This window comes from Tatumella sp. JGM118, assembly GCF_018257515.1.
Classification (GTDB): domain Bacteria; phylum Pseudomonadota; class Gammaproteobacteria; order Enterobacterales; family Enterobacteriaceae; genus Tatumella; species Tatumella terrea.
Map to the genome: position 1 here is coordinate 167,668 of NZ_JAERJR010000005.1, position 57,671 is coordinate 225,338.

50 protein-coding genes and 1 pseudogene (2 of these 51 only partly in view) are annotated in these 57,671 nt (G+C 50.5%); 8 read left to right on the forward strand and 43 right to left on the reverse strand.

Annotated elements, in window-relative coordinates; all coding sequences use genetic code 11:
- Positions 1–142, forward strand: partial view of an NUDIX domain-containing protein gene (locus tag JK223_RS07710; RefSeq protein ID WP_212713606.1) — the 3' end only. The gene continues 443 nt to the left of window position 1, outside the view; the window shows 142 of its 585 coding nt (coding positions 444–585); its start codon lies off the left edge, out of view; the stop codon is at positions 140–142.
- Positions 143–335: 193 nt separating this feature from the next.
- Here the strand turns inward: JK223_RS07710 and JK223_RS07715 are convergent, their stop codons facing one another.
- A complete protein-coding gene (locus JK223_RS07715) occupies positions 336–1,082 on the reverse strand; it encodes a 5'-nucleotidase, lipoprotein e(P4) family (RefSeq protein WP_212713607.1) in 747 nt (248 codons plus the stop codon).
- Between the two features lie 174 nt (positions 1,083–1,256).
- Between JK223_RS07715 and fecI the strand changes: the two genes are divergently transcribed.
- The 3 genes from fecI to fecA all read left to right on the forward strand — a co-directional run bounded on the left by fecI (position 1,257) and on the right by fecA (position 5,191).
- Positions 1,257–1,778, forward strand: a complete 522-nt coding sequence (gene fecI / locus JK223_RS07720; RefSeq protein ID WP_212713608.1) for a ferric citrate uptake sigma factor FecI — start codon at positions 1,257–1,259, stop codon at positions 1,776–1,778.
- Positions 1,778–2,737, forward strand: a complete 960-nt coding sequence (gene fecR, locus JK223_RS07725; protein ID WP_212713667.1) for a ferric citrate uptake sigma factor regulator FecR — start codon at positions 1,778–1,780, stop codon at positions 2,735–2,737. The genes fecI and fecR overlap by 1 nt, the downstream gene beginning before the upstream one ends.
- A 93-nt stretch (positions 2,738–2,830) precedes the next feature.
- A complete protein-coding gene (fecA, locus tag JK223_RS07730; RefSeq protein ID WP_212713609.1) occupies positions 2,831–5,191 on the forward strand; it encodes a TonB-dependent Fe(3+) dicitrate receptor FecA in 2,361 nt (786 codons plus the stop codon).
- A gap of 64 nt (positions 5,192–5,255) precedes the next feature.
- Here fecA and JK223_RS07735 read toward each other — a convergent pair whose 3' ends face one another.
- Positions 5,256–5,975 carry a dienelactone hydrolase family protein gene (locus tag JK223_RS07735; RefSeq protein ID WP_212713610.1) on the reverse strand — a complete coding sequence of 240 codons (720 nt, stop codon included), beginning with the start codon at positions 5,973–5,975 and terminating at the stop codon, positions 5,256–5,258.
- Between the two features lie 365 nt (positions 5,976–6,340).
- Between JK223_RS07735 and JK223_RS07740 the strand changes: the two genes are divergently transcribed.
- The 3 genes from JK223_RS07740 to JK223_RS07750 all read left to right on the forward strand — a co-directional run bounded on the left by JK223_RS07740 (position 6,341) and on the right by JK223_RS07750 (position 9,473).
- Complete coding sequence (locus tag JK223_RS07740) at positions 6,341–7,594, forward strand: dicarboxylate/amino acid:cation symporter (protein WP_212713611.1); 1,254 nt, start codon at positions 6,341–6,343, stop codon at positions 7,592–7,594.
- Between the two features lie 182 nt (positions 7,595–7,776).
- Positions 7,777–8,895, forward strand: coding sequence for an ABC transporter substrate-binding protein (locus JK223_RS07745; RefSeq protein ID WP_249213522.1), 1,119 nt, complete (start codon positions 7,777–7,779; stop codon positions 8,893–8,895).
- Between the two features lie 140 nt (positions 8,896–9,035).
- Entirely contained in the window at positions 9,036–9,473 is a 438-nt protein-coding gene (locus JK223_RS07750; RefSeq protein WP_212713612.1) for an NUDIX domain-containing protein, read from the forward strand.
- A gap of 368 nt (positions 9,474–9,841) precedes the next feature.
- Here the strand turns inward: JK223_RS07750 and JK223_RS07755 are convergent, their stop codons facing one another.
- The 9 genes from JK223_RS07755 to JK223_RS07795 all read right to left on the reverse strand — a co-directional run bounded on the left by JK223_RS07755 (position 9,842) and on the right by JK223_RS07795 (position 24,586).
- Entirely contained in the window at positions 9,842–10,642 is an 801-nt protein-coding gene (locus tag JK223_RS07755) for a MetQ/NlpA family ABC transporter substrate-binding protein (protein ID WP_212713613.1), read from the reverse strand.
- A gap of 248 nt (positions 10,643–10,890) precedes the next feature.
- Positions 10,891–11,781, reverse strand: a complete 891-nt coding sequence (locus tag JK223_RS07760; protein ID WP_212713614.1) for a TauD/TfdA family dioxygenase — start codon at positions 11,779–11,781, stop codon at positions 10,891–10,893.
- A 289-nt stretch (positions 11,782–12,070) separates the two neighbouring features.
- Positions 12,071–16,120 (reverse strand): bifunctional nitrate reductase/sulfite reductase flavoprotein subunit alpha, encoded by a 4,050-nt coding sequence (locus JK223_RS07765; RefSeq protein WP_212713615.1) that lies wholly within the window; start codon positions 16,118–16,120, stop codon positions 12,071–12,073.
- A gap of 29 nt (positions 16,121–16,149) precedes the next feature.
- A complete protein-coding gene (gene cobA / locus JK223_RS07770) occupies positions 16,150–16,986 on the reverse strand; it encodes a uroporphyrinogen-III C-methyltransferase (RefSeq protein WP_212713616.1) in 837 nt (278 codons plus the stop codon).
- 24 nt (positions 16,987–17,010) lie between these two features.
- Positions 17,011–19,920, reverse strand: a complete 2,910-nt coding sequence (gene nirB / locus JK223_RS07775) for a nitrite reductase large subunit NirB (RefSeq protein WP_212713617.1) — start codon at positions 19,918–19,920, stop codon at positions 17,011–17,013.
- Positions 19,921–19,974: 54 nt separating this feature from the next.
- Positions 19,975–20,769 (reverse strand): ABC transporter ATP-binding protein, encoded by a 795-nt coding sequence (locus tag JK223_RS07780; protein ID WP_212713618.1) that lies wholly within the window; start codon positions 20,767–20,769, stop codon positions 19,975–19,977.
- 10 nt (positions 20,770–20,779) lie between these two features.
- Positions 20,780–21,658, reverse strand: coding sequence for a nitrate ABC transporter permease (gene ntrB, locus JK223_RS07785; RefSeq protein WP_212713619.1), 879 nt, complete (start codon positions 21,656–21,658; stop codon positions 20,780–20,782).
- Between the two features lie 11 nt (positions 21,659–21,669).
- Complete coding sequence (locus JK223_RS07790; RefSeq protein WP_212713620.1) at positions 21,670–22,929, reverse strand: CmpA/NrtA family ABC transporter substrate-binding protein; 1,260 nt, start codon at positions 22,927–22,929, stop codon at positions 21,670–21,672.
- A gap of 355 nt (positions 22,930–23,284) precedes the next feature.
- Positions 23,285–24,586, reverse strand: coding sequence for a nitrate regulatory protein (locus JK223_RS07795; RefSeq protein WP_212713621.1), 1,302 nt, complete (start codon positions 24,584–24,586; stop codon positions 23,285–23,287).
- 90 nt (positions 24,587–24,676) lie between these two features.
- Between JK223_RS07795 and JK223_RS07800 the strand changes: the two are divergent.
- Positions 24,677–25,000: pseudogene (locus JK223_RS07800) on the forward strand (DDE-type integrase/transposase/recombinase); the annotation flags it as partial.
- 103 nt (positions 25,001–25,103) lie between these two features.
- Here JK223_RS07800 and JK223_RS07805 read toward each other — a convergent pair.
- The 32 genes from JK223_RS07805 to ovoA form a co-directional block, all read right to left on the reverse strand.
- Complete coding sequence (locus JK223_RS07805; RefSeq protein ID WP_212713622.1) at positions 25,104–25,628, reverse strand: fimbrial protein; 525 nt, start codon at positions 25,626–25,628, stop codon at positions 25,104–25,106.
- A gap of 8 nt (positions 25,629–25,636) precedes the next feature.
- A complete protein-coding gene (locus JK223_RS07810; protein WP_212713623.1) occupies positions 25,637–26,347 on the reverse strand; it encodes a fimbrial protein in 711 nt (236 codons plus the stop codon).
- 329 nt (positions 26,348–26,676) lie between these two features.
- On the reverse strand, positions 26,677–29,283 hold the full coding sequence (gene fimD / locus JK223_RS07815) for an outer membrane usher protein FimD (RefSeq protein WP_212713624.1): 2,607 nt from the start codon (positions 29,281–29,283) through the stop codon (positions 26,677–26,679).
- Between the two features lie 26 nt (positions 29,284–29,309).
- The gene (locus JK223_RS07820) at positions 29,310–29,996 is read right to left on the reverse strand and encodes a fimbria/pilus periplasmic chaperone (protein ID WP_212713625.1); all 687 of its coding nucleotides are present in this window, start codon (positions 29,994–29,996) and stop codon (positions 29,310–29,312) included.
- 41 nt (positions 29,997–30,037) lie between these two features.
- On the reverse strand, positions 30,038–30,550 hold the full coding sequence (locus JK223_RS07825; protein WP_212713626.1) for a hypothetical protein: 513 nt from the start codon (positions 30,548–30,550) through the stop codon (positions 30,038–30,040).
- A 74-nt stretch (positions 30,551–30,624) separates the two neighbouring features.
- Positions 30,625–31,188 carry a type 1 fimbrial major subunit FimA gene (gene fimA, locus JK223_RS07830; protein WP_212713627.1) on the reverse strand — a complete coding sequence of 188 codons (564 nt, stop codon included), beginning with the start codon at positions 31,186–31,188 and terminating at the stop codon, positions 30,625–30,627.
- Between the two features lie 973 nt (positions 31,189–32,161).
- Positions 32,162–32,695, reverse strand: coding sequence for a phospholipase D family protein (locus tag JK223_RS07835; protein ID WP_212713628.1), 534 nt, complete (start codon positions 32,693–32,695; stop codon positions 32,162–32,164).
- A gap of 196 nt (positions 32,696–32,891) precedes the next feature.
- Positions 32,892–34,073 carry a voltage-gated potassium channel protein gene (gene kch / locus JK223_RS07840; protein WP_212713629.1) on the reverse strand — a complete coding sequence of 394 codons (1,182 nt, stop codon included), beginning with the start codon at positions 34,071–34,073 and terminating at the stop codon, positions 32,892–32,894.
- A 287-nt stretch (positions 34,074–34,360) separates the two neighbouring features.
- Complete coding sequence (locus JK223_RS07845) at positions 34,361–35,827, reverse strand: multicopper oxidase family protein (protein ID WP_212713630.1); 1,467 nt, start codon at positions 35,825–35,827, stop codon at positions 34,361–34,363.
- A gap of 18 nt (positions 35,828–35,845) precedes the next feature.
- Positions 35,846–36,295 carry a hypothetical protein gene (locus JK223_RS07850; protein WP_212713631.1) on the reverse strand — a complete coding sequence of 150 codons (450 nt, stop codon included), beginning with the start codon at positions 36,293–36,295 and terminating at the stop codon, positions 35,846–35,848.
- Complete coding sequence (locus tag JK223_RS07855) at positions 36,295–36,738, reverse strand: cytochrome c (protein ID WP_212713632.1); 444 nt, start codon at positions 36,736–36,738, stop codon at positions 36,295–36,297. The genes JK223_RS07850 and JK223_RS07855 overlap by 1 nt, the downstream gene beginning before the upstream one ends.
- Positions 36,731–37,267, reverse strand: a complete 537-nt coding sequence (locus JK223_RS07860; RefSeq protein ID WP_212713633.1) for a methylamine dehydrogenase light chain — start codon at positions 37,265–37,267, stop codon at positions 36,731–36,733. The genes JK223_RS07855 and JK223_RS07860 overlap by 8 nt, the downstream gene beginning before the upstream one ends.
- A 25-nt stretch (positions 37,268–37,292) precedes the next feature.
- Complete coding sequence (locus JK223_RS07865) at positions 37,293–37,892, reverse strand: conjugal transfer protein TraF (protein WP_249213523.1); 600 nt, start codon at positions 37,890–37,892, stop codon at positions 37,293–37,295.
- Positions 37,889–38,446 carry a MauE/DoxX family redox-associated membrane protein gene (locus tag JK223_RS07870; protein WP_212713634.1) on the reverse strand — a complete coding sequence of 186 codons (558 nt, stop codon included), beginning with the start codon at positions 38,444–38,446 and terminating at the stop codon, positions 37,889–37,891. The genes JK223_RS07865 and JK223_RS07870 overlap by 4 nt, the downstream gene beginning before the upstream one ends.
- Before the next feature lies 1 nt (position 38,447).
- Positions 38,448–39,605: an amine dehydrogenase large subunit gene (locus tag JK223_RS07875; protein WP_212713635.1), complete on the reverse strand. Its 1,158-nt coding sequence runs from the start codon at positions 39,603–39,605 to the stop codon at positions 38,448–38,450.
- A gap of 1,002 nt (positions 39,606–40,607) precedes the next feature.
- Positions 40,608–42,434, reverse strand: a complete 1,827-nt coding sequence (glmS, locus tag JK223_RS07880; protein WP_212713636.1) for a glutamine--fructose-6-phosphate transaminase (isomerizing) — start codon at positions 42,432–42,434, stop codon at positions 40,608–40,610.
- 162 nt (positions 42,435–42,596) lie between these two features.
- The gene (glmU, locus tag JK223_RS07885) at positions 42,597–43,964 is read right to left on the reverse strand and encodes a bifunctional UDP-N-acetylglucosamine diphosphorylase/glucosamine-1-phosphate N-acetyltransferase GlmU (protein WP_212713670.1); all 1,368 of its coding nucleotides are present in this window, start codon (positions 43,962–43,964) and stop codon (positions 42,597–42,599) included.
- A gap of 293 nt (positions 43,965–44,257) precedes the next feature.
- On the reverse strand, positions 44,258–44,677 hold the full coding sequence (locus JK223_RS07890; protein ID WP_212713637.1) for a F0F1 ATP synthase subunit epsilon: 420 nt from the start codon (positions 44,675–44,677) through the stop codon (positions 44,258–44,260).
- 24 nt (positions 44,678–44,701) lie between these two features.
- The gene (atpD, locus tag JK223_RS07895) at positions 44,702–46,099 is read right to left on the reverse strand and encodes a F0F1 ATP synthase subunit beta (protein ID WP_025901625.1); all 1,398 of its coding nucleotides are present in this window, start codon (positions 46,097–46,099) and stop codon (positions 44,702–44,704) included.
- Between the two features lie 30 nt (positions 46,100–46,129).
- Entirely contained in the window at positions 46,130–46,996 is an 867-nt protein-coding gene (gene atpG, locus JK223_RS07900) for a F0F1 ATP synthase subunit gamma (RefSeq protein WP_212713638.1), read from the reverse strand.
- A 52-nt stretch (positions 46,997–47,048) separates the two neighbouring features.
- Positions 47,049–48,590, reverse strand: coding sequence for a F0F1 ATP synthase subunit alpha (gene atpA / locus JK223_RS07905; protein WP_212713639.1), 1,542 nt, complete (start codon positions 48,588–48,590; stop codon positions 47,049–47,051).
- Between the two features lie 14 nt (positions 48,591–48,604).
- Positions 48,605–49,138: a F0F1 ATP synthase subunit delta gene (gene atpH, locus JK223_RS07910; protein WP_212713640.1), complete on the reverse strand. Its 534-nt coding sequence runs from the start codon at positions 49,136–49,138 to the stop codon at positions 48,605–48,607.
- Between the two features lie 14 nt (positions 49,139–49,152).
- Positions 49,153–49,623: a F0F1 ATP synthase subunit B gene (atpF, locus tag JK223_RS07915; RefSeq protein WP_025901629.1), complete on the reverse strand. Its 471-nt coding sequence runs from the start codon at positions 49,621–49,623 to the stop codon at positions 49,153–49,155.
- A gap of 116 nt (positions 49,624–49,739) precedes the next feature.
- Positions 49,740–49,979: a F0F1 ATP synthase subunit C gene (gene atpE, locus JK223_RS07920; RefSeq protein WP_212709097.1), complete on the reverse strand. Its 240-nt coding sequence runs from the start codon at positions 49,977–49,979 to the stop codon at positions 49,740–49,742.
- Positions 49,980–50,029: 50 nt separating this feature from the next.
- A complete protein-coding gene (gene atpB, locus JK223_RS07925) occupies positions 50,030–50,848 on the reverse strand; it encodes a F0F1 ATP synthase subunit A (protein ID WP_212713641.1) in 819 nt (272 codons plus the stop codon).
- Positions 50,849–50,856: 8 nt separating this feature from the next.
- Positions 50,857–51,237: a F0F1 ATP synthase subunit I gene (atpI, locus tag JK223_RS07930; protein WP_212713642.1), complete on the reverse strand. Its 381-nt coding sequence runs from the start codon at positions 51,235–51,237 to the stop codon at positions 50,857–50,859.
- A 622-nt stretch (positions 51,238–51,859) separates the two neighbouring features.
- Positions 51,860–52,150 (reverse strand): hypothetical protein, encoded by a 291-nt coding sequence (locus tag JK223_RS07935; protein WP_212713643.1) that lies wholly within the window; start codon positions 52,148–52,150, stop codon positions 51,860–51,862.
- A gap of 621 nt (positions 52,151–52,771) precedes the next feature.
- The gene (gene rsmG, locus JK223_RS07940) at positions 52,772–53,392 is read right to left on the reverse strand and encodes a 16S rRNA (guanine(527)-N(7))-methyltransferase RsmG (protein WP_212713644.1); all 621 of its coding nucleotides are present in this window, start codon (positions 53,390–53,392) and stop codon (positions 52,772–52,774) included.
- Between the two features lie 57 nt (positions 53,393–53,449).
- Entirely contained in the window at positions 53,450–55,339 is a 1,890-nt protein-coding gene (gene mnmG / locus JK223_RS07945; protein ID WP_212713645.1) for a tRNA uridine-5-carboxymethylaminomethyl(34) synthesis enzyme MnmG, read from the reverse strand.
- Positions 55,340–55,779: 440 nt separating this feature from the next.
- Complete coding sequence (gene mioC / locus JK223_RS07950; protein WP_212713646.1) at positions 55,780–56,220, reverse strand: FMN-binding protein MioC; 441 nt, start codon at positions 56,218–56,220, stop codon at positions 55,780–55,782.
- Between the two features lie 153 nt (positions 56,221–56,373).
- Positions 56,374–56,835, reverse strand: coding sequence for a transcriptional regulator AsnC (gene asnC / locus JK223_RS07955; RefSeq protein ID WP_025901637.1), 462 nt, complete (start codon positions 56,833–56,835; stop codon positions 56,374–56,376).
- Between the two features lie 105 nt (positions 56,836–56,940).
- Positions 56,941–57,671, reverse strand: the 3' end of a protein-coding gene (gene ovoA / locus JK223_RS07960; RefSeq protein WP_212713647.1) for a 5-histidylcysteine sulfoxide synthase. The gene runs 1,402 nt beyond the window's last position; only the last 731 of its 2,133 coding nucleotides appear in the window; the start codon falls outside the window, past its right edge; its stop codon occupies positions 56,941–56,943.

A 57,671-nucleotide genomic window follows, 5' to 3' on the forward strand; every position in this document is an offset into this window, starting at 1 on the left:
AGGACTGTCAGAAGAAGGCGAAGATTTGGAAGTGCTTGAAATGCCCTTTACCGAAGCCATGCAGGCCATGAACAACGGCACCATCAATGACGGGAAAACCATTATGCTGCTGCAGTACGCGGCCCTGAATCAGTTAATGTAACTCCCCGTTGACCGGTGATCATGCCAGCCTGCCCCCTCTCACGGAAAGCAGGCCAAAGGGGCAGGATAAGCGGGCAGACGTTACCAAAAGCCGGCAGGAAAATATATCGACTGCCGGTCGTCCCCCGGACGTTTCACTGTTCAGAGGACCAGGCCGGTCAGTCGGTGAGAAGTCACTTCCCGACCTTAACTCCTCAGTGCTTCCATGGCGTCAGGGTGGCATCCGTCCAGGAACCATAGGCGGCGTTCGGTAACACAATCCAGTCATCAGCAAAATGCGCTTCGTTCTCTGCGACTAACTGGCGCTGCTGATCGGTGGTTTTTTTATTCTTAAACTGCGCCGAGAGATCCGGCAGACTGTCTCCGAATAACATGATGATCGGGTAATGCTGGCGGATGGTTTCGCGTCTGGCCTGCTTAGAGGCGGTATCCAGCAGAACATTGTCTTCTGATACCTGAGGTAACCCCAGCGAACGGAGTAATGCCAGAGTCTGTGCTTTATTCGCCTGACTGCGGTCGGAGACATAAAAAATATGCACCTTCTTCGCATTCACGGCCTGCAGAAACGCTTTCGCACCAGGGATGAGTCCGGGATGTCCCGATTTCTCCCATTCGTCCCACGTATCCCAGCGGGTGAAATCGTGGCAATTTTCGATATCCCTGACCATTAACGGCGTGTTGTCCAGTACAGTTTCATCCAGGTCCAACACCACTGCCGCTTTTTCCGGCTCCGCCAGTCGGGCAACTTTTGCCTGAAAGGTCTGCTGTGCAAATTTATAGGTCTGCAACTGCAGGGCCATAATCTCTGCAGATTTCTGCTGATAACGCAGAGCCATTTCATAGGTTTTCGGGGCACAGACTGCAGGGACATCAGCACTTCGCGATGCAAAGCTGACCAGCGGGAGCAGAATGAGGGGCAGGATTTTTAACTGACTTTTCATAACGTTGGCTCTCTCAGAAAATTTCCGGGCATAGTATCCCGACAGTATGACAATTTAATGATCAACGCAAATCACCTGACCCGTTATCCGATGCGATAAATACGCCCGGCATTGAAATGATAACTATTCTCATATTAATATGCAGTCTGACCTTAACCTGTGACGCCTGCTGCCATGACTGATTCCGTCCTTCCCTCCTCCGGCCTGACGCTTGATAAGCTTTATCATTCACATCATGGCTGGTTAACGGTATGGCTTACGCGGAAATTACACTCCTCTTTTGATGCCGAAGACGTGGCCCAGGACACTTTTTTAAGGCTCCTCGGGAAAGACACGACACAGACCATCCGCGACCCGAAATCTTTTCTGTGTACGGTAGCGAACCGGGTCATGGTCGATCTGTTCCGCCGTCAGGCACTGGAAAAAAGTTATTTGCAGATGCTGGCATCTCTGCCTGAAGCACAGCGCCCGTCAGAAGAAACCCGACAGATCCAGCTGGAAACCCTGCAACAGGTCGATCGCATGCTGGACACTCTCAGTGAAAAAACCCGCAAGGCTTTTCTGTTTTCTCAGCTGGACGGAATGCAATATCGCGATATTGCAGAAGCCCTGGGCGTATCAGTCAGCTCGGTGAAAAAATATATCGCTAAAGCCACGGAGCATTGTCTGCTCTTCCGGCTGGAGAACGGACTGTGATGCAGGGTTCGCTGACAGACGCCAGACGGCGCGCACTACGCTCGGCATCCTGGTGGTATGCACAGCTCAATGATCCGCAGGTGACACCGCTACAGACCAGGCAGTGGCAGCAATGGATGAGCGGAAATACCGATAATCAGTGGGCATGGCAACAGGTTGAAGCCCTGCGTCAGCAGATCACAGACCTGCCTGCCGGCTCCGGCCGGTGTTTACTGAAGGACTCTGCGGCAACACGCCGTTCGGTACTGAAAGGACTGCTACTGCTATTCGGTGGCGCCGCTACCGGCTGGCCGGTATGGCACTCCGACATAGCTGAAGGTCTGCGGGCCGATTACCATACGGCGAAGGGGCAGATGATGCAGCAGCAACTGGCTGACGGTTCCTCCCTGGCGCTGAATACCGGAACTGCCGTCAATATCCGTTTTGACCCGCAGCAACGTCTGGTCCGGCTGCTTTACGGTGATATTGCGATCACTACCGGCAAAGACAGCCTGCACCGTCCGTTTCGGGTGCAGACCCGCCAGGGAGTGATGACGGCGCTCGGGACTGTTTTTTCTGTCAGACAGGACGAGGAGAGTACATTACTCACGGTCAGTGAACATGCGGTAAAGGTCGGGGTACCGGATGCCCCCGGTCAGTTCAGGCTGGTGCGTGCAGGGGAAAGTCTGCGCTTTACCCGTCACGCTTTTTCGGCGATTCAACCGGCAGACCCTCAGGAAACCGGATGGCAACGGGGGATCCTCAGTTTCAGTGACCAGCCGCTGAGTGAGGTAGTGGCAACGCTATCCCGTTATCACCGTGGACTGATTCGCTGTACAGGGACCGCAGGGGAATTCCGTCTGAGCGGCACCTTTCCGATATTTAACCTTAAAGCCACCCTGACGGCTATTTCCGCAACACTGCCGGTGACAATCCATACCCTGACACAGTACGTTATCGTCATCAGCAACAAAAGGTGAACGATAATAATAAAAATTATCATTCCTTTTTGTACTTTTTCCGTTCTCATACGACTTCATCAGTGAATACTAAAAAATTATGATGGAGAAAGTATGACCACTTCAGACAGCGTATCCGTAAGAAGATCGCGGCAATCGCCTTCTCTGGCCCTTTGGCTACGTATGAGCCTGTTGGCCGGGATGGGCCTTTTCACTACCGGGAGCTTCGCCGCTTCTCTGCCGCAAACGCATCACTATCAGCTTGCGGCGGATTCCCTGGATAACACGCTGAACCAGTATGCCGCACAGAGCGGAATTACGTTATCGATGGATGCAGGACTCACCCGCGGCAAGCAAAGCCGTGGTCTGAAGGGTGACTACACGGTAGCAGACGGCCTGCAGGCACTGCTGGCCGGAAGCCAGTTACAGGCTAAAGCTCTGGGTCCCGACAGCTGGACACTGGAGCCGGTCCCCACCGTGCAGGGTAACTCAATGACCGTGGTGGGTGACTGGCTCGGGGAAGCCCGGGAAAGTGATGTTTTTGAACATCCCGGAGCCCGCGATGTCATCCGCCGCCAGGATTTTGCTAAAACCGGGGCAACCACGATACGCGATATTATGAACCGTATCCCGGGTGTCAATGCGCCTGATAATAACGGGACCGGTAGCGATGATCTGGCAATGAATTTCGGTATTCGCGGGTTAAATCCGCGTCTCGCAACACGTTCAACCATATTGATGGATGGCATTCCTGTGCCCTACGCCCCATACGGGCAACCGCAACTGTCTCTGGCACCGGTATCTCTGGGGAACATGGATGCGGTCGATGTGGTACGGGATGGCGGTGCCGTTCGGTACGGCCCACAGAGCGTCGGCGGGGTCGTCAACTACGTGACCCGGGCTATCCCGAAAACCTTCGGCATCGAAGCCGGGGTCGAAGGTATGCTCAGCCCGACCTCATCACAGAACAGCCCGAAAGAGACCCATAACCTGATGGTCGGCGGAACCGCTGATAACGGTTTCGGCAGTGCATTGCTCTATTCCGGGACCCGGGGCAGCGACTGGCGCCAGCATAGTGCTACCCGTATCGATGATATTATGCTCAAGAGCCGCTACGCGCCTGACGGTGTGAATACGTTTAACAGCCTGCTGCAATATTACGATGGCCGGGCCGACATGCCGGGAGGCCTCAGCCGGGCTGACTACCAGGCTAATCGCTGGCAGTCTACCCGCCCTTACGATCAGTTCTGGGGACGCAGAGAACTTGCCAGCCTCGGCTATCAGTACCAGCCGGATACACAGCATAAATTTAATGTGCAGGGGTTCCTCACCCATACACTGCGAAGCGGCTATCTTGAACAGGGCAAGAAGCTCACCCTCTCCCCGCGGGAGTACTGGGTCAGAGGGATAGAGCCACGCTACAGCCAGAGTTTCCTTTCTGATGGTGTCGCCCAGGAAGTCAGTGTCGGTTACCGCTATATCAGCGAATCCAGCCATGAAATGCGTTACTACACATCGACGGCCGGCGGTATTCTGCCGACCGCCTATAGCCCGTATGACCGGGATACACGTTCAGGCACGGAAGCCCATGCGTTCTATGCCGATGACCGTATCGATATTGGAAACTGGACGGTAACCCCGGGGATGCGCTTTGAGCATATCGAGTCGTTCCAGAATAATGCTCTGACTCATACACATCAGCAAATCAGCTATAACGCACCGTTACCGGCCCTGAGCGTACTCTATCATCTGACCGATAGCTGGAACCTGTATGCCAATACCGAAGGCTCGTTCGGGACTGTGCAATACAGTCAGATTGGTAAAGCGGTCAGCAGCGGGAATATCGGGCCGGAAAAAGCACGGACCTGGGAAACCGGAACCCGATACGATGATGGTTATCTGAGTGCCGAAGCCGGGATCTTCCTGATTAATTTCAATAATCAGTATGACTCAGACCAGATCACTGACTCTGTCACGGCCCGCGGCAAAACCCGACACAGCGGGCTGGAATCTCAGGTCCGTTATGATATGTCAGCGCTGTCTCCGGCACTGGAGGATCTGTCGGTCTACGCCAGCTACGCCTATGTAAACGCTGTGATCCGTGAACATGGAGAGACTTACGGTAATCAGGTGCCCTTCTCCCCGAAGCATAAAGGTGTGGTGGGACTCGATTACACACCGGGACAATGGCGCTTTACTCTGAACGGTGAGTATCAGTCGTCACAATTCGCCGATAACGCCAATACCGTGGCAGAAAGTGCCGATGGGAGTACCGGGCGTATTGCCGGATATATGCTGTGGGGCGCGCGTGTCGGATATGATTTTGGACCGCGTTATTCCAGCCTGAAGGTGGGCTTCGGGGTTAAAAATATGTTCGATCAACCGTATTTTGTCCGTTCTTATGACGATAACAATAAAGGGCTGTATGCCGGGGAACCGCGTACATTCTACCTGCAGGCTTCAGTGAAACTGTAAGCCTCAGGCAGCAAGAGGTCTTTGACTCTCCCCCGCAGGCGATGATGCCTGCGGGGGAGGTGTATCAGAAGACTTCGGCTAATAACGCAAACATCGCTTTAAAAGCACGGTCACTGACATCAGCATTGTATTCGGCAACGCCTTCAACATTCGCGTTCACATCCGTGAAGGAGTGAACGGCACCTTTATAGCTGTTCAGTTTCCAGTCGACGTTAGCCGACAGCATTTCCTGCGCAAAGGCAGGAAGTTGTTCGCGTGGTACCAGCGGATCGCCGGACCCGTCCAGCACCAGGACCGACCCCTGGATCTTCTTCGCATCATACTGACCGCAGGTATCCAGTCCGCCGTGGAAAGAGACGGCTGCTTTGATATCGGCTCCGCTACGGGCCAGTTCCAGGACATTATGTCCACCTAAACAGAAACCATAGGCCGCAATTTTCTCTGCAATCACAGGCGCATCGGTCTGTGCTTTCAGGGCATCAATGGCCAGCGCCATACGCCCGACTTCCTGCGGGGTGTTTTTAACCGTCATCATAATTTCACCGGCTTCTTCTGCGGAAGACGGACGCTTGCCCTGCCCGTACAGGTCGGCAATCAGTACAACATACCCCTGAGCAACCGCTTTCTCTGCCAGTGACACGGAAGCATCGGTGACACCCATCCAGTTAGGGGCCATGACTAAGCCTGGTGCCGCAACTTTGCTGCTGGCATCAAATACCAGGATCCCTTCTAAGTCAGTGCTGTTGTCGCGATAAACGATTTTTTTCGATTGAATATGGCTCATATGTTTTCCTGATCAGGTGAATAAACGTAAAAATGGTTCTGTCACGCGGTACAGGCGCTCTGCCGTGCACACACCATGACTGATAATCGCTTCCGGTGCAAAAATTCCCGTGATAAGCATCTGTGCTGTTTTAATAATATGCCACAGACAGAAAATTCCCGTTTCATCCCCATTGCGGATTATAGATACCGGTAAACGGTATAATTCCCGAATGAACACACTGAAGCGAGTCAGTTCATAAAACTACCAATTTTTACTTTAACATAGTGATCTTATTTGCTTTTAATTAACATGCTGTTACTTTTTAGCGCGTAGTTGATAGCGACTATAAAAATAAACGTCATACTTATAAGACTGGAATCATTATGAAAAAAACGCTGTTCAGCAGCCTCTATATCCAGGTGATCATCGCCATTGCATTGGGTATTTCATTGGGTCATTTTTATCCGGAAATCGGAACACAGATGAAGCCTTTCGGGGATGGCTTTATCAAACTGATTAAAATGGTGATAGCGCCGGTGATTTTCTGTACTGTCGTGACAGGCATTGCCGGCATGGAGAGTATGAAAGCCGTCGGCCGGACAGGGGCGATTGCACTGCTCTATTTCGAAATTGTCAGTACCCTGGCGCTGATTATCGGGCTGATTATTGTCAATATTGCGAATCCTGGCGGTGGCATGAATATTAATCCCGCCAGCCTGGATGCCTCGGCCATTGCCACTTATGCCGAACAGGCAAAGAGTCAGGGGGTCGTTCCTTTCCTGCTTGATATCATTCCAAACAGTGTCATCGGGGCCTTTGCCAGTGGTAATATTCTGCAGATCCTGATGTTCGCCATTTTGTTCGGATTTTCCCTGCATCGCCTGGGCAATACCGGTCAGTTAGTCTTCAATGTTATTGAACACTTTTCTAAGGTGATATTTGGCATCATCAATATGATCATGCGTCTGGCACCGATCGGTGCTTTCGGGGCAATGGCATTCACTATCGGGAAATACGGCATCGGTTCCCTGTTACAACTGGGCCAGTTGATTATCTGCTTCTACATTACCTGTATTCTGTTTGTCGTTATCGTCCTCGGGGCGATCGCACGCTACACAGGTTTCAATATTTTTAAATTCATCGGCTACATCAAAGATGAACTGCTGATCGTTCTGGGAACATCGTCCTCAGAATCCGTCCTGCCGCGTATGCTGGATAAGATGGAGGCTCTGGGATGTAAGAAGTCGGTGGTGGGTCTGGTGATCCCGACCGGATACTCGTTTAATCTGGACGGTACCTCGATTTATCTGACGATGGCGGCGGTCTTTATTGCCCAGGCCACCAATACACATATGGATATTTTCCATCAGATAACCTTGCTGGTGATCCTGTTGTTATCATCAAAAGGGGCGGCAGGCGTGACCGGCAGTGGCTTCATCGTTCTGGCGGCCACCTTATCTGCCGTAGGCACACTCCCGGTCGCCGGTCTGGCTCTGATTCTGGGTATTGACCGCTTTATGTCTGAAGCCCGTGCTCTGACCAACCTGATTGGTAACGGCGTAGCGACTATTTTTGTGGCGAAGCGCGTGGGTGAACTGGACGAACAAAAGATGCATAACACCCTGAACGGTAAATAATCAGTTCGGTCTCCCTCCCACACTGTTCACTCCCGTAAAGGGGGTGAACAGTGTCTCCGGAGCCCGCTTACCGACGCTCCGTCTGACGAATTGCGGGTCCCTTTCTGCCATTACCTCTGTTAAATTATCCCCCCTCCCGGGATGACGGGATCCCTTAGCTAACAGACAGGCAAACAATTGAAATGAAATTTGCAAAAAAAATCATTTTTACCTTAGCCATGATGGTGATGCCGGTCGCGCCGACCCTGGCGGAGACAGTGACCGACCTGCTTAACCGGCAAGTTGATATTCCGGCCGTCCCTCATCATATTATGCTGGCAGATGCCCGCGCGATTGAGGCGATGAGCATCATCTTTAACGGCGATCCTTCGTCCGGCATCGCTGCCTGGGATGACTCCTTAAAGAAGAAATCTCCGGACATTATGGCGGCATTTGCGGCCAACTTTCCTGCTCTGAAGACCATCCCTACATTTGGTAACCCTTACACCACCACCTTTGACGTCGAGAATGCCGTTGCCCGGAAAACGGATCTGGTCATTTTTGATATCGGTCTGGTCAGTAAACTGAAAGATGAAGGGGTAATGGATAAGCTTAACAGCCTGCATATCCCGTATATTTTTATCGATTTCCGGCAGAAACCGTTACAGAACAGCGCAAAAAGCATTCAGTTATTGGGTGACGTTTTCCATCAGCAGAAAAATGCAACGCGCTATCTGGACTTCTATCGTCAGAGAATGTCGCTGATTGAGCAACGGGTCGCAACCCTCAGTCCGCAGCAGCGCCCGACAGTGTTTATCGAGCGTAGTGCCGGCATTCTCGGTGATTTCTGTTGCAGCACCTTTGGTCAGGGCAGCATGGGCGAATTCGTCCAGGCGGCCGGTGGCATTAACCTGGGCGGTAAACTGTTTGACGGAATGGGCGGCGATGTCACCCTGGAAAAGATTATCACGCTTAATCCGGACTTTTATCTGCTGACCGGGGCTGACTGGCAGGGAAATCGTAAGGCATCGGCATCAATCCCTCTGGGCTACGGACTCCCGGCCAGTACAGCCAAAGAGAAGCTGGCTGCGCTGATGAACCGGACCGGCTTTAACGTCCTGCAGGCCACACAGAATCATCATGTGCTGGCCATTTACCATCAGTTTTATGATCTGCCTTCCAATGTGGTCGCGGTAGAAGCCATCGCGAAATTCCTGCATCCGCAGTTATTTAAAGATATTGATCCGCAGGCAGACCTGGAAAATATTCATCAGAACTATATGGGCCTGAAGACCTCCGGCACCTTCTGGGTTTCTCAGTAAGACTGCGCCCCATGGCTTTAGCTTCCCGCCACGGGGCATTTGCCTTTGCCCTTAACACAGCTCCGACTGAAAAACGCCCATCATTACCCTGTTCATGTGATAACGTCTGATGAAACAGATAATGTAACCGGGATCAATTTATGAGTGCAGAACGTTACACACTTTCCGTCGCCGTTTTCATCTTACTCCGCCAGGATAACGAAATTTGTATGCTCAAAAGAAGCGGTACAGGATGGATGGACGGTTACTATAGCCTGCCCGCCGGGGGGCTTGAGGACGGTGAAACACTTTCCATGGCTGCAGCACGCGAGTTAAAAGAAGAAACCGGGGTGAGCATAGCCCCTGAAAAATTACAGCATGCCCATACCCTGCATGTCCGGACGGAGGGTCGCTCGTGGATAGGGCATTTTTTTACCGGCAACACATGGACAGGAAAGCCCCGACTGGCTGAACCAGATAAACACTCTGAAATTATCTGGAAACACCTTACCCGGCTACCGGAAGAAACCGTCCCCTATGTCAGACAAGCTATTGAAGAAATAAACCAACAGAATCCATATTCAGAATATGGGTGGTAACCCTGCCCGCAGTGATTACTCTCTGGCCATCTTTCGCGCTGTACGAAAATGTCCGCAATGTCAGAGGACTTCACAGCCATCCGGGTCTCTTATCCATTAAAGCCTCCTGCAATCACACCAACATTTTAATATCTGGTAAAGTAACTTATCGGCGATTTTTAACTGAATACAGGACTGAATCTTTGACATCTCCTGAGCGGTCTCGTTTGACACAATAATCCGGCGGATAGCGGTTTGATTGATTAGCGGGATCTTCGCAGAGGTAACCGCACCATAAGATAGCGGAAGTCAGAACGGTGGCCGGGAAGTAATACAGAGAACAGACTAAGTAAACAGCCCCCGACAGATGTCGGGGGGTAACGCAGGGATTACCAGGCTTTAATCACATCACCTTTATAAATTTCATTCGCTTTATCCAGGACTTCCTGAGACTGGAAAGCCTCTTTCAGCTCCTGAAGTTTTTTGTCGTTAATATTATCCTTACGTGCCACCAGCACATTCAGATACGGCGAGGCTTTGCCTTCCATAAACAGACCATCACGCGACGCGGATAATCCCGCCAGCGAGGCAAAGTTATTGTTAATCACCGACAAATAAACTTTCGGGTCATCCAGTGTACGGGCAAGCTGTGGCGTATCCACCTGCAGGATATTCAGATGTTTCGGGTTAGACGTGATGTCCAGTACCGTCGGCAGTAAACCGGCTTCCGGTTTCACCTTCAGCAATCCCTGAGCCTGTAACAGCAGCAGGCTGCGTCCCAGAGTGGTGGCTTCATTCGACAGCGTGATCGTCGCGCCATCAGGAAGCTGACTGATATTTTTGATCTTTTTAGAATACGCCGCGATTGGGAAGATAAAAGTCTTACCTAAAATTTCGAAAGGATAACCGCGCTCTTTTTCCTGCATTTCCAGATAAGGCACACTCTGGAACGCATTGGCATCCACGTCTTTATTCAGCAGGGCTTCATTCGGCTGTACATAATCATTGAATGCAATCACCTTCACATCAAGATGATACTTGTCTTTCGCCACCTGTTTAACGGTGTCCCAGAGTTGCTGATCCGGCCCGGTGTTAATCGCGACTTTTACGCTGTCCTGATCGCTTTGCTTACAGGCACTCAGTAATAAAGCGGACAAAACGATGGCCGAAGACAGTAATATTTTTTTCATTGGAAACTCTCCCTGTGTCAGTTTAACGGCACTATAAAGGAAGTCTGGACGTCTGTACATCTAAAAGTTAACTGCGCTTTTTGCTCTGACGGTTCCTCATTTCTCCCGGCCACCCGCGGCTGGTCAGGGTAAAAACCTGCGGGCTGATCGATATTCAGCCGCTAAAATATCAGGGGTCCGTTGCCTGCAGGAGCTGCCGCGAGAACGCGGTTAGCGGCCCTTCTCTCGCGGCAGCTCCGGTGTCCGGCTCAGAAAGGAATATCTCCCTGAATCGTCGTACGATACAGTTGCCGCGGGCAGTCCGCCGGACAGCCGGTCGCCAGATGGATCAGCGAACGATTATCCCAGAACAGCAGGTCATTCGGTTGCCAGCGGTGAGTGTAGATATTTTCTTCACGTATGCTGTGTTGATACAAAGCCTGCAGAATATCCCGGCTCTCATCCGCAGGTATTCCCTCAATATGTGTCGTGAATCCCTCGCTGACAAATAATGCCTTCCTGCCGGTTTCCGGATGCGTTCTGATGATCGGGTGGCTGACCGATTTTACTTCGCTGAGTTGTTTTTCCGTCAGCGCCGGACGCCATCCGGCACCGAATTTAGGCTGACTGTAGGTGGCTGTATAGGAATGTACAGCGCGTCGCCCTTCCACGGCCTGACGCAGCGCATCAGGCAAGGTTTCCCATGCACGATGCATATTGGCAAATTTTGTATCGCCGCCGATAGCCGGTAAAATTCTGGCGTACAGCATGGAACCCAGGCTGGGCGTTTCTTTGTAAGAGAGATCAGAGTGCCAGTACTTACCCGCATCCCCGAGGCCCACCGGTTCACCCTCTCTGAGGATATTGGAAACGATCAGAATTTCAGGATGACCGGCAAGCAAAAACTGTTTGAGGACATGGATCTGCAATGGCCCGAAACGCCGGCTAAAGTCGATGTGCTGCTGAGGTGTCAGGGTCTGCTGACGGAATACCAGCACATGATACTGAAGATGTGCCTGATGAATACGATAAAAGTCGGCCGTACTCAAAGGCTGGCTTAAATCCAGCCCCGTAATCTCGGCCCCGGCCCCGGGTAACGGGCGAATATCAAACGCCTGCCGCCGGACCGTGTGCGGCGCTATTCCGCTAAGTTCAGCCATAAACCGATCTCCCTGCGTCGGTGTGTAACCAAGGGGTAGGCCGGAGACGACGATGCCTTTCCTGAGCCCTCCGCGTGCGGGCGTTAACGGCCTGCGGCTGAGCCATGGAAGCGCGAATATGAAGTCCCGGCAATGTATATTGACCGGTTCATCCTGGGGCTTGCGGGGCGAAAGATGAAATTATTTATTCGCAAAAGATAAGCTGAAAAAGAGATATTATTTCCGCAGGAAAAGTCGTTCCTGCTCCGGTGAGCCGCCGGGCAGAGACGGGCCGCCGGCAGTCTGTGGCTCAGTAAATATCACGCAGATAACGCTTTTCCCGGGTCATTTTTGCCAGCCACTCTGTTGCCTCCGCGGCACTCATCTTTCCATGCGTGGCGATAATCTGCAGCAAGGCCTGATGGACATCTTTCGCCATTCGGCTGGCATCCCCGCAGACACAGATGCTGGCCCCCGCCTGTAACCAGTCCCAGAATTCCTCACCCCGTTCCAGTATTCGTTGTTGTACATAGATCTTTTCCGGTTGATCCCGCGAAAATGCCGTATCCAGCCGGTGAAGAATGCCCGCACGCTGAAATGCTTCCAGCTCCTGACGATAATAGAAGTCACTTTCTTCATGCTGCTCACCAAAAAACAGCCAGTTTTTACCCTCCGCCCCCAGTGCCTGCCGGTGTTGTAAGAAAGCACGGAAAGGGGCGATCCCGGTGCCCGGCCCGATCATGATCAAAGGCAAACGGTTATCCGTCGGCGGACGGAACCAGGCCGATTTCTGAATAAAGACCGGGACTTCACCGCCAGCCGGTATGTCCGCCAGAAATGCCGAGCAGACCCCGTTATTTAGGGGGTCCGGCGTAGCACGGACCACCGATACCGTCAGGTGTACCTCTCCCGGGCAATAGTCCGGAGAGGACGAGATGGAGTACAGACGCGGACGTAACGGACTGAGTCGCGCGACAAATTGTTCGGGTGGTATCCTGGCCGGAAACGCACGCAGCAGATCGATAACGCGGTGCTGTTTCTGCCAGTCACTGAATCCGGCAGACAGGAGTTGCTGTAATGAGTCCGGGAACCGATCAGCCAGCGTATGTTCACCGGCAGCCTGCGCCAGTTCACGACTGACGACCGATAAGTCTGTGTGGCATGTCAGCGCCGTCTTAAGCGTGACACGGCCCCCGCGCTCCGTATTCACCGGAGTGTCAGGTGCGGCCTGCAGCGCCAGCATCACGGCATCGACCAGTGGCTCGCTGTTTTGTGGCCATACGCCCAGAGCATCTCCGGCCTGATAGCTGAATTCTGCGTCATCGACAGAAAAAATCAGCTGCCGGGTCTCCTTGCCGGACCCCTCACCGCTCAGTAAGCGGTTAGCGATCACTCTGGCCGGATAAGGATGATGCCGGTGATATTTCTCCGCGACCGTGTTCACCGGATTTACCGGTACCTCAGCTACCGCGGCCTGCGGCTCTCCGGGCCTGATAAGACGGTCACAGATCCCCGAGAGCCATTGACTGGCCGGTGCCAGATCGGCCCCGTCACACTCAGCATGAGGCAGAAGCCGTGTCGCCCCCAGAGCTGATAATCGCTCATCCAGTAAACGGCCGAACCCGCAGAACTGATCATAACTGCTGTCGCCTAAAGCCAGCACCGAAAAATGCAGAGATTCCAGCCGTGGCGCCGACTCCGAGGCAAGAGCCTGCCAGAAAGCCGAACCATTTTCGGGGGGATCTCCATCCCCGAAGGTACTGGCCACCAGCAACACATGTTCTGCCACGACTAACTGCGACACTTCCGTACCAGCCATACAGCTGGCTTCGGCCGGGATCCCGGCGTCCGTCAGTTGCCGGACGCAACGTGCCGCCAGAGACTCCGCATTGCCGGTCGTCGAACACCACAACACCCTTACTCCGGCACGCTGGCTGGCGGAGGTACAGGGTTGCGGCGGCTCTGCGGTCCGTGAATATAACCCCGCCAGCAGGCCATTTACCCACTGTCGTTTTCCGGGAGCCAGCGGTGAACCGGCGGGCAGATACGGGATACTTCCCCCGGCGTCTGCCGGGGCCAGGTGCAGACCCGCCAGGAACCCCTGCAGATAACGCTGTTCATCGGGGTCCCAGTCAATGGCCGGTGCGCGGGATAAGCCCAGCTCACCGGCAAAAAGTTCTGCGGTGTTGCTGTCATCAACCCTATGGTTCTCTTCTGCCACAGGAACTAACGATACTGCGCATTGTTTCAGTGCCGGCTGTAAGGACAACGGATCGACACTGTCGCTGGTGACGGCATTGATCGCGCAGTGTTCGCCGAAAAGGTCATTCCAGTGAAACGGTGCGAAACAGTGTCCCGGTAAGACCCGGCGACTGATGCTCGCCGGGAGTCGGGCATATCCCCGCCGGGAACGGATTTCTACCGGCTGCTGAGGACGGATCTGCAGGCGTTCCGCATCCTGAGGATGAATTTCGATAAAAGGTGCCGGGTTCAGCTGATTCAGTGCCGGAATACGGCCTGTTTTGGTCATCGTATGCCACTGATGCTGTAACCGGCCGGTATTCAGGATGAACGGAAACTCACTGTCTGCCTGCTCGGGGACCACAAGATCCCGGAAGCAGTGGAACCTGGCTTTACCGGAAGGCGTCGGGAAAAATATTGCGGGGGCGGCAGAAAGATCAGCGACCGCCACGTCACCCCTCAGGTAACGGACAGGATGGCGTGTGACGCTGTCTCCGGCCGGGGACGGCCACTGGACAGGACTGTCACTGAGGCGTGGATAGCTCACCCCCTGCAGGGTGTACCCGGTCACCGGATTGGCAAACTGCTGAAGCTCGCAAAAAACCTCTTCCGCAGACTGATAATCGAAGTCCTGTTGGTATCCCATCTCACAGGCGACCCGGGCGATAATCTGCCAGTCAGGCAGAGACTCTCCGGGAGGAGACACGGCTTTCTGCATCAGCGTCAGATTGCGCTCTGAATTAATCATCACACCTTCTCCCTCCGCCCAGAGCGCCCCCGGTAGCAGAATATCTGCATAGCGATTGGTTTCTGTGTCCAGGAAGGCATCCTGTGTGATCACCAGTTCAGCACGTTCTAACGCCTGAATCACATGCCGGCGATCGGCCATACTGGCGACAGGGTTGGTACAGATGATCCAGCAGGCTTTGATCTCCCCGGCTGCCATTTGCTTAAACATCTCCACCGTGCCCTCGCCGCCCAGAGGACGTAATGTCCCGGGGGCTAACCGCCAGATATTTTCCGTAAAACGGCGATCATTTTCTGTCAGTAAGGAGCGCTGCCCCGGCAATCCCGGCCCCATATAGCCCATTTCCCTGCCCCCCATCGCATTAGGCTGCCCCGTCAGCGAAAAAGGGCCGCATCCCGGACGGCACAATGCGCCGGTCGCCAGATGCAGGTTACAGAGTGCGCTGGTATTCTGCGTTCCCTGCACACTCTGGTTCAGGCCCATCGTCCAGCAACTCATCCAGGCACCGGCTTCAGCTATCCACTGTGCCGCCTGGCGAATAGCGTCTTCAGGCAATCCGGTTACCCCGGCCACCCGGTCCGGCGGAAACGCTGAAAGGTATTCCGGCATGTCGTGCCAGCCTTCTGTATAGCGCTCAATAAAGTCGTTATCGATATGACCATGACGGTGCAGAAGATTAAGTAAGCCGTTTAGCAGCACCAGATCCTGACCTGGCTTGATTTGCAGAAAAAGCGAGGCTTTCTCTGCCGTCGCGGTACGCCGGGTATCGACCACAATCAGCCTGGCACCGGCCTTGACCCGGGCCATCATGCGTAAGAACAGAATCGGATGGCAGTCTGCCATATTTGAACCCATCACCAGGAACAGATCGGCCTGTTCGAAATCGTCATAAGATCCTGGCGGGCCATCGGCCCCCAGTGACTGTTTGTAACCGCTCCCGGCACTGGCCATACATAACCGGGAGTTAGACTCGATATGCCGGGTCGTAATAAATCCTTTCGCCAGTTTATTGGCCAGATACTGGGCTTCCAGCGACATCTGCCCGGAAACATACAGGGATACCGCATCCGGTCCATGGGTATCAATCATCTGCCGTAAACGGCGGCCCGTTTCCCGGAGCGCAAGGTCCAGGGTCGTCTGCACCGGCTCGTGCTGCCGGTGATCACGTATAAAAGCCTGCTGCAGGCGACCGGGTGCGGTGACTGCACCGGCGCAGGTCAGCCCTTTGGTACAGAGTTTCCCCCGGTTCGCCGGATGGGATTTATCGCCGGTGACGTTAATAATCCGGTCATTTTCGACCTGCATCACAATACCGCAGCCCACCCCGCAATAAGGGCAGACGCTTTTAACCTGCTTTACGTCATGACTCATGCGTATCTTCCCCGATTACTGAGCCGCTATCAGGCAGCCGCATCGCTTACCGCATGCTTTCCGGCCGCCACCGTGTTATCCACCCGCAGCGCAGGTTCACGGCAATAATTGACCACGTCACCAATAATCAGTAACCCGGGTGACCGGGGCTGATAACGGGCCAGCAGTTCAGGCAGGGTTGCCAGCGTGGCTATCAGCAAACGTTGTTCCGGCCGTGTCCCATTTTCAATAATGGCCAGTGGCGTTGTTCCCGCCAGCCCTGAGGTGATCAGGCGCTGGCAAAAATGCAGGCTATGACTGAGCCCCATATAAAAAACCAGTGTCTGTCCCGCACGGGTCAGCGCTGCGGTCTCCGCAATATCCCCGGCCGACCGGGTATATCCGGTGATAAAATGCAGCGACTGCGCACAATCACGGTGGGTTAACGGCAGACCTGCGGCGGCGGCACACCCTGTCGCCGCCGTGATCCCGGGAATAATATGGCAGCGGATCCCGGCCTGTTGCAGGAAGACCATTTCCTCGCCGCCACGGCCAAAAATAAACGGGTCGCCGCCTTTCAGCCGTACCACCTTTTGTCCCGCCAACGCCAGATCCGCCAGTAACTGATTGATTTGTGCCTGACTGAGGCGGTGATCGCCCGGGGATTTCCCCGCATCGATACATAACGCCGTCTCAGGCACCAGCGCCATTATTTCTGCAGACACCAGGCGGTCATACACCACCACATCCGCCTGCTGAATGACACGTAACGCTTTCAGCGTCAGCAGCTCTGCATCCCCCGGGCCTGCACCGGTCAGCCAGACCGTGCCTTTTTCCACCGGCTGCCGGCTATCTGCCGCCCTGATAAAATCATTAAGTTTTTTCATCAGAAAATCTCCGCTGTCAGAAGCTCAGGAAACCGGAAGCGCGGTTTGTGGCAGTGATTCGGAGACCGGCCGGCGTTGTACGCTGATCATCCCGTTCTCAACGCGTACCGGCCAGCAGCGGACCCGGACGGTACTGTCATCCGGACTGATACCATCGGTTAACCGCAGTCGTTTTTTGTATAACGGCGAAATCACCAGCGGGATACCGTCATCGTCGCCAAGAATGCCGCGGGCCAGCACATTTGCCCCGCTGCCTGGCTCAAGATTATCCAGTGCATACACTTCCGGTTGTTCTTCCCCCAGACGGAAAACCGCAATCTGCTGGCGGCCCAGACGTGCTGCCCTCCCGGTATCCGGCGGAATATCGTCAAGCCGCCCGACGGTGACCCATTCATCTGCCGGCTCTTCGCTTATCGCTAACCCTGGCTTTTCTGAAGGTGCCGCCGGGCGCATCTGTCCACGCTCCGGCACCATCACCACCGCTTCGTCCGGCTGATCACTGTTAATAAAGGCACGGAACAGTTGCCGTGACCGGGGATCGTCGAGAGTGGTCTGCCACTCGCACTGGTAGGTGTCGACAATCTGCTGCATTTCCTGGTCCAGCGTGTCCGCCAGGCCCAGACTGTCGTCAAGGATGACCTGACGCAGATAGGCCACCCCGCCGTCCAGATTATCCAGCCAGTTGCTGGTCCGCTGCAGGCGATCGGCCGTGCGCAGATAAAACATCAGGGTCCGGTCAATCACGCGGATCAACGTGTCAGTGTCCAGGTCGGAAGCAAAGAGATCGGCATGCCGGGGTTTCATTCCGCCATTGCCGCAGACATAGAGATTCCAGCCTTTATCGGTAGCAATCACTCCGATATCTTTTCCCTGCGCCTCCGCACACTCCCGGGTACACCCGGAAACGGCCATTTTTATTTTGTGGGGCGAACGCAAGCCCTTGTAGCGATTCTCCAGCCGGATGGCGAGCGCGGTGGAATCCTGTACGCCATAACGGCACCAGGTCGATCCGACGCAGGATTTGACGGTACGCAGAGACTTACCGTAGGCATGACCGGTCTCAAATCCGGCTTCCAGCAATTCCTGCCAGATAGCAGGCAGTTGCTCAAGACGCGCACCGAACAGATCAACGCGCTGTCCGCCGGTAATTTTGGTGTACAGGTTATAGCGCCGGGCCACCTGACCGAGGGTGATTAATCCTTCCGGGGTAATTTCACCGGCCGGTATGCGCGGTACGACGGAATAGGTGCCGTCTTTCTGGATATTCCCCAGGAAACGGTCATTGGTATCCTGCAGCGACACATGCTGCGGCTGTAAGACATAGTCATTCCAGCAGGAGGCCAGCAGCGAACCCGCCAGAGGCCGGCAAATCTCACACCCCCGTCCGTGCCCGTATTGCCGGATCAGCGCATCAAAAGTGCGGATATTATTGACCCGGATCAGGTGATAGAGTTCCTGGCGCGACCAGGCAAAGTGGCTACAGATATCCTTCTTAACTTCCACACCCAGGGCTTCCAGTTCATGTTCCATCACCTGCTTCAGTAAAGGAACACAGCCACCACACCCAGTGCCGGCCCGGGTACAGCTTTTCAGCGCGTTCATATCGGTGCATCCGCCACGGACAGCGTCAGAAATATCGCCTTTAGAGACATTGTGGCAGGAACAAATCTGTGCACTTTCCGGCAATAATGCCACGCCGACACCCGCCGGCGCTCCGCCTTCCGATACCGGTAAAATCAGACTTTCCGGATTCGCCGGCAGAGGGATGGCATTCAGCATCCGCTGTAATAAATCGCTATAATCTGAACTGTCGCCGACCAGTACCGCACCCAGCAATGTTTTGCCGTCTTCAGAGACCACAATTTTCTTATAAATCCGCGCCGGACCATCAATCCACTGATAACTCTGGCTCCCCGGCGTCGCTCCATGGGCATCACCGACAGAGGCAACCTCCACACCTAACAGTTTCAGTTTGGTACTCATATCCGCGCCGGTAAAGGCTGTGGCTTTCTCTGCCAGCCGGTCGGCCAGACAACGAGCCATCTGATATCCTGGCGCGACCAGACCAAAAATTTTACCCTGCCAGAGAGCACACTCACCAATGGCCGAAACCGACGGGTCTGAGGTCAGACAGTAATCGTCAATGATGATGCCGCCACGGGGACCTTTTTCCAGTCCCGCACTCGCGGCAAGCTCATCACGCGGACGGATCCCCGCAGAAAACAGCACCAGGTCGGTTTCCAGCTCGGTGCCATCGGTAAAACAGAGTTTATGTTGCAACTGCTCACCGTCGGTAATTTCGACGGTCTGCCGGGCGGTATGTACCCGGACGCCCAGGGCAGCAATTTTCTTCTGCAACATTGAGGCACCGTCATCATCCAACTGTACCGCCATCAGGCGCGGTGAAAACTCAACCACGTGGGTTTCCAGACCGGATTGTAATAACGCATTGGCGGCTTCCAGTCCCAGCAGTCCGCCACCGATCACGACCCCGACCGTCGACCGGCTCGCCTGACGGCTGATGGCATCCAGGTCGCTGAGCGTGCGATAGACCAGACAACCGGGCCGGTCATGACCCGGGATGGGGGGAACAAAGGCATAAGAACCTGTCGCCAGGACCAGTTGATCGTAGTGAAGGCTATTTCCGGCAGCATCCGTCACGGTTTTTTCCTGCAGATCGATAGCCGTTATCTGGTGACCTGTGCGTAATTCAATGCCGGTGCGGGTGAAAAAGCCCTCTTCTGCCAGAGACAATGACCCGGCAGTACGACCGGAAAAATACTCCGACAGGTGGACGCGATCATAGGCCGGGTATTCTTCTTCCCCGAACACAATAATCTGATACTGAGTATGCAATTGACGCTCTGCCAGTTGCTCCAGAAAATAGTGGCTGACCATACCATGCCCGATGACCACTAATACCGGTTGATTCATAACCCTACTCCCACAGCGACAGGCTGTTGCTTGACACGGTTTACTGCCTGGAACTCAGGCAGCCTTAGGTTGTTTTTCATACAGGAATTGCAACACCTGCTGGCGGTATTGCTGATACCGGGGGTCGTTCGCCAGTGACACCCGGGAACGGGGCCGCTCCAGATCAACCGTCATGACTTCCCCGACCGTCGCGGCAGGACCGTTGGTCATCATAAATACCCGATCGGACAGCAGAACGGCTTCATCAACATCGTGCGTAATCAGCACAATGGTGGTACGCAGTTGCCGCTGAATATCCATCACAGCATCCTGCAGATGGGCACGCGTCAGTGCATCCAGTGCACCGAAAGGTTCATCCATCAGTAATACTGAAGGTTTCATCGCCAGGGCCCGGGCAATCCCGACCCGTTGCTTCATCCCCCCTGAGATTTCATCCGGCCGTTTGTCTGCCGCATGATCCATATGAACCAGCCGCAAATTATGGAGGATCCATGCTTTCATTTCGGCTTTACTCATCTGCCCACGAAAGACCTGTTGCACGGCCAACGCAACATTCTCGTAGGCAGTCAGCCAGGGCAGTAATGAATGGTTCTGGAAGACCACAGCCCGTTCCGGGCCAGGCCCTTCTATTTCGCGGTTATGACAGAGCAGCCCTCCCAGCGTGGGAAAGGTCAGGCCGGCAATCAGGTTGAGTAACGTCGATTTACCGCAACCTGAATGACCGATCAGACTGACACACTCGCCGGCGGCGATATCAAAACTCACATTATCCAGTGCCAGAAAATCACCGCTGGCGGTTGAAAACTGCTGGCTGACTTGCTGGACCTGAATGATCGGATTAGCAGGCATATTCTTCTCCTTAACGCTTTTCATAACTGAAACGACGCGCGACCCACATCAGACACTGCTCGAGCAGTAACCCGACCAGCCCGATAATGAAAATGGCGATGATAATGTGTTCCACATTCAGGTTGTTCCATTCGTTCCAGATCCAGAACCCAATCCCCATTCCGCCGGTCAGCATTTCGGCGGCGACAATGACCAGCCAGGCAATGCCGATAGAGAGGCGCATCCCCGTCAGGATGTTCGGTAACACCGCCGGAAATAAAATTTTGCGCATGACCGTCAGTTCAGAAAGCCGCAGGACCCTGGCAACGTTCAGATAGTCATCCGGGATCATCCGGACACCTTCGGCGGTATTCAGGATCATCGGCCAGACCGAACAGATGAAAATGGTCCAGTAAGACGCCGGGTCAGCACGCTGAAAAATCAGTAAACCGATAGGCAGCCAGGCCAGCGGACTGACAGGGCGTAACAGTGAAATGACCGGATTTAACATGTCAGCGATAAAGCGAAAACGGCCGATCAGAAACCCGACCGGGATCCCCACCAGCGCCGCAAGACCAAACCCGATCGCCACGCGTTTTAACGATGCCAGCACATTCCAGCCGATCCCCTGGTCATTCGGTCCGGCGATGTAAAAGGGGTGTGCGAAGACCGGTATCGCGGCCTGCCAGGTCTGCCAGGGAGTCGGAAAATCATGACTGTTCAATGCGACGACTTGCCAGCCACAGAGCAACAATAGAATCCCCAGGGCCCCGGCAAACAGACGCCTGAAGAGGCGGGCGGCCACCGGAAGACGGCCACGGGGGCGCGTCAGCACCGGAGTGATGCTTTCAGAGACGGCGGTCGCTGGCAGCGCAGCAACGCCCGGGGGCACTTCAGCCTGATGTTTCATCGTTGCCTCACTCATTGTTTAACACTAAAGCTATTGAGATAACCGACAGGATCGCTCCCGTCCCAGCGTTTTCCGTCCATCAGTACGCTGCTGCGCATATCACTGGCGGGTAACGGCACATTTCCGGCCGCAGCCGCAGCCTGTTTGTAGATATCGATACGATTGATTTGTCGTGCAACGGCAAGATAATCAGGATCGGTTTTCAGGAGTCCCCAGCGACGGTGTTGCGTCAGGAACCACATGCCGTCGGACAGCCACGGATAGCTGACTTCCCCGTCACGATAGAAACGCATGGCATGTGCATCCTGCCAGCGCTGCCCGAGGCCGTTTTCATACTGACCCAGCATGCGTCCGGTAATGATATTCACATTGGTATTGATCACCGCCCGTCCGGCAATGACCCGGGCCGTTTCGCGCCGGTTATCGTCACTGGCATCTATCCAGCGGGCTGCCTCCAGGATAGCCGCGGTAAGCGCCCGGGCAGTATGAGGATGGGCATTGACCCAATCGGCGCGGGTGCCCAGTATTTTTTCCGGATGATCGGGCCAGATATGCTGAGAGGTGGCAGCAGTAAAACCAATATTTTCACTGATGGCGCGCTGGTTCCAGGGTTCACCGACACAGCAGCCCTGCATATTGCCAATCTTCATATTGACGACCATTTGCGGTGGCGGAACGACCAGACTACGGATTTTCTGTAACGGATGGATCCCGGCACTCGCCAGCCAGTAATAGAGCCACATTGCATGGTTACCGGTGGGAAATGTCTGGGCAAAGGTGTAAGTGCCTGGCGGGCGGGTAGTCATGTGCCGCTGCAGTGCAGTTAGATCAGTAATGCCGGCATCCCGCAACTGATTCGACAGGGTGATCCCCTGACCATTCTGGTTCAGCGTCATCAGGCAAGCCATCGGGGTAGCGGGCCCGGCCAGGCCCATATGCAAACCGTATAACTCACCATACAGAATATGGGCAGCATCCAGCTCACCGGACAGGATTTTGTCCCGGACGGTGGCCCAGCTGGCCTGCTTCTCCGGCACAATCCGGATACCATATTTTTTATCGAACCCTTTTGCCGCAGCCATCACTACAGATGCACAATCGGTCAGGGGGATAAAACCGACCCGAAGCGTAGTTAATTCCGGCGCGTCGGACCCCGCCGCATAGACGCTGTTCATCAGTCCCGGCAACAACAGACTGCCGGTCAGTGCTGCCGCGCCTTGTAAAAGTGCCCGGCGGGAGAATGCTCTGTCTGGTTTTGGCTGCTGGCTCATTCACACCCCTTTCAGTCTCCGGCGATTTCCGGGCAAAAAAAAACGCCCACCCCTGCGTTATAAATACGCAGTGATGGACGCCATTGTCCTGAACCTGAGCTGACAACCGCCGTTGGCCGGAAGCACAGGTTAAATGTTTTTCACTACTTAAGAAGCAATCGCCGTGCCAGTCCTGCAGCTGCTTTACATTTCCGTGAAGTGCATCGTATAAAACCTTTCTGTTATCAGGGAATAACATTCCGTAGCGGCAGATCACCCACGGCTAACAGGCCGTGTCGCAAATGCCCCCATCGGAATGAGCACGGGTGAACTGCACCGGAAGTGCTCAATACACGCACCTTAAGTGTGCAGACTGTCATTCCCCGTGAGAACCGAAGGCACCGGCGACTGATAAAATGGCTGTCGCGATTTCGGCCATTTTTTTATTCTGATCCATCGCCATCTGGCGCAGGGTCTTATACGCTTCATCTTCAGAGAGTTGACGATACTGCATCAATAATTTCTTCGCGCTATCGATGGTTTTACGCTGATGAAGAGTCTCTCGCAGGTCCGAAAGTTCCTGTGCCTGAGCCTCCATACGCCGGGACTGTTGCCGGAGCAAGGACAGCAGCGATTGTCCCAGTTGTGGCTGGATCCCTTCGCTGTTTAACCAGCCGGCACGCTGGGGGGGTAGTTTGCCGGTGGCCGGGTCTCCCATAAAGACAGAAAATCCGCTGTCCCCGTGCGAGACGGCCTCTCTCAGACTCTCAATATCCGCCTGTTGCTCATGGCAGGCTTGTTCGGTCGCCGTGATACGTTCCTGACATAATTGCATCAGGGTTTGCTGTAACCGGTCTTCCTGTCGTTTCATTTCATCAATACGTTGAGTGGCCAACATAAACCAGTGCTGGCTGCTGCCTGGCGTACCTGTGGCCGCCGCCCGGGTGCAGGCGAGACGACGCAGGCGTTCAAACTCGCTGTCGGTGATTATTGCTGACCAGTATTGATTATTTTTCGGGTCGCTGAAGGCGGTGAACGTTTCAAAGCACTGCTCCTGACGTTCAATCAGATCGATCATCGTATCCGCATAATGCCCACCGTTCTCCCCGGGAACCTGTGCACTGAACACCCGCACACCGATAGCCCGCTCCTGACCGGCAAGTTCTTTCCCCTGCATAAAACTGAACAGGGCAATCAGAGCACGGGAAATGACCGGGTCCGCAGACGTATCTGACACGGCAAATACCAGTGATAATAAATGGCGGATAGTGTCATTAAAAATTTCTACCGCATTAACCAAAGGGAGACTTCGCCCGGCGATCTTCCTGCGGACTTCCGGTAATACGCTCAGCGCATAAACCACCCTGGCCGCACAACTCAATAAACGGCTCGCCTGTGATTTTGCCGGCGTTAATGCCCCCGGCTGTTCAAGGTATGCTAATAATCTCCGCTGTGAACTCAGAGAGTCCTGCTCTCGCTGACGTAACTCTTCTGCCGTCTGCTGTCCTTCATTACACAAATAAAGATTAACCGCACCGCGCTCACGCTGCAGATGATGAATTAACACGCTCAGTTTTCCGGTCAGTTCACCGCTTTCCAGTAAATCCCGCAGACCCGCTAACTCACATTGCCGGGATGCCAGCAGAAAACGGATCGTCATGGTCTCTTCAGACACCATGGTTACCCCCGTAGAAACAATATTAATGCAAACGACACGCCAGCTTTTACGCTGACAGCGACACCAGACGCAATAAACCAGAGGTGATTGGTTGATTTTATGCACGATGCTCTGGTCAGTGGCAGACGTTTCCGGACATTCAATGTGGTGGATGATTTTAACCGTGAGGCACTGGACGTAGAGATTAACCTGGATATTCCTGCTCAGCGGGCCATCAGAGTATGGGATCAAATCGTAACTACGCGTGGTTGTCCGCTGAAACTGAGGATGGATAACGGACCGGAATTTATCTCACTGACGCTGCTACAGTGGGCTGAAGATCATGATGTACACCCAGAGTTCATTCAGTCCGGACAACCCACCCGGAATGCTTTTATTGAACGATTTAACCGGACATACAGGGCTGAAATACTGGCAACACTAAAAATTGTCTGGAACTAAAACAGATCTACTTACATCATGAGTCGGGGTTTATTTTAAAAACTCCGACTCATGGTTTCTTTTTTAAGAATTTATATTATTCGTATGTCAAAGTAAACGTTGCATCTGCATTAGCTGTACCCGCCGTAACATTACTACCAGTCCCAATATAATTAGCAAAGAAATTCATAGTGACATTTCCTGAGCTGTCTACTGCATTAGCAGAAGATATCGTATTCAATGGTAATAATTTTTTCGTGCTATCTTTTATTTCTATAGCAACATTGGTCGATGTTGAAGTAGATGATAATGCCAGATAATTACTGTTAGTGCTATCACTAGTACCTGTAAAGGTCGCAGCTACCGTATTACTATTACATCCACTTAACGAAATTGTAAATCCAACAGGTGTTGTATAATCTCCAGAACTAAAGTTCCTTGTACTCCAGGTACCTAAAGGTACTGTCATATCGGAAGATGCAGAGCTGACAGTACAACCCCATGTGATAATATTGGCAGTCCACTCTATATTCACTGTACCAATATCCCCGGACATCGATGGAACTGAATATACACTCAGACAAAGAATAAATGTAGGTAATATTTTATCTTTTAATTTCATATAGTTACCTATTGGAAGTCTACCCTTAGATAACCAGTCGCAGTGGCAGTCCCAGCTGCGGGCTGATTTCCTGTAATACTTACTGGCCATGACATCAAAGTTACATTAGCACTATCATTACTGTCGAGAGTAAAAGGTATGTTGCTGCTAATATTGTTTGGCGTCAATTCTGTACCAGAAGAGTTAGCTAGAATAAATCCGACATCCGGATTACTGGAGATAACAGCATTTCCACTAACACTGTTAGCTTCCAACCTTAGAGTCATCGTTGTCTGTGCTGCTATATTATTACAGGTTATACCTACATTTTTAGTTAACGTGCTTGCACCTGCGGGCTTTTTTCCCGCACCAGCGTTAGAAAATGACTGTGCGCTCAAAGTACCAAAATCAAACTCTACTGTTGTACCTGCATTGATAGTACATGCCTGGGGAACGGTCATTGTTGCATTCAAATCTAATTGAACCATTGGGGTACCAGTCCCTAACCCGGCCCCCCCCTGATTACCATAAAGATATGCAACTGTCTGATTTACAATAAAACTGGCACCAACAAATTTTCTTTTTATTCTAAGTCGTAATTTTACTTTAGAACCTGAAGAAAGAGTTGAACCACAAGTACCGTAAACGCTGCAATAGTTCTGCAGGTCAGTAAACGGGACATTATTATAACCAGCTCCTGATTTTAGGTTCTGAGTGTAGATTTGAGTTGCAACTTGCAAATAATCATTCCCGGGAATATCGTACCAACTGGTCCCATCACTATCAGTACTTGCGAGTGTCAAACCAGGGCCCGGGGTACCAGTATAGTAAGTGGATGCATTACCAATGCACCCTCCGCTTATTGCGTATGTTCCACTGGCACTCTGAGCATTCCAGTCAGTAGTATAGCCTACTGTATTATTCGCAGATGTAAAGGTTGTGTTAAAAGTATAAACTTTAGTACCAACTGTGGTTGTACAGTGCGTTGCGTACGAAGCACATGAAAAAGTAATGACTATTACTGCCAAAAAACATCTCAAACAAAAACGCATATATCCTCCTACGACTCTTATTTGCACTGGACGCTAAATATTGAAATAGCGCTTTTCATATTCGCAGAAGTAATATGATAATCTGCTACACATTTCGAATCGGCATCAGAGCCCCACTGTACTGATAACTGACCTTCCTGTGGAAGACCACTTAAGTAGACTTGTCCATTATCACCAACAATACCTGACACTCCAGTTTTCTTCTCTACCACCGAAGCACCAAAAGGAATCATTTTATTATTATATGATAAATTGACTAATGCCCGCTGTCCGATTCGGGTAGAGAACTCTGCTACAACCAGCGCACCACGAGTTGGTACTAAATTCTTAACATTATCAGCGATGTCAGTCTTTGAATTCATAGTATTTGTGTCCAACGCGATACGGTTTAGACGGTAAACATCAGCGTACGGTATTACCGTGTAACCACGGTAATCGGTCGCAATCCCAGTTCTGTTTTCAACACTAACATCATCAGCACCGGGGGCTTTCACCAGGATATTAGTATCGCCTAACGATTGACTGAACGTGACCCCATTACGGTGAGCAACCACCCCACCAGAAATCTGAACGTTATAATCATGGTTATTTTTTGAATAACTATATCCGGTATTAACAGTACCATAGCGGCCCTGAAGTTGGGCACCCACGTTACCAGAGTAATCATTCAGAGTTGAGTGTCCCTGCATTACATTATAACTCAGGTTATTATCTTTCAATAATGTTCCGCTTACACCCGTTTGCCAGGTATTATTCCCATTTGAATTGCGGGTTGCATTACTAGTCAGGTACATTCTGTCTGCAATACTATCTCGTTTATAATGGCTACCAAATAGAGCACTCATAGGTACGGAAACATTGAGAGCTACGACGTGATCACTATCCGATAAACCTACTGTTTCAGTTGATGACCAGCTCAGATTATAGTTAACACTGTGCCAGGAGTTGGAGTAACCAAATTGATAGGTTTTATTCGCCTGATTTGTATCCCAGTAACTTTGTTCACTAAATGAACCGTACATTGAACCATAGCCACCAAGGCTTTGGTTTACATTGATCTGGTAACGGCCTTTCTTGGTATAGTTAAGATTATGGTAAGCCGTTGCTGTATAAATTTGATTTCCGTAGGCATCATCCTGTAAACCGTATTGATACCCTTCAATATTTTTATAGGCAGTGTCATCAAGAGTATAGAACCCTCTCGTTGAATAACGGTATCCCAATAACTGAAAAGTAGTTCCCAGGTTATTCATAGATTTTGCGTATAAAAATCTTAGCGATTGCCCCTGATGTTGTGATCCATCCATTAAGGTGCTATTCGCTTGGGTTAAATCTGCAGATACAGCACCAATCCTACCCATATTTTTACCCACACCCGCGGTAAATGCACGATAGTTGGAGGACAATTGTGTACCACCAAACATCGTTACACCATAGTTAAGCCCTGCTATAACTGTGCCTTGGGTAAAAAAGGGATTGGCTTGCTGCTGATTCCCGCTACGGAAGTCGCCGGCAACAACATCAAATTTAACACGACCTTCGCGTTGTAATAAGGGAACTGTAGAGTAAGGAACTATAAACGAATGAGTAGACCCATTATTCTCTTGTACGGTAACAGTGAGGTCACCACTTGACGATGTAGGGCTTAAATCATCGAGGACAAATGGCCCCGGTGATACATAAGTCTGATAAATGACATAGCCATTCTGACGTATGATAACTTTGGCTCGACTATTTGCCACACCTCTGATTGTGGGAGCAAAGCCTTGCTGACTATCCGGATACATGGAGTCGTCGCTATAAATTCTTACCCCTTTGAAACCCACACTATCATAAACATCGTTATTCGTATTACTTTCACCGATAACGAGTTCACTTTTTAGTGGCTCGATAGAACGCTCAAGATATGTATCAAGATTAGACCAGCGATCATTTTTATAGCCAGAATAGTCATCGTAGGACCATGAGCTATTATTTCTTAATCTCCACGCTCCAATATTAATTCCACTCCCGAGAGATAAGAAATAACTTTTACCGGTCGTACCATTATCCGCCGATAAGTTATAGTTCAAAAGTCCCGCAGCAATCCCATCATCCCACTCGCTGGATGGTATATATCCTTTAGCATTATTTCTAATCCATGCCTGAGGAAAACTAAAATTCAAACGTTGTGATGAAAAGTCATAAGAAACGAACGAGGATGGTATTTTTTTAGTAAAATCAATACATTGGGATTTTTCTTGATTATTTCCTAATGCTAAAGTATTTACACCAAGTGTTGATAATAAATTATTATCAACACAAGGAAATAAACCTCCAGACTGTCCACCTGCATTGAAGGTACCATTCCTTGAATCAATAAAAGTTATATCTTTCGAACCAATAAAATTATCGTTAACATAAATATCAACATGATAAGTTCCTGGTAATTGATTACCTTTTTCAAATCGAGAAAGATCAGCTACAGAAGCTTCGTCTGGTGATAAAAATGCAGGGTTAAAGTAACTTTCAGCAGCAGCAGGCCGCATCATTACCAATAATGCACATGCAATCAAACTCAATTCAGGCCTGAAGTTATTCACTGTGTTATCATTGCAAATTTTTTTATTCTTAATGATGCGCATACTTACTATCACCCTATAATTATATTTTATTGTACTTTAGATATAATTGGCTTGTCTAATGCACCGTAATCATTAATAGATTCAAACTTTATACTATTTCCTGATGCCGCAAGAGTTTCTGAACTCATAGGTGCAATCATTTCATTACTAACTTTCTTCCCGTCTATTGAAATGTTGACCATAGTTATATAGTACGGCGTCGGGTTAACGGCTTCGGTATATTTCCCTGAATGAGAGAAAATTAGCTTTGCAGGTGCTTCATGCTGTAAGTAAGGAAGATTATCAGGTCTCACAAAAAGTTTAATCCTTGATAATATAGCTAGCTGTAAAATATTTTTCCCAGCTACACTGTCTTTATCCAGAGAAGGGATTGCTTTTACATTTAGATAAAAAAGTGATTCTTTGTTCTTAGGCAAAGGCTTCCCGATGTACATAATACGTAATGTATTCTCTGTTCCCGGTTCACTAACGAATAAAGGTGGAGTAGCGATAAAACTCTCATCTTTTTTACCTTGTGAATTTTCAACCCAAGAATTAATTAGAAATCTCTGAGAGTTACTACTATTCGATACCGGAAGGGAGGTTTGAGCAGATCCTTCAGGATAAATGACCCTTGTTGCTCCGAGTGAGATTCCGCCATCAGCATAAGAATATGCTGATGCACATAGAAATCCGCACAAGGCAAGCAATGAAAATTTTATTTTATTCAACATATTACAATACCACACTCAGTTTAACAGACATAAAATAACGGTCACGGATAGTATACACTCACTATCATCAGATCATTATGATGATTCTCATCATAAGCATCTTCCCCTGGGCTATAAACATACAGATTTAATTTATCCTCGCCATTCACAAATCTTGAAAAGGGGAGGGGAAATTTTTCATTCACTGTTTCTTTGATACTGTTGAATGGTAGTTTGTTATCGACCCAGTCTCGATAATTAGTTGGAGCCTTATTAACCCCCCCCGCAGGAGATTCAAAGGTAATAACTGTATTATCGTATAAAAAATATGGGCACGAACTAAAATTTAGATAAAATAACTTGTAGGTTTCATTTTGTGGACGAACCAGTTTTCCTGCAAAATCTGGGTCAAAAAGTTTAACATACATTCCTTTGTTATAAGAATCCACCACACACGTGCCATTAACCAGAACACCACGAATATGTACGATGCCAGCTTCAAGATCATGCCCGGTATCAGCATAAGCCAATCCAGAGACGCATAACAAAATAATTTGTGTAAACTTTTTAAGCATCTTAACCCCGTGTCAAAACAATAAAATATCCCCATCCTTGAGGATTAATCAACTATCCATAGTTAAATTTATTGTTACTGATACTTAATAACGAAAGTTGCATCTGCATCAGCTTGACCCGCAGTAACGGTGGCTGATGTTGATTTGTAGCGAGCTACGAAAGGAAGTGTGTTGTTACCATCAATCAGAGTCTGTGCGGTAGAGAAGCTAGAACCGTTTGGAGTCAATGGCGCTGAGGTGCTGTCCAGAATCTGGATACCAACACCGGTTGCACCGGTAGTATTAGTAGAACCACTGTTTACAGCTAACAGAGTTGAATCTGTGGTATCGGTAGTTCCGCTAAATGCTACTGATGCTGTGGTTGCAACAGAAGTTGCACAATCAACCAGTTTAATGTTGAAAGGAACGTTAGTAGTAGTTTGGCCGGAAGCAGTGATGGAAGCAGTTCTGTACTGACCAAGATTCACAGTCTGATCTGCAGAATCAGTACTTACAGCACATGCTGCATTAATAAACTGACCGGTGAAGTGAACGGTACCACCACTTACAGTAGTACTGGTTGTATCAGCGGCCTGTGCTGCTGAAGCCAGTAAACCAAAGGAAGCAACAACAGACAGAGCAATAACTTTCAGTTTCATAAATATCCTTAAAGGTGAGCACGTAAGCTTAGAAACATTCTTAACACAAGAGAAGTTTGATTTCTCACGATAACAAAATCTGTACAGCAAAATGATATTAGGACAGCTAATGTAATTTTTCAGAAAATTATACCTATCGATCTTTTAAAAAAAACAAGATAAGTCCTATCCACAAAAAAAATACACGCATAACATGCTGTTTATAAATGATTAAAAAAAATCAACCACTAGTAAAAAAATTAATTTTGGACATGTATTGAAACAAATCAGTACAAAAAATGAGCGGAACTAGTTACTTATAATGCGGTCGTAACTTCTCTTTTCTATAAAAAAAATTGAAAATGAAGTATCCACACCTCTGAACTTAAGTACAATTACAATAATCACATAGTTTATTTTATCTTATGATTTATTTTTATCAGCGGGATATGTGGACTTTTTCCAGAACATACGTTGCCAGTAAAGCCATAAACTCTGTTGAGAGATTTTTTAAGATTAGAGAAGACGAGGGATTAAGTGATTTACTGAATTTAACCACCTAAACAGAGGTGATATGTGCACCACAGGACAACACAAGTGCACCTATTGAAAGAACAAATATTGGTCCTGAATTTACACGGAAATCCGATACAAGTGGCAGATGCTACCCTCATCACAATGACCCAATGAGTAAATCGTAGCGTAGTGAACGACAGAGCCCCCCCTCACTAAAAGCTTCGATAAAATCTAAGTACATGAAGAAAATCTACAATATGTTGAAATAGAGTAAGGTGTAGTACTACATAACCGGAGATTTCAAATATACCTGGCAGCAGCGCAATAACAGGCCACATAGTGAAATATGATATCCCTGCTTTGAATGACTTACGAACCGTATACGGGCTCCCCGGATAAGGCAGCAGCATTTATATCTCCCATCTTAACCGTTTCAAGCTAATCCTTTAGCTTTGTATTGTTCTTGCCTATCGTGTTATTAGTACGCCGACTGATAATCCTGACCGTAATCCCAGCGTTCCTGCCAGTGCAGCAGATACGTCCTCGCCAGAGACGGGAGATCACGAATAACCACCACGTTTTCAGAATTACGTCGTTCGGCACTGGCCGTGTAATTAAATGAGCCTGTCTCCACCGTCTTCCCGTCGACAATAATGACCTTGTCGTGCTGTATCGGGTAATGGTGATCGGTTCTCAGAGGAATGCCATTGTTCACAATGAAATTCATTGCAGCAATGCTGGATTTGCTCCGGTTCCCTCGCTCATCGACCACGATCTTCACATCGACCCCGCGCTTTCTGGCATCAGCCAGTGCCCGTATAATATCCGGCGCAGTAAAGGAGTAGGAAAGCATACGGATGCTGCTATGGGCTGAGGCAATAGTCTCCAGCACCAGTGTCCGGGCACTTCCTTCCGGTGAAAAACCGACATCAACAGACGGCCCGGCGGCGGATACGGAAAAGATAACCGAACTGCACAGGAGCCCCGCTATAGACAAAATCGTTTTTCTCATGAGTGAATACTCTTCCCTTTATTCTTCAGCCCCGGTGATCTCATCCCGGGCGGCTTGCCCTGACTATCGTTGTCCCCCGCTTATAATTGTGTGGAGGACCGCAAAAAAACGTCACCCTATCATTTGCGGACACAATAAAAAATCCGCCATTCCTGAAAAGAACGGCGGACGCTAAGTTTTGGTACTGAAAGGAAGATCAGGGAGTGTCAGCAGGCCGGGTACTGCTGAAAAAGATATCAGGGTGAAGGCTGTCGCCGACGGTATCACCGTTAAGCGTCCGTACGAGGATATCGCTGCCGAGTTGTTGTAGCGACAGTATTCCGTCAGGATGGACCCGTTTGATTTTACTCATATTCTGGCTGTCATGAACCAGTGCGATCGTTCGGGTATCTCCCCCACCCGCCTCTTTAGCCGCCAGTACCACAAATGCGTTATCAGCATCATTATCCATCAGCGCCACAATGTACCGGGCTTTCGCCGCACCGGCGTGTGCAAGTATCGCGGTCGAAGAGGGGTCACCTTCAATAACATCAGTATCGGCAGGAAACGAGGCCCGTTGACCAGGATAACAGACCACTGTGACAATGCCCCCGGTATCCGTCAGTCCCTGTCTGACGCTCTGAGCCAGGGACGATGATCCGGCCACGATATAATGATTTTTACGTTCCACGTGTGAGAATCTGCCTTTAAAAATTCGCTGAATATTATGGCTAATCAGAGACCCGGCGATTGAGGCCACCGATGCCGCAAAAATAGTAATCCCGAGGATAATCACGGTCAGTGTAAACATTCTGGCGACCGTGGTATGCGGAGAAATATCCCCAAACCCCACCGTCGACATACAGACAATAACAAAATAAAACGCCGTAGAGAGATCTTTTACCGGCGGAGTAAACTGGTCACCGAGGTAAAGCGTGCCAAGCATTCCATACCCCAGCAGCGATAAAATACTAATCATCGCGAAAATGGTGGTACTGCCCAGGCTATGTTTGTCGAAATGACGCCAGTGAAAAAGTAAGGCACCGATGGTGATCAGGGAGTACAGCACCTGGCTATGGTGCGCTTTTAAGATAAACGCGTTAGCCACAACAATACAAAGCAGCAGTAAGACTGAACTGAACCAGGCGATCCGGGTACGCATCAGTAACGTAAACGCCATACACAGCAACACCAGGCCTATCATAAAGCGCGGTATATCCATTGCCGCCAGGAAACCCAGCGCATCATGCCAGGAGTGAAAATCATCCAGTCTCTGCGGCGCGTTATCGATGACCCGGTGCAGCACAGGGCTTAACATCAGATACCCGTTATGTGCCACCATTAAAACCAGGCAATAGATCACCAGTTTCGGGTTTCTGAACAACTTAACCAGCTTCATCCATTTTTACCTTATTTATCCAGTCGTTGCTGTCTTCCTGCATCGAAGTGTTGACAGATATACGACAAAATACTCCCCTGTTGTTATAAATAAGACTAATCACTCACTGCCATTCCGTAAAGCCCGGACGCTTCTGTCACCTGGCAGGTACGCTCTTTACTCCCGGGCAAGGCGATGCCGGAAGAAGGTTGAAATATGTCGGCAGGATTACGCCGGCGACAGAAAAATGGGATAAAAAAGCCGGGAGGCCCCGGCAAAAGAAACAAGACAGATACCCCCTGGCAGGATTAACTCACCATCAGATTCCCCATCATCCCCAGCTCTTCATGTTCAATAATATGACAATGATACATACGCATTCCCGGGGAGGTTTGCCTCATACGCAGCATTACCACCTCTCCTGGCTGGAGGTTAATCGTATCTTTCCAGATAAGGTAATCAGGCGAACTTTTAACCCCACGCAATGAACGCTGTACCACCAGAAACTGCCCGCCATGAATATGGAAAGGATGATCCATCGTCGTCGCATTAATGACCTGCCAGTTATCCACCTGCTCCGCAATGCTATGTAAGTCCATCCTGTTAACATCAAATGACTTACCATTGATCAGAAATGCCCCTTTCGGCGGGATACCACTGGCTTTATTCTTCATGATGTCTGCCATTTTCTCGCTCATCATGGCTCTCAGTGGGTTATTTCCGGGCGGTAGTGCTTCAATCCGGCGTAATTCCTGTCCCGGTTTCACCGGTGCTGCCTGTGGTGTGAAATCAATATCGGCGATAACGGAGGCGACTTCGGCGGGCGGGCTCATCATACGATGGCGATTATAAGGCAGTAAATTCAATGCATAATGCTGGCTTTCCCCCTGGACGAGTAATTCAAGCCGTTCGCCGGGCGCCAGCAATACTGATGTCTGAGGCTGAGAGACTTTTTCGGTCAGACCCCCATCACTGCCGACCACCAGCCACTGTGCTCCCGGTAGCGATAGTTGCAGATAACGGGCACTGCACAAATTCCAGACCCGGAGACGATGCTGCCCGGTAAGGCGAATGCGCGGCTGCCGCTGACCATTGATCAGTACCTGCTCCCCTTCACGACCATCCACCCAGTCACTGTAAGTATTTTCCGGAATCTGCCCCTGAGAGTCGAGACGTAAGTCACTGATCACCCAATGCTGTTCGGGAATTTTTTTTAGCGCCTCGTCCGGGTGACGGATGATAATAGGTCCCGCCAGCCCTTTCGCAATCTGCGCCGATGCCCCGGTCAGCGGGTGCGGGTGATACCAGTAACTTCCGGAGATATCCTCCGGTAACGTAAAGCGGTAAACCCGCGTTTCGCCGGGCGCAATAGGATCTTCCGGGCCACCATCCTGGGAGGAAGGTACCGGCAGGCCATGCCAGTGCACAGTGGTTGCTTCTTTCAGCTGATTAATAAAAGTTATTGTTACTTTCATTCCGGCTTCCAGCTCAATCAGCGGCCCCGGTAACTGATTGTTATACACCTGACACCGGGTCGGCCCGGTGTCCCGGGTAAGCTGGATATCACACTCCCGGGCAATCAGGGTGCCCTGAAACTCACCGGCATGGGACGATTCATTTTTCAGTACAGACAGCGGCGGTAAGGCGGAACCGACCGGTAACAGCGCAGCATCGGTGGCCTGATGCTGAGGCTCTGCGGCCGACACCGTCTGCCGGATAAGACCTGCAGGTAAGCACGCAGATAAGGAATATTTTAGAAAACGACGTCTATGCATAAAAACACCCTTCCAGATTTACGGCCAGGGATACGTGCCGGCTTTCACACCATCCCTGACGAAACGACTGACAATCTCCCGCCGTAATTTCACGACATCCGCGACCGGGTGCTCGCGGTTCATTTTAACTTCCGCGGCCGTAAACGGTCGGGCTTTCACATCGCCCCACTTGTGATTGACATAATTCAGTAACTCCGCGAGCTCGGTATCATCCAGACCGGCTGAAATAACGCCCGGCACATGGAGCACATACACACGACCTTGCGGATCATCGAGGAAAGAACCGATATACCCGGGCAGGGGGGGGATCCCCCCTGCCACCGTTCCGGAACCATCAATATCATGGCAACCGGAACATTTAAGCAGGTAGTTCTGCTGAGGCGTATTGGGAAGAGCCATGGCGGAAGCAGAACAGAAAAGCAGTAACAGCGCTACCGTCTTCACTGCTCTGACAGCATGCTGCAGCATCACTTACCTCCGTTACGGATCTTCAGAAGCTCCTCATGCGATAACGGTGACTTCTTGTATTTATCGATCATGGCAGCATCCGGGCCCCCGGGGACGTGATTCACTTCCCGGAGTACATAGGCAGTGATATCAACGAGATCGGCGGTATCAATAAAGTCCTGAGGCGGCATCACCATCCCTTCCGTATCCCCGGCCGGCGTATGCAATGTTCCGCCCATTCCGCCGGTGACAACCCCCGCAATATATTCAGAACGTTTATCACCGAGCCCCTGCCATAACGGGGCATCTTTCAGCGGCGGGGCCATGCCCGGAATACCGGCGGCATCCTCCCCATGACATCCGGAACAGTTCGCCACAAACTTATCGCCCCCTGGCGACGCTTGTGTCTGTGATACAAAAAGACTGATCGCAGAGGCGAAGATCACTGATGAGAGTTTATTCATTGGCGATCCCCACCAGCGTTGCCACCGTGCAGTAATACCCTTTGTTGGTATTTGCCATGCACCAGTTGATGTCATTGTGCAGGCCCATACGGTAACCGGGACGCTCCCCCTGACTGGTGAAGCAGTTAACAGAATTACTTACCGTGGCTTTACCGCAGCAGTCATTGTAAGAAACCAGATAGTTTTTATTATCGTGGGGATTCAGGCAGGTACCGACCCATGAAACTTTAGACGCTTCAGAGCCTGCCGGACAGGTCGTTACCGTGCCCCCGGAAGAAGAACACAAATTTCCGTCCAGCGCGCAGTATCGCCAGTAGCTGCAATCGGTATCGTCTGTTGTCGCTTTTTCGGCCGCATAGGCGTTACTCATGCCGCGGTTAAAGGGTAATAGCGGCATCACCCCGGTCCCCACCAGCAAAACACCGGTCTTCGCCAGAAAATGGCGGCGGCCAATATTTCGGGCCGATTTACGGAGGCGGGTTTCAGAAAAGGAATCCATAGCTCCGAACAGCTTATTGAATAATTTCATTAATAACTCTCCTGCATATATTTTGTTAGTGTCCGGCAGAGGTGCTCTGAGCCCAGGATTGCAACGAATCAAATCCGCTTTCTTTTGCGTTAAACAGGCTTTCGAGTTGCTCACGATTATTGATTAACCCTTTAGAAACTACGGTTCCGTTTTCATCCAGCAGGACAGAGAACGGCAGCCTGGCAACTTTCCAGGTCATACCCAGCTCCCGGGACAGGACATAAGGGATAGCGGTCAGTGCTTCCTGCACGATAAAATTTTGATGCTGTCGGACATCCCCGTCACTGGCCAGTACCACTGATAACCAATGACCTTCGCTTTTACGTAAATTACGCACGACAGGGAAAAGGGCTTTACAGATAGGACACCCCGGAGCCACAAACAGGATCAGCTGATATCCCTGGCGCTGCCCCCCGATCACCATTTCTCCATGATGCATGGATGACACGGATAAAGACGGCGTAGTGTCACCAATCGCCGGGCCACTGTTGTTCATCATGGCTCCGACCGGAGTAATACGTTCAAATAACACCCCCACCTGCCGTGACAAGGCAAAGAAAGCGATGATCAGCATGGCGACGAGCAGGCTCAGAAAAATGACGGCAAAGATAAGGAAAGTATTCATAGGCCCTCCCGGGAAGATGATTTTGCGGTGAGCTGATGCTGCAGATCGCTATTACGTATCAGTTGTTCAAATAACTGATAGCAGACCCATAACAGGCCGCCCGCACAGACAGAAGCGGTCAGTGACAGAACACCCGTCGTTTGCATGGGCAGGCACAGCAGCCCCGTTGCTGACAGTAAAAGGAAGATATTACGCAGCAGCAATCGCCCGGAAACCCGCAGCGGAGTGTCACCGCAACCGCATTCAACCGCAGTTTTACCTGTTATCAACGCATAGCCAATCGCTGACAGATAGATAAGCAGCAGCGCGAACATTCCCGACTGACCCAATAATGTGGTGTGAGGGATCAGGCTCATCAGCAAAACCAGTGCCTCAGCGAGGGCCAGCCCCTGAGCGATACGGTAACTATGCCGGCTGAACACCGGATGGTAGTTAGCGATATAACCGGAAAAACGGAGCAGTCCTTGCCGCTTATGTAGTAACGACTGGCTGAACAGCAGCACCAGAAAAGTCAGCAGGGCGAAATGTATCTGTGATAACAGGTCAGTTTCCATATCAGTAGTCCACCATCAGGATCTGATTAAAGGTACCCAGTCCCTTAGCTTCTCCGGCATGTCTGGCGGTAAAATGAGGCCCTGTCAGGGTATAGCGCTCGACGGTACCCCCTTCATTATTTTCACCTTCGCTCAGCGTAAATAACACCGGCGAAGGAGTGCCGGAAACAGCGATAGATATCGGGTCTTTGACTTTAATCCGGGTCGCCACTTTGTGGGTGCTCATATTGATACCCCAGACTTCTTTCGCCCCGTCTTTATGGCTTCCTTCATGGGCGCCAGGATGCATGGCGACAAACAGAAGATTCGACGGTTTGTTGAATGCCAGTACCTCAAAACCACCGGGAGCCCAATGCCCCTTGATTCCCTGCGTATAGCTGAACTTATTCACCAGGGTGACTTTGGCATTCTGATCATCCAGAACATAGATATTGCCGTTGAACGAGGTGAAGTAGGTATTTTTACCGTCCCGTTGGGCGCTGATAAACAGAGGGTCTTTGACCGCATCAAAGATCTTATCGCTCTTGGTCGCGGTGTAACTTTTCAGGTCATCGGAAAGCTGGTAACTGGTAACGGTTCCATCCCCGCATAATGAACTGAATCGCTTGTCATCAGCGGACGGATAAATAGCCCAGCAGCCTGGTGTCGGCACCTCTAACAAGTTTTTACCGGTACTGAGCTCAATAACACTGACCGACGCGGCGGGCGTTGCATTTTGTACAAAGGCATAGAGATTATTGCGGGATAATTTGAAGGTATTAATGTTGGCACTCACCTGAGCCATTTTCGGTGAGGTTTCCATCTCTTTATTCAGGGCCGCGGTCTGAATATCAAATTTCTGAACGACTGCATCAGCAGGTCCCCAGACAATCCGTTTCGGATAGACCGAAGCTGTATAGAGTGACTTACGGTCTGCGGATAAATCCATCTGGGCAATAAGGCCGGTCGACAAGCTTCCCTGGGTTTGTAACGTATCCCCTGACAGGAAAGTAATATTCGTTGCACCGCTCCAGCTCTGATCCATCACAAACACATTCGGACCGGGTTTTATAGTTTTCTCAACACCAATCCGTTCCGGACGGAACGTTTCATCAGCCTGTGAAGCGCAGGTATAGCCAAGCGCCGTCAGCACTGAAAGACATAGCAACATCTTTTTCATATGGTTACCCTTGATTATAAAAACATACATCCCTTAGCATAATGTGTGCCAATTAATTAAAAATACGATTTATCAGCCACCTGAAGCAGAATGCCCCCTGGCAAACCTTTCCCTGCTGAGTCCGTCAGTGAACTGCACTCAGGCAGGGCGATCATCACCAAAAAAGAGCATATCAGCACAGGGCCGTAGGAGTATGCGCCGCCCGGAATCCCGTCAGCGATAAGCTAAGCTTCTGACCGGGGTCAGAGAAACCTCTGATTTTTAAGGTGTCATAGAAGAAGGAGAGATTTACGCGAGGAACCTCAGCGATCTGAAATACCGTAAAATCTGCCACCCGCCTGCACATTCACACCCCTTTATTCTCAGTAAATAAACAGCCTGACCGGTATGAGATTCTGCCATCGCAGGCGTAACTGAGCGGGGTAAGGATAAGAAAGGCTGAAACAATTTTATGGCCAATAAAGGATGTCAACGGACATCTTTCCGGGCACGATGGGCACTAGGAATAAAACGCTTTGGTCCGGAACCGTACTCCTTATGCCTGTTGCTCCGGAGCACGGATAATTTTCATATCCATCATTTGCGGACAGATATTTCAGGGGGATCAGAAATATACCTGTCTGATAAAAATACTCTTTTGTTATCAGCAGAGGCGGCCGTATCCTTAGCCTGTGGGCAATGACAGATTTGCCGAAAATCACCGGCCACAAAGGATCCTGCCCCTCTACAGACGCATTATTTCACTGGCCTGATCCCTTTATTCAGGAATATGCGTGACTCCTTTCCCGGATCCCGGCAAAGGGATATGGGGCGGCCTTCTGTATTGCTGAGTGATGTCTGCAGCACCCAGGCACTGCCGGAAGTTTCATTTCTGGTGGTACATCACGGGAACCAGCCGGCTTTGGTAGCGTCGTATCGGTTTCCCCATAAAAAAACCGGCAGGCTGTTATTCAGCGCTGCCGGTGTTTATTACTGATAAGCGCGAATTGCCGCGCAACAGGCTTATTCTACGGTGACAGACTTCGCCAGGTTTCGAGGCTGGTCAACATCCGTGCCTTTGATCAGGGCAATATGGTAAGAGAGCAGCTGTAACGGGATAGTGTAGAAAATCGGCGCCAGTACCTCTTCAACATGGGGTAACGGAATGATTTTCATATTCTCACTGTCGGTAAAGCCGGCATCCTGATCGGCGAATACATACAGTAATCCCCCGCGGGCGCGGACTTCTTCAATGTTCGACTTCAGCTTTTCCAGTAACTCATTATTCGGGGCAATGATGATCACCGGCATATCCGCATCAATCAGTGCCAGCGGACCGTGTTTCAGTTCGCCTGCCGCGTAAGCTTCCGCATGAATATAAGAGATCTCTTTCAGCTTGAGCGCACCTTCCATCGCGATCGGGTACTGATCACCGCGGCCGAGGAACAATGCATGATGCTTATCGGAGAAACCTTCTGCCAGCGCTTCAATCTGCTTATCATGCGCCAGAATCTGCTCGATGCGGCTTGGCAACGCCTGTAACGCATGAACAATCTGATGCTCCACCTCTTCCGGCTGGCCATTCAGCCTTGCCATTTTCGCCACCAGCATCAGCAGGACCGTCAGTTGTGTGGTGAAAGCTTTGGTGGAGGCAACACCGATCTCTACCCCGGCTTTTGTCATCAGCGCCAGATCCGATTCGCGTACCAGAGAAGAGCCCGGGACGTTACAGATCGCCAGCGAGCCCAGATATCCCAGTTTCTTAGAAAGACGCAACGCACCCAGCGTATCTGCGGTTTCCCCGGATTGTGACAGCGTGATCAACAGGCTGTTTTTCCGGACCACAGATTTACGGTAACGAAACTCAGAAGCGATCTCCACATCACAGGGAATACCGGCCAGCGATTCAAACCAGTACCGGGAGACCAGTCCGGAATTATAAGATGTCCCGCAGGCAACGATCTGAATATGTTCCGCCTGCCCTAACAGAGACTCAGCTTCCGGCCCCAGCTCACTCAGGTCAATGATGCCCTGATGAAAACGGCCCTGCAGTGTACTTTTTATGGCCATCGGCTGTTCATAAATTTCTTTCTGCATGTAATGACGATAGGTCCCTTTATCGCCGGCGTCATAACGGGCAGAAGATTCGATCTCCGGACGGAAGACCCGCTCACCGTCGGCAAAAATCGTCACAGAACGGCGGGTCACTTCTGCGACATCACCTTCTTCAAGGTAGATAAAGCGACGGGTGACCGGTAATAAAGCCAGCTGATCCGATGCAATAAAGTTTTCTCCAACCCCGCAGCCAATCACCAGCGGACTCCCGGAACGGGCAGCCACCAGCACCGAAGGATCATTACTGTCCATAATGACCATTCCGTAAGCACCGCGCAGTTGTTTGATCACCCGCTGAACAACCTCACACAGGCTACCGCCCTGCTTTTGCTCATGATGAATTAAATGAGCGACGACTTCGGTATCCGTCTCCGAGGTAAACTGATATCCCAGTGCGCGGACCTGTGCCCGTAATTCTTCATGGTTTTCAATGATACCATTGTGCACCAGGACGATATTCCCGGACACATGCGGATGAGCATTCTCTTCTGAAGGTTCGCCGTGCGTTGCCCAACGGGTATGCGCGATACCGGTACCTCCGGGCAGGGGGTGTTGCTCTGCAGCATCCACCAGTGCCTGAACTTTCCCGAGGCGACGTAAGCGGGTCATCTCTCCCGGCTTATCCACCACCGCCAGTCCGGCAGAGTCATAGCCGCGGTATTCCAGGCGGCGTAAACCTTCCAGTAATATTTCAGCGATATCACGTTGTGCAACTGCACCTACTATTCCACACATATATTTAATCCTGAGGTTATGGTGTCTCCACCATAGAAATTGTCATCTGTTCGGGCTGACCGACACAGCAGATCCCCCGGGACTCAAAAAATGAGGGGGCATTATAGTCACGGCTTGTCCGGGCATAGATCGCTGCCGGTGCTCCGGAAAATGACAGATAACTTATTTTTTTACCGGACGTGACCATCCGGTTTTTTCAGTCTGTTGCTTACGATTATAAACCAGTGACTCTTCGTCTACGTCGTGCATCACTGTCGTGCCTGCAGCAATAGTAACATTGTCGGCGACACTGACCGGTGCAATAAACTGGCTGTCGGAGCCCACAAATACGTTATCACCAATGATCGTCTGCGATTTATTCTGACCATCATAGTTACAGGTGATGGTTCCGGCACCGATATTCACCCCGGCCCCGATCGTCGCATCGCCGAGATAACTTAAATGGCCGGCTTTAGAGCCTTTTCCAAGGGTCGCTTTTTTAATTTCTACAAAATTACCCACATGGACCGCCTCTGCCAGAGCCGTTCCCGGCCTCAGTCGGGCAAATGGCCCGACCGTACAGGCTTGCTCAAGGTGTGCATCCTCTATCACAGAATAAGGACTTATCTCACACCCCTCGCCAATAACACTGTTGCGGATAATACAACCGGCACCGATCCGGACACCGTGCCCCAGCACCACGTTACCTTCCAGGATGACGTTAATATCGATGTCCACGTCACGCCCGTGTGTTAATTCACCCCGCAAATCAAACCGTTCAGGATCCCGTAGCATCACTCCTGCCAGTAATAATTTACAGGCCTGCTGACGCTGATAAACACGTTCCAGTGCGGCCAGTTGTTGCCGGTTATTGACCCCTTCGGTCTCACTACTGCTGTGCGGGTGTACCGCCTCTATGCGCTGGCCTTCCTGATGTGCCATCGCAATAATATCAGTAATATAATACTCTTTTTGGGCATTATTATTCGTCAGTTGCGATAACCAGCGTTTCAAATCTTTGCCATTGGCGATCAGAATACCGGTATTGATCTCGTTGATGGTTAGCTGTGCCTCACTGGCATCTTTTTGTTCGATAATGCCGGTCACTTCCCCGTTCTCACGGACAATACGGCCATAGCCGAACGGATTGTCCAGCACCACGGTTAACAGGCCAATCCCGCCTGCCGGTTTGTTATCGCGCAGACGCTGTAAGGTCTGTTGAGAGATCAGTGGCACATCGCCATACAGCATCAGAATATCTTCATCATCAGAAAACCACGGAGCGGCCTGCTGCATCGCATGCCCGGTGCCCAACTGTTGGGACTGCTCAACCCAGTGTAGAGAAGGATCCTTCAGGGCTGACTGCAATAGTTCCCCACCGTGCCCGTAGACCAGATGGATATTCGCGGCACCCAGACCTTTCGCAGCATCAATCACATGCTGCACCATGGGTTTTCCAGCCAGCTGATGGAGGACTTTCGGAAGATCCGAATACATTCGGGTTCCCTTACCTGCTGCAAGGATAACCACACTCATTTCATTATCTGCCATCATCAGCCATCGCTTTTCTTTAAATTCGAAAAAAACACAGTATAACGCATAAGGATAATGATACCTGACCCGATTATCTACAGTCAGAATCCTCTCTGTTTTTATTATCAAAATCCTTAACTGTGATCCCGTCCCCACTCCGGCCACATTGTTGCGGGGGCCTCATCACTCACTGACCGCAACGGTGGTTCAGAACAAGGTCACCGACGATGCGGTAACAGGAAGACTAAAACGTAAAAAAGCCGGTAAGTTTTCACTTACCGGCTTTTTGCAATGCCATCGAGCTACATTGCTTACATCGCTTTCCTGGTCAGTTCGATCACGCGCAGTTTAGCAATGGCTTTCGCCAGTTCAGCAGAGGCCTGAGCATAGTCCACGTCGCCGTGACTTTTGTTCATGTGTTCTTCTGCTTTACGTTTTGCTTCCAGTGCACGAGCTTCGTCCAGATCGTCGCCACGGATGGCGGTATCAGCCATGACTGTGACAGCAGTTGGCTGAACTTCCAGAATGCCACCGGAGAGATAAATAAACTCTTCGCTGTTATTCTCTTTGACGATACGAACCATACCAGGTTTGATGGCAGTCAGGAGCGGGGCGTGACCGTGGAAAATTCCCAGTTCACCTTCACTACCTGACACCTGGATATGTTGTACTTCACCGCTGAACATCTGCTGTTCAGCGCTGACAACGTCCAGGTGATAAGTCTTAGCCATATCAATCCTCCCGGGAAACTGTAATTACAGTTTCTTAGCTTTTTCTACCGCTTCGTCAATAGAACCAACCATGTAGAAAGCCTGCTCAGGCATATGGTCAAACTCACCGTCCATAATACCTTTGAAGCCACGGATGGTGTCTTTCAGAGAAACGTACTTACCAGGCGCACCGGTAAAGATCTCTGCAACGAAGAATGGCTGAGACAGGAAGCGCTGAATTTTACGTGCACGTGAAACCAGCAGTTTGTCGTCTTCAGACAGTTCGTCCATACCCAGAATAGCAATGATATCTTTCAGTTCCTGATAACGTTGCAGAATAGACTGCACGCCACGAGCGATATCATAGTGCTCCTGACCAACAACCATTGGATCCAGCTGACGGCTGGTGGAATCCAGCGGGTCAACGGCCGGGTAAATACCCAGGGATGCAATCTGACGGCTCAGGGTGACTGTTGAGTCCAGGTGAGCAAAGGTCGTTGCCGGAGACGGGTCAGTCAGGTCATCCGCAGGAACATACACTGCCTGTACGGAAGTGATTGAACCGGTTTTGGTTGACGTGATACGTTCCTGAAGAACACCCATTTCTTCGGCCAGTGTTGGCTGATAACCTACCGCAGAAGGCATACGACCCAGCAGTGCTGATACTTCAGTACCGGCCAGGGTATAACGATAGATGTTATCAACGAACAGCAGTACATCACGGCCTTCGTCACGGAATTTTTCAGCCATCGTCAGACCGGTCAGCGCAACGCGCAGACGGTTTCCTGGTGGCTCGTTCATCTGGCCATAAACCAGAGCAACTTTATCCAGAACGTTAGACTCGGTCATTTCGTGGTAGAAGTCGTTACCTTCACGGGTACGCTCACCTACCCCTGCAAATACAGAGTAACCGGAGTGCTCGATAGCGATGTTACGGATCAGTTCCATCATGTTGACGGTTTTACCCACACCCGCACCACCGAACAGACCGACTTTACCGCCTTTTGCAAACGGACAGATCAGGTCGATAACCTTGATACCCGTTTCCAGCAGCTCAGTAGAGTTAGCCAGTTCTTCGTAGCTTGGTGCTGCACGGTGAATTGAGTTCACCTCAACATTGCTGCCATCTTCGTTCTTCAGGTCGCCTTTCATATCGATTGGCTGACCCAGTACGTTCATGATACGGCCCAGAGTCGCTTTACCGACCGGTACCTGAATCGGTTTTTGCAGATCGGTCACCTTAAGGCCACGTTTCAGGCCGTCAGAGGTTCCCATTGCAATCGTACGAACGACACCACCGCCCAGCTGCTGCTGAACTTCCAGCACCAGACGGGTATCACCATTTTCAACCTCGAGAGCGTTGTACACCTGTGGTACAGCGTCCTGAGGGAACTCGACGTCAACTACGGCGCCGATAATCTGGACAATCTTTCCAGCTGCCATCTTGAATCCTCTACCTAATTCGTTACCTGGTTAAACCGCGGAGGCTCCCGAGACAATCTCGGTAAGTTCCTGGGTGATGCTGGCCTGGCGGGCTTTGTTGTAAACCAACTGAAGCTCTTTGATCAGCTCGCCACCGTTGTCGGTTGCAGCTTTCATTGCCACCATACGGGCTGCCTGCTCGCTGGCCAGGTTTTCTACAACACCCTGATAAACCTGAGACTCGACATAACGACGCAGCAGAGTATCCAGCAGCGCTTTTGGATCGGGTTCGTACAGGTAATCCCATGTTTTTGTCTTCAGTTCTTCATCATTGTCTGTTGCCGGTAACGGTAACAGCTGATTGAGGACCGGAGTCTGGGACATGGTGTTGTTAAATTTATTGCTAACGACATAAAGTTTGTCGATGCGGCCTTCATCGTAGGCTTGCAGCATGACTTTTACCGGGCCAATCAGATCGGACAGTTCCGGTTTATCACCTAAGCCTGTCGCCTGAGCCACAATATTAGCCCCTGCAGATCCAAAGAAAGACAGGCCTTTCGATCCGATAATGGCCAGATCGCTCTGAACCCCTTTTTCGGACCAGGCTTTCATATCTGCCAGCAATTTTTTGAACAAGTTAATGTTCAGACCACCACAAAGCCCGCGGTCGGTAGAAACGACCAGATAGCCGACGCGCTTAACGTCACGCTCTTCCAGGTAAGGGTGCTTGTATTCCAGATTCCCTAACGCCAAGTGACCAATCACTTTGCGAATAGCATCTGCATACGGACGGCTGGCCGCCATGCGTTCCTGCGTTTTACGCATTTTGGAGGCGGCGACCATTTCCATCGCTTTGGTGATCTTCTGCGTATTCTTTACGCTTCCGATCTTACTACGTATTTCTTTTGCGCCGGCCATGAGCTTCTCCTCAAAGTCAGGCGGCTTGCCAGGTCAGGCAAGCCGCAAGACATTACCAGGACTGAGTTGCTTTAAACGAATCGAGCAGAGCGGTAAGCTTCGCTTCGATTTCGCCGTTAAAGTTACCCGCTTGGTTGATTTCCTGCATCAGTTCAGCATGTTCGCGATCCGCGAATGCCAGCAGAGAAGACTCAAAGCTGAGGATTTTAGAAACCTCAACATCACCCAGGTAACCGCGCTCAACCGCAAACAGGACCAGGCCTTGCTGTGCAACAGACATTGGAGCGTACTGTTTCTGCTTCAGCAGTTCAGTCACTTTCTGTCCGTGTTCCAGCTGTTTACGGGTCGCATCATCAAGGTCAGACGCGAACTGAGAGAAAGCTGCCAGTTCACGGTACTGTGCCAGAGCAGTACGGATACCGCCGGACAGTTTCTTGACGATCTTAGTCTGTGCTGCACCACCCACACGGGATACAGAGATCCCAGGGTTAACCGCAGGACGGATACCGGAGTTGAACAGGTTAGATTCCAGGAAGATCTGACCATCAGTAATCGAGATTACGTTAGTCGGAACGAACGCAGAAACGTCACCTGCCTGAGTTTCAATGATAGGCAGAGCTGTCAGAGAACCGGTTTTACCTTTCACTGCACCTTTGGTGAATGCTTCAACGTACTCAGCATTGACGCGAGATGCACGCTCCAGCAGACGGGAGTGGAGGTAGAAAACGTCACCAGGGAAGGCTTCACGGCCCGGCGGACGACGCAGCAGCAGTGAAATCTGACGGTAAGCAACGGCCTGTTTGGACAGGTCATCATAAACGATCAGAGCATCTTCACCACGGTCACGGAAGTATTCACCCATCGCACAACCGGCATAAGGCGCCAGGTATTGCAGGGCAGCAGACTCAGAAGCAGAGGCAACAACGACAATGGTATTTGCCAGTGCACCGTGCTCTTCCAGTTTACGCACAACGTTAGAAATCGTTGACGCTTTCTGGCCGATCGCTACGTAGACACATTTAATGCCTGAATCGCGCTGGTTGATGATAGCATCGATAGCCATCGCAGTTTTACCGGTCTGACGGTCACCGATGATCAGCTCACGCTGACCACGACCGACAGGGATCATGGCATCAACCGCTTTGTAACCGATCTGCACAGGCTGATCAACAGACTGACGATCGATAACACCCGGTGCGATAACTTCTACAGGAGAGAAGCCATCGTTTTCAACCGGGCCTTTGCCATCGATAGGCTCACCCAGGGTGTTAACAACACGCCCCAGTAAACCACGACCAACCGGCACTTCCAGAATACGGCCAGTACATTTCACTTTCATGCCTTCGGCAAGATCCATGTATGGGCCCATAACGACGGCACCTACAGAGTCACGCTCCAGGTTCAGTGCAATCGCGTAACGGTTACCCGGCAGGGCAATCATCTCACCCTGCATCACATCGGCCAGGCCGTTGACGCGGATGATACCGTCACTTACAGAAACAATAGTACCTTCATTGTGAGCTTCGCTCACGACATTGAACTGAGCAATGCGCTGCTTGATCAGTTCGCTGATTTCGGTGGAATTCAGTTGCATATGCTCCAGTCCCCTTAAGACTGCAAGTCGTCTGCCAGACGATCCAGACGGCCGCGGACGCTGCCGTCAATAACCATGTCACCAGCCTGGATGACTACGCCTGCAATGACAGACTTATCGATTTTGCAATTCAGCTTAACTTTGCGTGACAAACGTTTTTCCATCGCCGCGCTGATTTTATTCAGCTGCTCTTCACTCAACTCGTTGGCGGAAGTAACGTCAACTTCGGCAATCGCTTCATAAGCGTCACGTAATTGAATGAACTGCTCCAGCACAGCCGGAAGCGCTTTCAAACGTTTATATCCTGCCATCACCTTAATCAGGTTCTGGCCGTTCTCATCGAGTTGATCACCGCAGAGAGCAATGAAAGCAGCGGAAACGGTCTCAGGTGCCTGAGCACCGGAAAGGATCCCTGAAACCTGCTTATCGCTTGCGACTTCAGCGGTAAAAGCCAGCATATTCTGCCAGCGATCAATACTTTGATGCTCAACAGCAAAGTCAAAAGCTGCTTTGGCGTAGGGGCGAGCTACAGTGGTAAATTCAGACATCAGCCCCTCCCTCCTTACAGTTCAGCGACCAGTTTATCAACGATGTCGCTATTAGCAGCTTCATCCACGGAACGCTCAATAATCTTCTCGGCACCCGCAACAGCCAGCAACGCAACCTGCTTACGCAGTTCTTCACGTGCACGTTTACGCTCGGCATCAATTTCAGAGTAAGCCTGTGCAATGATTTTGTTACGTTCAGTTTCCGCTTCCGCTTTCGCTTCATCCAGAATCTGGCCACGACGCTTGTTAGCCTGCTCAATAATAACCTGAGCGTTTTCTTTGGCTTTTTTCAGCTCGTCGGACGCATTAGCCTGAGCGATATCCAGCTCTTTTTTAGCAAGTTCTGCAGAAGCGAGGCTATCAGCAACTTCTTTCTGACGCTTCTCGATAGCAGCCATGATCGGCGGCCATACATACTTCATACAAAACGCAACGAACAGGATAAACGCGATGGCCTGGCCGAGGATTGTTGCATTAATATTCACAGCACAATGCCTCTTATTAAGTTAGCTTGATCTGCCGTCATCACAGAGGTGATAAACGGCAGAGTTCGTTTATTCGCTGAAAATCACCGAACAAACAACCGTATTACCAGGCGTTACTAGGCGACAGCAAACATCACGTAGAGACCCAGACCTACAGCGATCATAGGGATAGCATCCACCAGACCCATTACGACAAAGAACTGTGTGCGCAGCAGAGGAATCAGGTCAGGCTGACGAGCAGCACCTTCCAAAAATTTACCCCCGAGGATGCCGATACCGATCGCAGCACCGATTGCCGCCAGACCCATCATCACAGCGGCAGCCATGTACAGCAGATCCATACTCACGTTTTCCATGACAGTCTCCAGTTTGTTTCAATTAAATCAGTAGTGTTGAGATAAAAATATCAATGTTCTTCAGATGCCATCGAGAGATAGACAATCGTGAGGACCATGAAAATGAAAGCCTGTAACGAGATGATCAGAATGTGGAAAATGGCCCATGGCACATTCAGAACCCACTGTGACCACCACGGTAACAGACCCGCAATCAGGATAAAGATCAGTTCACCCGCATACATGTTACCGAACAGTCGCAAGCCAAGAGAAACCGGCTTAGACAGTAAGCTAACACCTTCAAGAATCAGGTTGATGGGGATGAAGATCGGGTGATTGAAAGGCTGTAAAGTCAGTTCCTTAGCAAAACCACCTACGCCTTTCATTTTGATGCTGTAGAACAGAATCAAAATAAATACGCCCAGCGCCATAGATAATGTCACATTCACATCTGCAGACGGCACAACACGCAATGCCGGCAAACCAAGGACATGCTCACCCAGGTAAGGCAGCAGATCGATTGGCAACAGATCCATCAGGTTCATTAAAAAGACCCAGACAAAAATTGTCAGTGCCAGCGGGGCGATAAGTTTGCTTTTGCCGTGATACATATCACGAACATTGCTATCGACGAAACCAACAACCAGTTCAATAGCCGCCTGCAGTTTTCCCGGGACACCGCTGGTAACTTGTTTAGCTACTTTGCGGAACAGTACCAGAAAGACCAGACCCAGTACGACAGAGAAAAACATGGAATCCAGGTTTAACGTCCAGAAAGTTGCCGGAGCGTCGTGCGCATTCACCAACTGGAATGTACGTAAATCAAGCTGCAAATGCTGCAGGTGATGACTTATATATTCCTGTGGGGTTGAGATTTCTCCTGCGGCCATGATGCATCTTACCCTTTTTTGTTAATTACAACCGGTGCAATGATTTGCACCACCAGCACCGATAACCAGCTCAGTCCAAGAGGCCAAAACACCGCCCCGAACACACCCAACGCCACAACAAGCAATCCGATGGTGATGAAGACTTTCAGGACTTCACCTAAGGCAAAACTCCAGGCAACACGCCCTTTAGCCGGGAATTGCCCTTGCAGGCGCCAGGCCAGAAACGTAAACAGGACAGCCGGCAGCCATGCCGCTATCCCTCCTGCCAGAGCAGAAGCTCCCCAGTGAATGCTTTTCAAAGTAAAGAAACAACTGACGAGCAAAAAAGTCACCAGTTGAATAAGCAGCACTGTCCGCGCTAATCTCAAACTATAAAGAGATACAGACATGACGGCTTACTCTCCCTTACTTAAGTTGGGTATATCGTGTGTTACACAAACTACTGTTACCACTCCAAAGGAGTGAACAGCAAAAGCCGTGCAAATTATACGGGGCACTCCTACGATTTCAATCTGTAAGTAGAGAAAAGGTGAACAATTATTTAAAATTCTTTCTGAGAAGGAGTTTTTCCCGATAATCTTCGCTAAAAATCGCGGAACTACCGCTTTTCAGTTCGCTTCACGTCAGTCTTTTCCTCCGGAGACCGCCACTATTTTCGCGGTAAAGCGAATAGTACTCCCGAAAAAGACCTTTAACCTCACATTTAGTGTTGTTAATTAAGCTTCTGTTATTTCATTTTTTTATCAATTATTTTACAAACAGGATAAATATAAAAAATAAGCGCCGCCGATGCCGGTTAAAAAAGAAGAAGAATTTATAAAAAAACGCTGTAATTTATTCGACCCCGAATGCCAGGGGACCGGAATGGTATGCGCAGATTTGCGGGGATAAATAGAATTGATCATTGTGAATGCAGGGACGATTAAAAAGGGGGATAGTGCGAACTCCCCCCAAAGACTGAATAACCGTCAGTGTGTGACAAAAGGGATTAATAACACTTAAAACGGCTTATCAGGCGGACTTGCGCTGGCTGATAATGCTGAGCGCATTTTGTACAATTCCCGTCACGCCCATGCCTATTCCGGCGGTAGCCAGAATGGGTGAGAATCCGACGATAGCGGCGATCCCTCCCCCTAACAGAGCCCCTGACAGTTTAAAGTTAGATTTCAGGTTCAGGCTCGCACATCCGGCATCAACCACTGAACCGATGGCAAAACCCATCGTTGCGCCGATAGGGCCCGTGAAGAAAGTGAACAGACCCCCGCTGACCTGATTTGTTTCGATCACTGAAAGCTCTTTCATAATATATCCTTATATATAAGCTGCTATATTTTGATGACATTTCCCGACAATTTCCCGAAGGGAAGCCAGGACCAGGTGTAATAAATACACCACATCTTTAATCTATATCAAAAAAAAACCTTAGTAAACAACAGGGTATATACAACTAAATCATTTACTTAACAACATACCGTCAGGGAAGAATCAAATAAGAAAAATAAATACTTTAAAAAACTAAAGAACCCTTCCCTGTAAAAATAAACAAAAACCGAACCGTGAAATTTAACTAAAACCTCAATGCAATCATCAGAGTAACGCTATTTACTGTTAAGACTTCCGTCAGAAATTCTGTAAAAGAGATTTACTCATTGGCCCTGAAGTTATCCGACCCGGTGATTATGACAAATACTCCAGTATCGATAATCAGCGCCATCACCGATAGCACACTATCTGTTGAAAGTTCATAAAGAGTTAACCTGCAGGAGCGGTGGTTTTTTGAGAGTTTTTCTATCCTGACGGCGTCAGTCAGGACTTAATAACCTTTTTTATGTGATAGATATCACATAAAAAAGTGAAAATAGGATAGTCAGCATCGGGGAAGGAACATTACCGGCAAGGGTTGCCGGTATAAGAGTTCAGATCTTATTTCTGCTTCAGAATCACCAGATGACGCTCACCTTCCAGATCGGGCACCTGTAATGATATGACGGACTCCAGACTCAGATGTTCAGGAAGTGCCGAGAGCTCTTCATCCGGTATCTGGCCTTTCAGTGCATAAAATCGGCCCTGCCCCGCCGCCGGCAGGTGATGACACCAGCTCACCATATCCTGCAAAGACGCAAATGCACGGCTGATGACCCCGTCAAACAGTGGCTCATCAGTAAAGGCTTCAACACGACTCTGCACCGGGGTGATATTTTCCAGTTTCAGTTCGTGCTGTACCTGACGTAAAAAACGGACGCGTTTACCCAGACTGTCCAGCAGAGTGAAATGTGCGTGCGGACAAACAATCGAGAGCGGAATCCCCGGTAATCCGGGCCCGGTGCCGACATCAATAAATTTATTACCTTCCAGATAAGGGGCAACCACAATACTGTCCATAATATGGCGGATCAGCATCTGCTGAGGGTCACGAACCGATGTCAGGTTATAAGCTTTGTTCCATTTGTCCAGCATACCGACATAACTGACTAGTTGATGTTTTTGCTGATCGGAGAGCGAAATACCAGCCCGTTGAAGTAGCGAGGAAAGTGTATTTATCACGAAGGAAATTCCTGTTAGCGGGGAAACCGAATGGTTTCCCCTGCAGTTACTGAAGACTCAGGCGCTTTTACGAAGCAAACCCTGCTTTTTCAGGTAAATAAGTAAGATAGAGATGGCCGCGGGGGTAATACCGGAAATACGTGAAGCCTGACCGATGGAAGAGGGTTTATGATCGTTAAGCTTCGCGATCACCTCATTTGAAAGCCCGTTCACGTTACGGTAATCGAGGTCGGCAGGTAATACCGTATTTTCATTACGCTGCTGGCGGGAGATCTCTTCCAGCTGACGGGCAATATAGCCTTCATATTTTACCTGAACTTCCACCTGCTCAGCGGCTGACGGATCAGCAAGCGACGGACCAAAGCCGGGTAATGTCATTAATTTTTCGTACGTCAGTTCCGGTCGGCGCAGCAGATCTTCCCCGTTCGCTTCTTTGGTGAGCGAGGCACTCAGTACCGCATTGATCTCTTCCACGTTCCCGGACCTGGGATGTACATGAATATCACGTAAGCGCTGACGCTCCTGTTCCACCGATTCCAGCTTCCGGTTGAAATGGGCCCAGCGCTCATCATCCACCAGCCCCAGTTCACGACCGATGGCAGTCAGACGAAGATCCGCATTGTCTTCACGTAACATCAGACGATATTCGGCACGGGAGGTAAACATCCGGTACGGTTCTTTGGTTCCCAGGGTGCACAGGTCATCGACCAGAACACCGAGGTAAGCATTATCCCTGCGCGGGGTCCAGCCTTCTTTATCGGCAGAGAAACGTCCGGCATTCAGGCCGGCCAGTAATCCCTGAGCAGCGGCTTCTTCATATCCGGTGGTGCCGTTAATTTGTCCGGCAAAGAACAATCCGCTGATGTATTTACTCTCCAGCGTCGGTTTCAGATCCCGTGGGTCAAAGAAATCGTACTCAATGGCATATCCCGGACGGATAATTTTGGCATTTTCCAGTCCGTTCATCGAACGGACAATCTGCATCTGTACATCAAACGGTAAGCTGGTCGATATTCCGTTCGGATAAATTTCGTTACTGGTCAGCCCTTCCGGCTCCAGAAAGATCTGATGAGCATTGCGATCGGCAAAGCGCATCACCTTGTCTTCAATCGACGGACAGTAACGGGGGCCGATCCCTTCGATCACCCCGGCATACATCGGGCTGCGATCGAGGTTATTACGGATCACGTCATGCGTTTTTTCATTGGTATGGGTGATGTAACACGCCATCTGCTGCGGATGATCGCTGGCTTTCCCCATGAACGAAAAGACCGGCATCGGTGTATCACCGTGTTGCGGCGTCAGCACCGAAAAATCGATCGTTCTGGCATCGATACGGGGAGGTGTTCCGGTTTTCAGGCGGTCCACACGCAGCGGAAGCTCACGTAAGCGACGAGCCAGCGGAACCGAAGGGGGATCGCCGGCACGGCCACCGCTGTAGTTATCCAGGCCAATATGAATTTTACCGTCAAGGAAGGTTCCGACAGTCAGTACCACGGCCTTTGCACGAAAGCGTAAGCCCATCTGAGTCACTGCACCCACGACCTGATCGTTTTCGACGATAAGATCATCCACAGCCTGCTGGAAGATCATCAGGTTAGGCTGGTTTTCAAGAGCAGTACGTACTGCCTGCCGATAGAGTACGCGATCCGCCTGTGCACGGGTTGCTCTGACCGCAGGACCTTTACTGCTGTTTAGTATTCTAAACTGGATCCCTGCTTTGTCGATGGCCTGCGCCATCAGGCCGCCCATTGCATCGACTTCTTTAACCAGATGTCCTTTTCCGATACCACCAATCGCCGGGTTACATGACATTTGTCCCAGCGTATCGATATTGTGTGTCAGTAGCAGGGTTTGCTGACCCATTCGGGCAGCAGCCATTGCTGCTTCTGTCCCTGCATGACCACCACCGATGATGATGACGTCAAAAGGATCTGGATAAAACATGGAGCAGTACCTCAGTAGATTAACGGTTGGGAGTCTATCCCGGTGGAGGATTCTACTTAAATTCCCTGACCGGCGAAAGTGGCAGGATCGTTAGGGGTTTAAAAGAAAGATCTTTATTTTATGTATGATCTTTCTGTTAGATCTCTTATTAGGATCCACTGATCTTGTGGATAAGGGATTTTTCCTGTTACTTAACAGAGATCTAATGAGGATCGTATGCTGTGAATGATCGGTGATCCTTTCACGTATAAGCTGAGATCAAAATAAGGACTTATGCACAGGTCAAAAAAGCATCCGGGGTTATTCATTGGATAACTACCGGTTATACGCACGTTTCAGGGTGAGTTATACACAGAAAAACCGGGAAAAAAGATCACAAAACAGGACTAATCACCACGGATCATTAGAAATAAACGATCAATCACCGTGGCTGAGGGGATCTAAATCAGTGATATCCACTGTTGAAACCATTCTGTGGCCGGATCCTCAGGGACATCGTGTTCCAGGACATCTATTTCCAGCCGATCGCCGATCCGTGTCGCGCCCAGAGTCTGTAATTGTTGATCCAGGGTTCGGATCGCACCGCAGAACAGGTCATATTCATGGTTACCGATACCGATGGCACCGTAACGGACGGCAGAAAGATCCGGTTGTGTCTCTGAAAGCGTCTGATAAAACGGTAACAGGTTGTCCGGAATTTCACCGGCGCCATGCGTTGAGCTGATCAGTAGCCAGATCCCTGTTGGCGGGACGTCATCATAAGCAGGTCCGTGCAGAATTTCGGCAGAAAGCCCTTTTGCCTCTGCAATTTCAGCCAGGTCTTCAGCGACGTATTCGGCACTGCCCAGGGTACTGCCTGTGATAAACGTAATATCCGCCATCGATCTTCCCTCTGTTAAAGGCGAGCATTGTACGCTGTGATCAAGCAGTGATCCACCTGTGGACAACAAGGTTATTCATTTTTTATTTTCTTCGGAAGAGGCTGCCAGCACAGGAGAGAGTGATGAATAAGGTTATCCACAATGCCCCGGGGATCAGGGCTTAATGGTTCTCATGATCGGGTTCTGTAAAGAGATAAGCGTTTCGGTAGACTGAATTTCATCAATGGTCTGTATCTTATTGATAAGCACCTGTTGAAGCGCATCGATGGAGCGGCACATTACTTTGATAAACACACTGTAATGGCCGGTGGTGTACCAGGCTTCCACAACTTCGTCGAGTGCTTCCAGCTTGCTCAGGGCGGCAGGATAATCACGGGCACTTTTTAGAATAATGCCGATAAAACAGCAGACATCAAATCCGAGTTTTTTCGGATCAACGTCAATGCGGGTACCGAGGATAATCCCGGCCTGACGCATTTTTTCGACACGAACATGGATCGTACCGGCACTGACACTGAACTGTTTTGCGAGCTCAGCATAGGCCGTTTTGGCGTTATTCAGCAGGGCGTTGAGGATATCGCGATCAAGTTGATCGAGTTGCAGCGTATCAGCCATCCTGTTTCCTTATCTGTCAGGTGTAAGGTAAACAGTGACAGTAATCTCCTGCGTGCAGGCTGGCAAGGAATAGCTGACCTGCGACAGCTATTCCTGCCGGGGGGATTATTTTTTACGCCACAGCGTCAGCTGGGCCACCGTATGCTGATATTTGCGGGACGTTTCCCTGATCACAAAGGGGACATCTTCCGGCGGCGCGATTTCCTCAAAATCGGCCTGCAGAATGCGCCGTAATGCCTGTAAGGTTGTTACGGCTTCTCCGTTTTCACGGAGCCCGCCCAGCCAGTTATCTTTAGGTGTATATTCTTCAAGCCATGTATAAGGTGATGAGAGTAGTAAGACGCCTCCTGTACGCAGCATCGGCGTGATGTCCTGCAGAAAACGGCGAGGTTCACGCAGTCTGTCCAGCAGGTTTGAGGCGAAAACAAGGTCAAACATGCCCGTCCGGGCCTTCAGGTTACAGGCATCACCCTGTGTAAAATGTACCGGCCCCTGTGCAGCATAGTCTGCTAAGGCATCGGTCAGCCTTAATGTCCGGTAATCTACCAGCTCACCCTCACTCGGGAGCTGGTAGCGTAATTCTTCTCCCGCAGAAAGCTTTTCCGCCACATCAATAAAACGTGCCGAATAATCCATGCCGGTCACCTGAGAGAAATAACGTGACAGCTCAAATGTTGCGCGGCCAGTCGCACAACCGATATCCAGGGCATGCGCCCGTGACTCACACCAGGGCAGTACTTTCTCTGCCAGTACCTTCGCATAATTGGCGATACCGAATTTATCCGGCCCGTACTGGAAATCCAGATATTGTGAGACCATCAGGTCTGTTTCATAAG

Coding starts and splice junctions, on each gene's coding strand:
- JK223_RS07715 (WP_212713607.1), bottom strand. CDS start 1,082: ATGAAAAGTCAGTTAAAAATCCTGCCCCTCATTCTGCTCCCGCTGGTC.
- fecI (WP_212713608.1), top strand. CDS start 1,257: ATGACTGATTCCGTCCTTCCCTCCTCCGGCCTGACGCTTGATAAGCTT.
- fecR (WP_212713667.1), top strand. CDS start 1,778: ATGCAGGGTTCGCTGACAGACGCCAGACGGCGCGCACTACGCTCGGCA.
- fecA (WP_212713609.1), top strand. CDS start 2,831: ATGACCACTTCAGACAGCGTATCCGTAAGAAGATCGCGGCAATCGCCT.
- JK223_RS07735 (WP_212713610.1), bottom strand. CDS start 5,975: ATGAGCCATATTCAATCGAAAAAAATCGTTTATCGCGACAACAGCACT.
- JK223_RS07740 (WP_212713611.1), top strand. CDS start 6,341: ATGAAAAAAACGCTGTTCAGCAGCCTCTATATCCAGGTGATCATCGCC.
- JK223_RS07745 (WP_249213522.1), top strand. CDS start 7,777: ATGAAATTTGCAAAAAAAATCATTTTTACCTTAGCCATGATGGTGATG.
- JK223_RS07750 (WP_212713612.1), top strand. CDS start 9,036: ATGAGTGCAGAACGTTACACACTTTCCGTCGCCGTTTTCATCTTACTC.
- JK223_RS07755 (WP_212713613.1), bottom strand. CDS start 10,642: ATGAAAAAAATATTACTGTCTTCGGCCATCGTTTTGTCCGCTTTATTA.
- JK223_RS07760 (WP_212713614.1), bottom strand. CDS start 11,781: ATGGCTGAACTTAGCGGAATAGCGCCGCACACGGTCCGGCGGCAGGCG.
- JK223_RS07765 (WP_212713615.1), bottom strand. CDS start 16,120: ATGAGTCATGACGTAAAGCAGGTTAAAAGCGTCTGCCCTTATTGCGGG.
- cobA (WP_212713616.1), bottom strand. CDS start 16,986: ATGAAAAAACTTAATGATTTTATCAGGGCGGCAGATAGCCGGCAGCCG.
- nirB (WP_212713617.1), bottom strand. CDS start 19,920: ATGAATCAACCGGTATTAGTGGTCATCGGGCATGGTATGGTCAGCCAC.
- JK223_RS07780 (WP_212713618.1), bottom strand. CDS start 20,769: ATGCCTGCTAATCCGATCATTCAGGTCCAGCAAGTCAGCCAGCAGTTT.
- ntrB (WP_212713619.1), bottom strand. CDS start 21,658: ATGAAACATCAGGCTGAAGTGCCCCCGGGCGTTGCTGCGCTGCCAGCG.
- JK223_RS07790 (WP_212713620.1), bottom strand. CDS start 22,929: ATGAGCCAGCAGCCAAAACCAGACAGAGCATTCTCCCGCCGGGCACTT.
- JK223_RS07795 (WP_212713621.1), bottom strand. CDS start 24,586: ATGGTGTCTGAAGAGACCATGACGATCCGTTTTCTGCTGGCATCCCGG.
- JK223_RS07805 (WP_212713622.1), bottom strand. CDS start 25,628: ATGAAATTAAAAGATAAAATATTACCTACATTTATTCTTTGTCTGAGT.
- fimD (WP_212713624.1), bottom strand. CDS start 29,283: ATGCGCATCATTAAGAATAAAAAAATTTGCAATGATAACACAGTGAAT.
- JK223_RS07820 (WP_212713625.1), bottom strand. CDS start 29,996: ATGTTGAATAAAATAAAATTTTCATTGCTTGCCTTGTGCGGATTTCTA.
- JK223_RS07825 (WP_212713626.1), bottom strand. CDS start 30,550: ATGCTTAAAAAGTTTACACAAATTATTTTGTTATGCGTCTCTGGATTG.
- fimA (WP_212713627.1), bottom strand. CDS start 31,188: ATGAAACTGAAAGTTATTGCTCTGTCTGTTGTTGCTTCCTTTGGTTTA.
- JK223_RS07835 (WP_212713628.1), bottom strand. CDS start 32,695: ATGAGAAAAACGATTTTGTCTATAGCGGGGCTCCTGTGCAGTTCGGTT.
- kch (WP_212713629.1), bottom strand. CDS start 34,073: ATGAAGCTGGTTAAGTTGTTCAGAAACCCGAAACTGGTGATCTATTGC.
- JK223_RS07845 (WP_212713630.1), bottom strand. CDS start 35,827: ATGCATAGACGTCGTTTTCTAAAATATTCCTTATCTGCGTGCTTACCT.
- JK223_RS07850 (WP_212713631.1), bottom strand. CDS start 36,295: ATGCTGCAGCATGCTGTCAGAGCAGTGAAGACGGTAGCGCTGTTACTG.
- JK223_RS07855 (WP_212713632.1), bottom strand. CDS start 36,738: ATGAATAAACTCTCATCAGTGATCTTCGCCTCTGCGATCAGTCTTTTT.
- JK223_RS07860 (WP_212713633.1), bottom strand. CDS start 37,267: ATGAAATTATTCAATAAGCTGTTCGGAGCTATGGATTCCTTTTCTGAA.
- JK223_RS07865 (WP_249213523.1), bottom strand. CDS start 37,892: ATGAATACTTTCCTTATCTTTGCCGTCATTTTTCTGAGCCTGCTCGTC.
- JK223_RS07870 (WP_212713634.1), bottom strand. CDS start 38,446: ATGGAAACTGACCTGTTATCACAGATACATTTCGCCCTGCTGACTTTT.
- JK223_RS07875 (WP_212713635.1), bottom strand. CDS start 39,605: ATGAAAAAGATGTTGCTATGTCTTTCAGTGCTGACGGCGCTTGGCTAT.
- glmS (WP_212713636.1), bottom strand. CDS start 42,434: ATGTGTGGAATAGTAGGTGCAGTTGCACAACGTGATATCGCTGAAATA.
- glmU (WP_212713670.1), bottom strand. CDS start 43,964: ATGGCAGATAATGAAATGAGTGTGGTTATCCTTGCAGCAGGTAAGGGA.
- JK223_RS07890 (WP_212713637.1), bottom strand. CDS start 44,677: ATGGCTAAGACTTATCACCTGGACGTTGTCAGCGCTGAACAGCAGATG.
- atpD (WP_025901625.1), bottom strand. CDS start 46,099: ATGGCAGCTGGAAAGATTGTCCAGATTATCGGCGCCGTAGTTGACGTC.
- atpG (WP_212713638.1), bottom strand. CDS start 46,996: ATGGCCGGCGCAAAAGAAATACGTAGTAAGATCGGAAGCGTAAAGAAT.
- atpA (WP_212713639.1), bottom strand. CDS start 48,590: ATGCAACTGAATTCCACCGAAATCAGCGAACTGATCAAGCAGCGCATT.
- atpH (WP_212713640.1), bottom strand. CDS start 49,138: ATGTCTGAATTTACCACTGTAGCTCGCCCCTACGCCAAAGCAGCTTTT.
- atpE (WP_212709097.1), bottom strand. CDS start 49,979: ATGGAAAACGTGAGTATGGATCTGCTGTACATGGCTGCCGCTGTGATG.
- atpB (WP_212713641.1), bottom strand. CDS start 50,848: ATGGCCGCAGGAGAAATCTCAACCCCACAGGAATATATAAGTCATCAC.
- atpI (WP_212713642.1), bottom strand. CDS start 51,237: ATGTCTGTATCTCTTTATAGTTTGAGATTAGCGCGGACAGTGCTGCTT.
- JK223_RS07935 (WP_212713643.1), bottom strand. CDS start 52,150: ATGAAAGAGCTTTCAGTGATCGAAACAAATCAGGTCAGCGGGGGTCTG.
- mnmG (WP_212713645.1), bottom strand. CDS start 55,339: ATGTTTTATCCAGATCCTTTTGACGTCATCATCATCGGTGGTGGTCAT.
- mioC (WP_212713646.1), bottom strand. CDS start 56,220: ATGGCGGATATTACGTTTATCACAGGCAGTACCCTGGGCAGTGCCGAA.
- asnC (WP_025901637.1), bottom strand. CDS start 56,835: ATGGCTGATACGCTGCAACTCGATCAACTTGATCGCGATATCCTCAAC.